General features: G+C 64.6%; 52 protein-coding genes. 28 read left to right on the top strand and 24 right to left on the bottom strand.

Annotated elements, in window-relative coordinates:
* Nucleotides 1-75 precede the first annotated feature (75 nt).
* The 10 genes from bcsD to NCR38_RS15930 all read left to right on the top strand — a co-directional run bounded on the left by bcsD (nt 76) and on the right by NCR38_RS15930 (nt 17,114).
* Nucleotides 76-531, top strand: a complete 456-nt coding sequence (gene bcsD, locus NCR38_RS15975; RefSeq protein ID WP_061115991.1) for a cellulose biosynthesis protein BcsD — start codon at nt 76-78, stop codon at nt 529-531.
* 121 nt (nt 532-652) lie between these two features.
* Complete coding sequence (gene bcsP / locus NCR38_RS15970) at nt 653-1,423, top strand: cellulose biosynthesis protein BcsP (RefSeq protein WP_061115992.1); 771 nt, start codon at nt 653-655, stop codon at nt 1,421-1,423.
* Entirely contained in the window at nt 1,420-2,208 is a 789-nt protein-coding gene (bcsQ, locus tag NCR38_RS15965; protein ID WP_061115993.1) for a cellulose biosynthesis protein BcsQ, read from the top strand. The genes bcsP and bcsQ overlap by 4 nt, the downstream gene beginning before the upstream one ends.
* The gene (gene bcsA, locus NCR38_RS15960; protein ID WP_061115994.1) at nt 2,205-4,421 is read left to right on the top strand and encodes a UDP-forming cellulose synthase catalytic subunit; all 2,217 of its coding nucleotides are present in this window, start codon (nt 2,205-2,207) and stop codon (nt 4,419-4,421) included. The genes bcsQ and bcsA overlap by 4 nt, the downstream gene beginning before the upstream one ends.
* Entirely contained in the window at nt 4,421-6,916 is a 2,496-nt protein-coding gene (gene bcsB, locus NCR38_RS15955) for a cellulose biosynthesis cyclic di-GMP-binding regulatory protein BcsB (protein WP_096031941.1), read from the top strand. The genes bcsA and bcsB overlap by 1 nt, the downstream gene beginning before the upstream one ends.
* Nucleotide 6,917: 1 nt before the next feature.
* Nucleotides 6,918-8,060 carry a cellulose synthase complex periplasmic endoglucanase BcsZ gene (bcsZ, locus tag NCR38_RS15950; protein ID WP_061115995.1) on the top strand — a complete coding sequence of 381 codons (1,143 nt, stop codon included), beginning with the start codon at nt 6,918-6,920 and terminating at the stop codon, nt 8,058-8,060.
* Nucleotides 8,054-12,625 (top strand): cellulose biosynthesis protein BcsC, encoded by a 4,572-nt coding sequence (locus NCR38_RS15945; RefSeq protein ID WP_061115996.1) that lies wholly within the window; start codon nt 8,054-8,056, stop codon nt 12,623-12,625. Before bcsZ ends, NCR38_RS15945 begins: the two co-directional genes overlap by 7 nt.
* Nucleotides 12,626-12,702: 77 nt before the next feature.
* Complete coding sequence (locus tag NCR38_RS15940; protein ID WP_250477344.1) at nt 12,703-13,689, top strand: LysR family transcriptional regulator; 987 nt, start codon at nt 12,703-12,705, stop codon at nt 13,687-13,689.
* Nucleotides 13,690-14,130: 441 nt separating this feature from the next.
* The gene (locus NCR38_RS15935) at nt 14,131-16,377 is read left to right on the top strand and encodes a TonB-dependent siderophore receptor (protein WP_061116120.1); all 2,247 of its coding nucleotides are present in this window, start codon (nt 14,131-14,133) and stop codon (nt 16,375-16,377) included.
* A 53-nt stretch (nt 16,378-16,430) separates the two neighbouring features.
* A complete protein-coding gene (locus tag NCR38_RS15930) occupies nt 16,431-17,114 on the top strand; it encodes a Fe2+-dependent dioxygenase (protein WP_061115997.1) in 684 nt (227 codons plus the stop codon).
* Between the two features lies 1 nt (nt 17,115).
* Here the strand turns inward: NCR38_RS15930 and NCR38_RS15925 are convergent, their stop codons facing one another.
* Complete coding sequence (locus NCR38_RS15925; protein WP_061115998.1) at nt 17,116-18,075, bottom strand: LysR family transcriptional regulator; 960 nt, start codon at nt 18,073-18,075, stop codon at nt 17,116-17,118.
* 133 nt (nt 18,076-18,208) lie between these two features.
* On the opposite strand from NCR38_RS15925, the gene NCR38_RS15920 reads away from it, so the two are divergent.
* The 3 genes from NCR38_RS15920 to NCR38_RS15910 all read left to right on the top strand — a co-directional run bounded on the left by NCR38_RS15920 (nt 18,209) and on the right by NCR38_RS15910 (nt 22,547).
* Nucleotides 18,209-20,350, top strand: a complete 2,142-nt coding sequence (locus tag NCR38_RS15920) for an FUSC family protein (protein ID WP_250477343.1) — start codon at nt 18,209-18,211, stop codon at nt 20,348-20,350.
* A gap of 220 nt (nt 20,351-20,570) precedes the next feature.
* Complete coding sequence (locus NCR38_RS15915; RefSeq protein ID WP_061116000.1) at nt 20,571-22,067, top strand: acetyl-CoA hydrolase/transferase family protein; 1,497 nt, start codon at nt 20,571-20,573, stop codon at nt 22,065-22,067.
* A 123-nt stretch (nt 22,068-22,190) separates the two neighbouring features.
* Nucleotides 22,191-22,547: a host attachment protein gene (locus NCR38_RS15910; protein ID WP_061116001.1), complete on the top strand. Its 357-nt coding sequence runs from the start codon at nt 22,191-22,193 to the stop codon at nt 22,545-22,547.
* A gap of 49 nt (nt 22,548-22,596) precedes the next feature.
* Here the strand turns inward: NCR38_RS15910 and NCR38_RS15905 are convergent, their stop codons facing one another.
* The 5 genes from NCR38_RS15905 to NCR38_RS15885 form a co-directional block, all read right to left on the bottom strand.
* A complete protein-coding gene (locus NCR38_RS15905) occupies nt 22,597-23,985 on the bottom strand; it encodes an FAD-binding oxidoreductase (protein WP_061116002.1) in 1,389 nt (462 codons plus the stop codon).
* Nucleotides 23,986-24,387: 402 nt separating this feature from the next.
* The gene (locus NCR38_RS15900) at nt 24,388-25,062 is read right to left on the bottom strand and encodes a DUF799 domain-containing protein (protein ID WP_061116003.1); all 675 of its coding nucleotides are present in this window, start codon (nt 25,060-25,062) and stop codon (nt 24,388-24,390) included.
* Nucleotides 25,063-25,071: 9 nt separating this feature from the next.
* Nucleotides 25,072-25,434, bottom strand: a complete 363-nt coding sequence (locus NCR38_RS15895) for a DUF4810 domain-containing protein (protein ID WP_061116004.1) — start codon at nt 25,432-25,434, stop codon at nt 25,072-25,074.
* Nucleotides 25,435-25,458: 24 nt separating this feature from the next.
* The gene (locus tag NCR38_RS15890) at nt 25,459-26,136 is read right to left on the bottom strand and encodes a CsgG/HfaB family protein (RefSeq protein ID WP_061116005.1); all 678 of its coding nucleotides are present in this window, start codon (nt 26,134-26,136) and stop codon (nt 25,459-25,461) included.
* 176 nt (nt 26,137-26,312) lie between these two features.
* Nucleotides 26,313-31,178, bottom strand: coding sequence for an NAD-glutamate dehydrogenase (locus tag NCR38_RS15885; protein ID WP_061116006.1), 4,866 nt, complete (start codon nt 31,176-31,178; stop codon nt 26,313-26,315).
* A 224-nt stretch (nt 31,179-31,402) separates the two neighbouring features.
* Here NCR38_RS15885 and NCR38_RS15880 point away from each other — a divergent pair, with 224 nt between their 5' ends.
* A complete protein-coding gene (locus tag NCR38_RS15880) occupies nt 31,403-31,828 on the top strand; it encodes a cupin domain-containing protein (protein WP_061116007.1) in 426 nt (141 codons plus the stop codon).
* Here the strand turns inward: NCR38_RS15880 and NCR38_RS15875 are convergent.
* Nucleotides 31,825-32,319 (bottom strand): LEA type 2 family protein, encoded by a 495-nt coding sequence (locus NCR38_RS15875; RefSeq protein ID WP_061116008.1) that lies wholly within the window; start codon nt 32,317-32,319, stop codon nt 31,825-31,827. The two genes, NCR38_RS15880 and NCR38_RS15875, sit on opposite strands and share 4 nt — an antisense overlap.
* A gap of 27 nt (nt 32,320-32,346) precedes the next feature.
* Nucleotides 32,347-32,886, bottom strand: coding sequence for a metal-dependent hydrolase (locus NCR38_RS15870; protein ID WP_061116009.1), 540 nt, complete (start codon nt 32,884-32,886; stop codon nt 32,347-32,349).
* Nucleotides 32,887-33,146: 260 nt separating this feature from the next.
* Here NCR38_RS15870 and NCR38_RS15865 point away from each other — a divergent pair, with 260 nt between their 5' ends.
* Nucleotides 33,147-33,653 (top strand): M48 family metallopeptidase, encoded by a 507-nt coding sequence (locus NCR38_RS15865; protein ID WP_061116010.1) that lies wholly within the window; start codon nt 33,147-33,149, stop codon nt 33,651-33,653.
* Between the two features lie 16 nt (nt 33,654-33,669).
* Here NCR38_RS15865 and NCR38_RS15860 read toward each other — a convergent pair whose 3' ends face one another.
* The 5 genes from NCR38_RS15860 to nthA are packed head-to-tail and all read right to left on the bottom strand — an operon-like array spanning nt 33,670 to nt 36,895.
* Nucleotides 33,670-34,371, bottom strand: a complete 702-nt coding sequence (locus NCR38_RS15860; protein WP_061116011.1) for a 4'-phosphopantetheinyl transferase superfamily protein — start codon at nt 34,369-34,371, stop codon at nt 33,670-33,672.
* Nucleotides 34,368-34,754 (bottom strand): tautomerase family protein, encoded by a 387-nt coding sequence (locus NCR38_RS15855; RefSeq protein WP_061116012.1) that lies wholly within the window; start codon nt 34,752-34,754, stop codon nt 34,368-34,370. The genes NCR38_RS15860 and NCR38_RS15855 overlap by 4 nt, the downstream gene beginning before the upstream one ends.
* A 23-nt stretch (nt 34,755-34,777) precedes the next feature.
* The gene (locus tag NCR38_RS15850) at nt 34,778-35,575 is read right to left on the bottom strand and encodes a nitrile hydratase accessory protein (RefSeq protein ID WP_061116121.1); all 798 of its coding nucleotides are present in this window, start codon (nt 35,573-35,575) and stop codon (nt 34,778-34,780) included.
* Between the two features lies 1 nt (nt 35,576).
* Entirely contained in the window at nt 35,577-36,251 is a 675-nt protein-coding gene (gene nthB / locus NCR38_RS15845; RefSeq protein ID WP_061116013.1) for a nitrile hydratase subunit beta, read from the bottom strand.
* The gene (gene nthA, locus NCR38_RS15840; protein WP_061116014.1) at nt 36,248-36,895 is read right to left on the bottom strand and encodes a nitrile hydratase subunit alpha; all 648 of its coding nucleotides are present in this window, start codon (nt 36,893-36,895) and stop codon (nt 36,248-36,250) included. The genes nthB and nthA overlap by 4 nt, the downstream gene beginning before the upstream one ends.
* Nucleotides 36,896-37,006: 111 nt before the next feature.
* Here nthA and NCR38_RS15835 point away from each other — a divergent pair, with 111 nt between their 5' ends.
* Nucleotides 37,007-37,201, top strand: a complete 195-nt coding sequence (locus NCR38_RS15835) for a DUF1059 domain-containing protein (protein ID WP_061116015.1) — start codon at nt 37,007-37,009, stop codon at nt 37,199-37,201.
* Between the two features lie 17 nt (nt 37,202-37,218).
* Here the strand turns inward: NCR38_RS15835 and NCR38_RS15830 are convergent, their stop codons facing one another.
* From NCR38_RS15830 to NCR38_RS15810, 5 genes are all read right to left on the bottom strand, one after another.
* Complete coding sequence (locus tag NCR38_RS15830) at nt 37,219-38,049, bottom strand: GNAT family N-acetyltransferase (protein ID WP_250477342.1); 831 nt, start codon at nt 38,047-38,049, stop codon at nt 37,219-37,221.
* A 201-nt stretch (nt 38,050-38,250) separates the two neighbouring features.
* On the bottom strand, nt 38,251-38,490 hold the full coding sequence (locus NCR38_RS15825; RefSeq protein WP_061116016.1) for a hypothetical protein: 240 nt from the start codon (nt 38,488-38,490) through the stop codon (nt 38,251-38,253).
* Nucleotides 38,491-38,770: 280 nt separating this feature from the next.
* A complete protein-coding gene (locus tag NCR38_RS15820) occupies nt 38,771-39,277 on the bottom strand; it encodes a cupin domain-containing protein (RefSeq protein ID WP_061116123.1) in 507 nt (168 codons plus the stop codon).
* 19 nt (nt 39,278-39,296) lie between these two features.
* Nucleotides 39,297-40,091 carry an alpha/beta fold hydrolase gene (locus NCR38_RS15815; RefSeq protein ID WP_061116124.1) on the bottom strand — a complete coding sequence of 265 codons (795 nt, stop codon included), beginning with the start codon at nt 40,089-40,091 and terminating at the stop codon, nt 39,297-39,299.
* Nucleotides 40,088-41,125 carry a M14 family zinc carboxypeptidase gene (locus NCR38_RS15810; RefSeq protein ID WP_061116017.1) on the bottom strand — a complete coding sequence of 346 codons (1,038 nt, stop codon included), beginning with the start codon at nt 41,123-41,125 and terminating at the stop codon, nt 40,088-40,090. The genes NCR38_RS15815 and NCR38_RS15810 overlap by 4 nt, the downstream gene beginning before the upstream one ends.
* 237 nt (nt 41,126-41,362) lie before the next feature.
* Between NCR38_RS15810 and NCR38_RS15805 the strand changes: the two genes are divergently transcribed.
* Nucleotides 41,363-41,614, top strand: a complete 252-nt coding sequence (locus NCR38_RS15805; protein ID WP_061116018.1) for a DUF4148 domain-containing protein — start codon at nt 41,363-41,365, stop codon at nt 41,612-41,614.
* 10 nt (nt 41,615-41,624) lie between these two features.
* Here the strand turns inward: NCR38_RS15805 and NCR38_RS15800 are convergent, their stop codons facing one another.
* Nucleotides 41,625-42,806: an acyl-CoA dehydrogenase family protein gene (locus NCR38_RS15800; protein WP_061116019.1), complete on the bottom strand. Its 1,182-nt coding sequence runs from the start codon at nt 42,804-42,806 to the stop codon at nt 41,625-41,627.
* 82 nt (nt 42,807-42,888) lie between these two features.
* Entirely contained in the window at nt 42,889-43,269 is a 381-nt protein-coding gene (locus tag NCR38_RS15795) for a nucleotide pyrophosphohydrolase (protein WP_061116020.1), read from the bottom strand.
* A gap of 290 nt (nt 43,270-43,559) precedes the next feature.
* Here NCR38_RS15795 and NCR38_RS15790 point away from each other — a divergent pair, with 290 nt between their 5' ends.
* A complete protein-coding gene (locus NCR38_RS15790; RefSeq protein ID WP_061116021.1) occupies nt 43,560-44,765 on the top strand; it encodes an NAD(P)/FAD-dependent oxidoreductase in 1,206 nt (401 codons plus the stop codon).
* A 4-nt stretch (nt 44,766-44,769) separates the two neighbouring features.
* On the opposite strand, the gene NCR38_RS15785 is transcribed toward NCR38_RS15790, so the two are convergent.
* Nucleotides 44,770-45,753 (bottom strand): 2-dehydropantoate 2-reductase, encoded by a 984-nt coding sequence (locus NCR38_RS15785; RefSeq protein WP_250477341.1) that lies wholly within the window; start codon nt 45,751-45,753, stop codon nt 44,770-44,772.
* Between the two features lie 71 nt (nt 45,754-45,824).
* Nucleotides 45,825-46,013, bottom strand: coding sequence for a DUF2970 domain-containing protein (locus NCR38_RS15780; protein ID WP_061116125.1), 189 nt, complete (start codon nt 46,011-46,013; stop codon nt 45,825-45,827).
* Between the two features lie 212 nt (nt 46,014-46,225).
* Here NCR38_RS15780 and NCR38_RS15775 point away from each other — a divergent pair, with 212 nt between their 5' ends.
* From NCR38_RS15775 to NCR38_RS15740, 8 genes are all read left to right on the top strand, one after another.
* On the top strand, nt 46,226-47,983 hold the full coding sequence (locus tag NCR38_RS15775; RefSeq protein ID WP_061116023.1) for a nitrite/sulfite reductase: 1,758 nt from the start codon (nt 46,226-46,228) through the stop codon (nt 47,981-47,983).
* Nucleotides 47,980-48,357, top strand: coding sequence for a DUF934 domain-containing protein (locus NCR38_RS15770; protein ID WP_061116024.1), 378 nt, complete (start codon nt 47,980-47,982; stop codon nt 48,355-48,357). Before NCR38_RS15775 ends, NCR38_RS15770 begins: the two co-directional genes overlap by 4 nt.
* A gap of 202 nt (nt 48,358-48,559) precedes the next feature.
* On the top strand, nt 48,560-48,994 hold the full coding sequence (locus NCR38_RS15765) for an Hsp20/alpha crystallin family protein (protein WP_061116025.1): 435 nt from the start codon (nt 48,560-48,562) through the stop codon (nt 48,992-48,994).
* 13 nt (nt 48,995-49,007) lie between these two features.
* The gene (locus NCR38_RS15760; RefSeq protein ID WP_250477340.1) at nt 49,008-49,412 is read left to right on the top strand and encodes an Hsp20/alpha crystallin family protein; all 405 of its coding nucleotides are present in this window, start codon (nt 49,008-49,010) and stop codon (nt 49,410-49,412) included.
* A gap of 151 nt (nt 49,413-49,563) precedes the next feature.
* Nucleotides 49,564-50,343, top strand: a complete 780-nt coding sequence (locus NCR38_RS15755) for an ABC transporter substrate-binding protein (protein ID WP_061116027.1) — start codon at nt 49,564-49,566, stop codon at nt 50,341-50,343.
* A 15-nt stretch (nt 50,344-50,358) separates the two neighbouring features.
* Complete coding sequence (locus NCR38_RS15750) at nt 50,359-51,147, top strand: class I SAM-dependent methyltransferase (RefSeq protein ID WP_061116028.1); 789 nt, start codon at nt 50,359-50,361, stop codon at nt 51,145-51,147.
* Nucleotides 51,148-51,319: 172 nt separating this feature from the next.
* Complete coding sequence (gene hpnR, locus NCR38_RS15745; protein WP_061116029.1) at nt 51,320-52,858, top strand: hopanoid C-3 methylase HpnR; 1,539 nt, start codon at nt 51,320-51,322, stop codon at nt 52,856-52,858.
* A 42-nt stretch (nt 52,859-52,900) separates the two neighbouring features.
* Nucleotides 52,901-53,533: an H-NS histone family protein gene (locus NCR38_RS15740; RefSeq protein WP_061116030.1), complete on the top strand. Its 633-nt coding sequence runs from the start codon at nt 52,901-52,903 to the stop codon at nt 53,531-53,533.
* A 7-nt stretch (nt 53,534-53,540) separates the two neighbouring features.
* On the opposite strand, the gene NCR38_RS15735 is transcribed toward NCR38_RS15740, so the two are convergent.
* A complete protein-coding gene (locus tag NCR38_RS15735; RefSeq protein ID WP_250477339.1) occupies nt 53,541-53,876 on the bottom strand; it encodes a hypothetical protein in 336 nt (111 codons plus the stop codon).
* A gap of 235 nt (nt 53,877-54,111) precedes the next feature.
* Between NCR38_RS15735 and NCR38_RS15730 the strand changes: the two genes are divergently transcribed.
* Nucleotides 54,112-54,372, top strand: a complete 261-nt coding sequence (locus NCR38_RS15730; RefSeq protein WP_061116032.1) for a hypothetical protein — start codon at nt 54,112-54,114, stop codon at nt 54,370-54,372.
* A gap of 44 nt (nt 54,373-54,416) precedes the next feature.
* Here the strand turns inward: NCR38_RS15730 and NCR38_RS15725 are convergent, their stop codons facing one another.
* Nucleotides 54,417-55,832, bottom strand: a complete 1,416-nt coding sequence (locus NCR38_RS15725; protein ID WP_061116126.1) for a PLP-dependent aminotransferase family protein — start codon at nt 55,830-55,832, stop codon at nt 54,417-54,419.
* 155 nt (nt 55,833-55,987) lie between these two features.
* Between NCR38_RS15725 and NCR38_RS15720 the strand changes: the two genes are divergently transcribed.
* Nucleotides 55,988-57,205, top strand: a 1,218-nt coding sequence (locus NCR38_RS15720) for an aspartate aminotransferase family protein (RefSeq protein WP_250477338.1), incomplete at its 3' end; no start/stop codon positions are given.

Genomic DNA, 57,205 nt, shown 5'->3' with positions numbered 1-57,205 from the left:
AATGGGATAGCTTGCGAGGGTGTAAACAAGACTGATCAATCACGCGCTGTGGCTCGCGCCCTGCCGAACCAGAACATGGCCGCTATTTTCGATTACCTGTTGGACAGTCAGATTTCCCGGCAATGGCGAGGCCTGCTGGCCGCCCTTGCAGACGAATTCGAAGCGCAGATCGGGCGCAATGAATTGCGTCAGTTGATGCATCGCGTGGGCAGCCGGTTCGCCGAGGCGCGGCCGCTGCCGCCCTGCGATTCGACAGCGGCGCTCGCCGACACGCTCAACGCCCTGTGGCACGACACCGACTGGGGCTTCGTCGAACTGTCCGATGAACGCGACTATCTGAGCATCGTCCATTACTGCGCGCCGCTGCCTGCCTTCGGCGAAAGCGCGCTCGCGTGGACGCCCGCGTTTCTCGAAGGAGCGTATCAACAGTGGCTCGCCGCGCTCGGCGCGCAGGGACTCGCGATCCGGCAGGCAAGCGAGTTCGGCGACGACGCGGCCATCGAATTCAGGCTCGCGCGCGTCGCGGCCTGAAACGTCTTCAGCGCAATCCGACCGCCGCCTCGATGCGGCGGCACCAAGCGGCCCAACGGGCGGCTCCAGACAAGCAGCATCGGCCAGGCATCAAGAATTGGCACGACGAGGAAGCGGCATCATGAATACTTCGCGCGACATCGAGAAGCTGTTCGATCATTTCGGCGGCAATGCAGGCGACTACCAGGAAATCGGACGAGAGAACGAGGCCAGGACGGCTCGCACCCGCTGGCCGCTGCTCGCCACGCTCGACTTCGCGCAACCGGCGATCCCCGAGATCGCGCCGCGCCGCGACGCGCAACCGAACATTGCGCGGCCGCGTGCGACTGAACCGTCCGTCGAGCCGGCCGAAAAGCCGACGCCGATTCATCGGGGCAGGCAATCGCTCTTCACGCGGCCCCTTCGCCGCACGATTCCGCCCGTCAATCCGCCCGCCGCCGAGTCGCTGAGCGCGTTGCGTTTTTCGGTGCCCGGCGAATCGGCGTCGAACGAAACCGGAACGATTGCGGATTCGGCGGACGCACCCGCAGCGAGCGTGCCGCCCGTACAGACTTTCGCCGCGCCTGTCGAATCGAAGGCCGTGGCGGATGACGCCGGCACGGTCGTGACGGAACGCCCGGGCGCGTCCGCCACGCTCGGCTCGAACTTTCTCGCGCGCCGCACGCCCTCTCCGCGGACAGTGCCCGCCCCCGAACCCACGCCCGCCGCGCCGCATTCGATCCTCGGCAAGCTCTTCGGGCAACCGACGCAGCACGTCCCGAGCGCGCCCGCGGGCTCGCTCGACGCCGTGTTCGAGCGTCTGCGCCGCGCCCGTCCCCAGGGCGAAGAATCCTCGAACACGCGCGCAGGCACCGGCCACGCCGCTCAGGCACGCCGCCACTCACGCTCATGAAAGTCATCACGGTAGTTTCCGCGAAGGGCGGCGTCGGCAAAACGACGCTCGCCGCGAATCTCGCTTCGGTGCTCGCCGCGCGCAACCGCCGCGTGATCGTGCTCGATCTCGATCCGCAAAACGCGCTGCGCCTGCATTTCGGCATTCCGCTCGACAGCATCGACGGCATTTCGCGCGCGACGCTCGCCGGCGATCCGTGGCAAACGGTGATGTTCGACGGCGTCGACGGCGTGACCGTGCTGCCCTACGGCGCCGTGATCGAGGACGACCGCCGCCGCTTCGAGGCGCTCGTCGACAGTGATCCCGCGTGGCTCGCCCACTCGCTGCAGTCGCTCGCGCTCGACGCCAGCGACATCGTGATCGTCGACACGCCGCCGGGCTCGTCGGTCTATACGCGCACCGCGCTGACAGCGGCGAACTTCGCGCTGAACGTCGTGCTCGCGGATGCCGCGTCCTATGCCGCGATTCCCGGCATGGAGCGCATGGTCGATGCCTACGCCGCACCGCGCCCGGATTTCGCCGGCCAGGGCTATGTCGTGAATCAGGTCGATCAGTCGCGCCAGTTGAGCAAGGACGTGCTGAAGGTGCTGCGCAACATGCTCGGCACGAAGATGTTCCCAGGCGTGATCCATCAGGACGAAGGCGTCTCGGAATCGCTCGCGTGCGACACGACGCTCATCCATTACGATCCGCTTTCGCAGGCCGCCGCCGATCTGCGCGCGTGCGGCGACTGGCTTCTCTCCGCCATCGATGCGATGGCCGCCTCGTCGAGGAAGCTCGCATGAGTTCCGCCAAGATCCCCTCGCCCGAAACCGAGGTCAGCGTCGCGACCTCGCGCCTCGAACGTTTCGTCGATGCGGGCATCTGGGGCAGCCGCATCGTCGTGACTCTCCTCACGGTCTTCGCGGCGTTCGCGCTGTATTTCGTCGTCACGGTGCCGCTCGCGTTCGGCCAGCAGCTTGCGTTCGCCACGATCTGCTTCCTTTGCGCGCTCGGTTTTCGCCGCCTGCAAGGCCAGTACGCGACGCTCGTGATGATCATGCTGTCGATCGTCGCGTCGGGCCGCTACATGTTCTGGCGTCTCACCGAAACGACCTACTGGGAACGCCCGCTCGACGCCGCGTGGGGCCTCTTGCTCGTCGCGGCCGAAGTCTACGCGACGCTCGTGCTGCTGCTCGGCTACTTCCAGACCGCGTGGCCGCTGAAGAGAAAGCCGCTGCCGCTGCCCGCGGACCGCAGCCAGTGGCCGACCGTCGATGTCTTCATCCCGACCTACAACGAGCCGCTCTCGGTCGTGAAGCCGACGATCTACGCGGCGCTCGCGCTCGACTATCCGTCGGACAAGCTCGCGATCCACGTGCTCGACGACGGCCGCCGTCCCGAGTTCAAGACGTTCTGCGAGGAAGTCGGCGTCAACTGGACAATCCGCACGCACAATCGTCATGCGAAGGCCGGCAACATCAACGAGGCGCTGAAGATCACGAAGGGCGAATTCCTCGCGATCTTCGACTGCGACCACATTCCGACGCGCTCCTTCCTGCAGATCTGCCTCGGCTGGTTTCTGCGCGACAAGCTGCTGTCGATGCTGCAGACGCCGCACCACTTCTTCTCGCCCGATCCGTTCGAGCGCAATCTCGGCACGTTCCGCAAGGTGCCGAACGAAGGCGAGCTGTTCTACGGCCTCGTTCAGGACGGCAACGATCTCTGGAACGCGACCTTCTTCTGCGGCTCGTGCGCCGTGCTGCGCCGCTCGATGGTGGAAGAGATCGGCGGTATTGCGGTCGAGACCGTAACGGAGGACGCGCATACCGCGCTCAAGCTGCATCGGCTCGGCTATACGACCGCTTATCTCGCGATTCCCCAGGCCGCGGGGCTCGCGACCGAAAGCCTCTCGGGACATATCGGCCAGCGCATCCGCTGGGCGCGCGGCATGACGCAGATCTTCCGTATCGACAATCCGCTCACCGGCAAGGGCCTGAAGATCGGCCAGCGGCTCTGTTATCTGAACGGGATGCTGCACTTCTTCTACGGCGTGCCGCGTCTCGTGTTCCTCACCGCGCCCTTGTCGTATCTGTTCTTCGGCGCGCACGTGATCGAAGCGGCGGCGAGCACCATTGCGATCTTCGCGCTGCCGCACATGATGCACGCGAGCATCACCAATTCGCGCATGCAGCGCAGCTTCCGCCACTCGTTCTGGGCCGAAGTGTATGAGTCGGTGCTTGCGTCGTACATCACCGCGCCCACGCTCCTCGCGGTCATCAACCCGAAGCTCGGCAAGTTCAACGTGACGGCCAAGGGCGGCCAGATCGCGAAGGACTACTTCGACTGGTACATCTCGCGGCCGTACCTGTTTCTGCTGCTGCTGAACCTGCTCGGCTTCATCGCGGGCGTCGTGCATATCGTCATGTACTGGCACATCCGCAGCGAAGTGAACACGACCATCCTCAACCTCTGCTGGACGGTCTACAACATGCTGATTCTCGGCGCGTCGGTGGCGGCGGCGAGCGAGCGCAAGCAGGTGCGCGCGACACATCGCGTGACGATGAAGATGCCCGTGATGCTCAAGTTCTCGACCGGCCGCACGCTCGCGTGCGAGACGATCGACTATTCGGAAGGCGGCGTGGGCGTCGCGCTGCCGAGCAAGCTCGAAGTGCCGATGCACGAGCGCGTGACCGTCTCGCTCTTTCGCGGCGACGAGGAGTACGCGTTTCCGGCGACGGTCGGCTATACGGAGCCGGGCCGCGTCGGCCTGCGATTCTCGCAACTCACGCGCGAGCAGGAATACGACTTCGTGAAGACGACTTTCGCGCGCGCGGACGCCTGGACCGGCTGGTCCGAGGGACGCCGCCCGGATACGCCGCTGCGCGGCCTGTCGCATGTGCTGCTGGTGGGCACGCGCGGCATCGCGGGATTGTTCGAGCATTTGTACAGCGACCTTCGTACCTGGATGAACAAGCGCCCGGTCGATGTGAAGAAGCTGAAAACCAAAGACCAATAATGGGCACGGGCATGTCGAAGTTGCGCGTTGAAAACGAAACGGGCGAGCGCGCGCCGCGTTTTTGCGAAAAACCGCTGGGCCGCGCACTGGCCGTTTTGATGGCCTTGCAGACGGCATTCGCGGCCCCGGTCGCGTCGGCTGCGGTCGCGCCGAACGCGGCTTCCGGGAGCGTCCCGCCGGCCACGCAGCAGGCGACCGGCGTCGGCGCCGTGCCCGCGCCGAGTCCGGCGGTGGTGTACAACCCCGCCGCGATCCAGCAGCCGGCGCTCGCGATGCCCGTTCCCGCGTTCTCCGGCAAGCCCGACAAGCCGCTCACCTCGCGCATCCCGACGACCGCCGACCCCGGCACGCTCGTGCCCGGCGGACGCCGCCAGACGCTCACCTTCGCTGATTACGGCGCGCTCGATCCGTTGCAGCTGCGCGGCACCGACGGCCAGAACGGCATCGCGTTCTCGGTGCGTGGCGACGAAGTCGTGACCGGCGCGATCCTGCATCTGATCTACAGCTATTCGCCGTCGCTCTTGCCCTCGACCTCCCAACTGAAGGTGCTCATCAACGGCGAAGTGGCGGCGACGCTGCCGGTGCCGCGCGATCAGGCCGGCATGCTGGTCGCGCGCGACGTGGCGATCGATCCGCGCTTCATCACGGAGTTCAATCACCTCAACGTGCAGTTGATCGGGCACTACACGCAGCAGTGCGAGGACCCGTCGAGCTCGACGCTCTGGGCGACGGTGAGCAACGCGAGCTCGCTCGATCTCACGTATGCGTCGATCGCCAACAAACCCGATCTCGCCGCGCTGCCGCAACCGTTCTTCGACCGCCGCGACGTGCGCCGCCTCGAACTGCCCTTCGTTTTCGCGGGCAAGCCGAGTCTGGCCGCGCTGGAATCGGCCGGCATGGTCGCCTCATACTTCGGCTCGCTCGCGGGCTATCGCGGCGCGATCTTTCCGGCGCAGACCGACAACGTGCCGCTGTCGGGCAATGCCGTTGTCTTCGCCGTCGGCGATGCGAAAGTCGCGGGCGTCGATATTCCGCCGGTCTCCGGTCCGACCATCGCGCTCGTCGAGCGCGACGCGAACGCGCGTGGCCGCCTCCTGCTCGTGCTCGGGCGCGACGACAACGAACTGAAGACGGCCGCCAAGGCGCTCGGCGTCGGCCAGAACACGCTGTCAGGCACCAGCGCGACGATCACGCAGTTCAACGACCTGCAACCGCGCCGCCCGTACGACGCGCCGAACTGGCTGCCGTCCGATCGTCCGGTGCGCTTCGGCGAGCTCGCGGAAGCGCGCGACCTGACCGCCCACGGCTACGACGCGGACGCGGTGCGCATCAACCTGCGCGTGCCGCCCGATCTCTTCATGTGGCAGACGAAGGGCGTGCCGGTGGAGCTCGGCTATCGCTACACGGTGCGTCCGGCGCCGGACCGCTCGTCGCTCAATATCAGCGTGAACGATGGCTTCGTGCAGTCGCTGCGCATTCCGGCGGTGTCGACATCGACGTTCGATCTCGGCCAGTATTTCAGCCGCGTGCTGCCCGACAAGACCGTCGCCGCGCGCCGCGACATCTATCTGCCGCCGCTGCTCATCACGCCGCGTGCGCAACTGCGCCTGCACTTCTACTACGACATCCCGAAGACCGGCGAATGCCAGGGGCGCGTGCTGGATAACGTCGTCGGCGCGGTGGATCCGAATTCGACCATCGATCTGTCCGGCTTCCCGCACTACATGGCGCTGCCCGATCTCGCCGCGTTCGCGAACGGCGGCTTTCCGTTCACGCGCCTCGCCGATCTCTCGCAGACGGCGGTCGTGCTGCCGAACGAGCCGAACTCGGCCGATTACAGCCTGTATCTGCTGGAGATGGGCCGCATGGGCGCATCGACGGGCTATCCGGTGACGGGCGTCACCGTGACGAGCGCGAACGACGTCGACCGTTTCGCCGACAAGGATCTGCTGATCCTCGGCTCGCCGGGACGCCAGCCGCTCCTGCAGCGCTGGGCCAGGCAGATGCCGTTTTCCGGTGACGGCGACGCGCGCACCTTCCAGCTTTCCGATGTCGCGTTCAAGCTCGTCGACTGGTGGCATGGCGAGCAAGGCCCGGAACGCTCGCCCGCGCGCGCGGATCTCTCGCTCGTGAGTTCCAACGGCGACGCGCTCCTGACCGGCTTCGAATCGCCCCTGAAAAGCGGGCGCAGCGCGGTGGCGCTCATCAGCGCGGCCGGCCAGTCCGATGCCGATCTATCCGCGGCCCTGCTCGACAACGACCTGCTGCCTTCGATTCAGGGCGCGATGGCCGTGATCCACGGCCGCACGGTGACGGTCACGTCGAACGGCGAGGCGTACTACATCGGTCATCTCTCGCCGATGCACTACATGCGCTGGGCGTTGTCGTCGCATCCGCTTTTGCTGGTGCTCGGCGGGCTGTTGGCCGCGCTCATCATCGCCGCCCTGTTCTACCGTGCGTTGCGCTCGATCGCCGCACGGCGCCTGAGGGATTGATATGCGGGTATCCACCGCCAGGTTCTTCGCTGGTGCAGTCATCGCCGCGTCCGCGGCAAGCACGCAGGCGGCGCAGCAATGCGGCTGGCCCGCGTATCGCCTCTTCGTCGAGCGTGTCGTGCAGGCCGATGGCCGCGTGATCGACCGCTCGACCGGTGCGCTGCAAACCACGTCCGAAGGCCAGTCGTATGCGATGTTCTTCGCGCTCGTCGCGAACGACCGCGCGACCTTCGACCGTCTGCTCGGCTGGACGCGCACGAATCTGTCGGCCAATCAGTTCGATTCCAACAGCCTGCGCCTGCCCGCCTGGCAATGGGGCAAGAAACAGGACGGCTCGTTCGGCGTGATGGATCCGAACCCGGCCTCCGACTCGGATCTGTGGATCGCCTACGACCTCTTCCAGGCCGGCCGGCTGTGGAAGGAGCCGATGTACACGAAGCTCGCCTATGCGCTCGCGACGCAGATCGTGAAGCAGGAGATCGTCGATCTGCCCGGCCTCGGCCCGATGCTCCTGCCGGGGCCGCAAGGCTTTCGCACCGGCGATGTCACGCGCCTGAATCCGAGCTATCTGCCGCTGCCGCTCTTGCGCGGCCTCGCGCATGAAATGCCCGACGGCCCGTGGACGAAGCTCGCGCAAAACGCCGCGAAGATGATCAGGGTCACGTCGCCGCGGGGCTACGCGCCGGACTGGGCGGCTTACCAGAACGGCCAGTTCGTCGTCGATCCGAAGAACGGCGATGTCGGCAGCTACGACGCGATCCGCGTCTATCTGTGGGCCGGCATGGCGTCGGCGAGCGATCCGCTTGCGCGCCCATGGCTCGATGCGCTTGGCGGCATGCGCCAGAGCGTCGCGCAGACGGGTTTCCCGCCGGAGAAAGTATCGACCATCAGCGGCGCGGCGAGCGACGAAGGTCCGCTGTCGTACTGGGGCGCGCTCGCGCCTTACTTCAAGGCATTGAACGACGAGCGCGGTCTGGGCCTCGCGCGCACTCATCTCGACGCGCTGGTCGCGCCGCCGGGTGCGGGACGCGAACCGGTCTATTACGACCGCGTGCTCGGTCTGTTCGGCGGCGGGTTCATCGACGGGCGCTACCGCTTCGATGAAAACGGCCGTCTCTTGCCGAACTGGAGAAGCGCATGCTGATCCGGGCTCGAAAACGCGTCATCGCGGCGCTGCTTTGCGCCGCGCCGTCGATGGCCTTCGCGCAGGCCGCCGCGACCGATCCGCTCACGGTGCTCATCGATCAGGGCAAATACTGGCAGGCGCACCGGCGCGGCGACCTCGCGGAGCAGGCGTGGCAGAAGGTGCTGCGCATCAATCCCAAACAGCCCGACGCGCTCTTCGGCATGGGCATGGTGCTCGCCGACCGCAAGGACGGCAGCGGCGCGCAACAGTATCTCGCGCAGTTGCGCCAGGTCGCGCCGAACTATCCGAACATCGACGAGCTCGGCCGACGTCTGGGCGAAACCAGCTCGCGCGATCAGACCGTCAACGACGCGCGGCGTCTCGCGCAGAGCGGACAGAGCGCATCGGCCGTGCAGGAATACAAGCGCGCGATCGAAGGCAAGCCCGCGACGCCCGAGCTTCAGCTCGAGTACTACCAGGCGCTCGCCGCCACGCCGCAAGGCTGGGACGAAGCGCGCCGCGGCCTCGAACAACTGGCGCGCCAGAATCCCGACGATCCGCGCTATCAGCTCGCGTATGCGCAGCATCTGACTTATCGCGATTCGACGCGGCGCGACGGCATCGCACGGCTCGCGAAGCTGTCGGGCGATAGCGCCGTCGGCGCGGAGGCGAAAAAGAGCTGGCGGCAGGCGCTCCTGTGGCTCGGCGCGCGCGCATCGGATGCACCGCTTTATCAGGCTTATCTGCAAGTCTCGCCGGACGACGCCGCCGTGAAAGCGCGCTTCGATTCGATGGTTCAGCAGGACAAGTCCGCCCGCGAGCGCGCGCAGGCGGGCGCCGCGGTCGATGCGCGCGGGCGCACCGTCGCGGAGGGCTTTACCGCGCTCGATCGCGGCGATCTCGTGACGGCGCGCGCACGCTTTTCGTCGGTGCTCGCGAGCGACCCGAACGATGCCGACGCGCTAGGCGGCATGGGCGTCGCGGCCCTGAAGCAGGAACGTTTCGCGCAAGCGCGCACGTATCTCGAACGTGCGTCGCGGGCCGGCAATCCGGCGCGCTGGAAGGACGCGCTCACGAGCGCGACCTACTGGACCTATACGAGCGATGCGATCGGCGCGCGCAGCAACGGCCAGATCGCGCAGGCGAAGGCGCTCTTCGAGCGCGCGATCGCGGCCGATCCATCCGATGTCACCGCACAGGTGCTGCTCGGCGAAATGCTGCTCGCAAACGGCGATCCGCGTGGCGCGGAACAGGCGTATCGCATGGCGCTGCGCCGTCAGGCCGACAATCCCGATGCGATCCGCGGGCTCGTCGGCGCACTGGCCGCGCAAGGTCGAGGCGATGAGGCGCTCGAATTCGCCAATCGCCTGAACGCGGAGCAGCAGGCCAAGGCCGGCGGCATCAACAAGCTGCGCGGTGAAGCGCAGGCCGCGCAGGCGCGCGCCGCCGAAGCGCGTGGCGATCTCGGGGCGGCGCGCAGCCTCTTCGAAGACGCACTGCTCAACAATCCCGACGATCCTTGGCTGCGGCTCGACCTCGCGCGCATCTATGTGCGTCAGGGCGCGCTCGGCAATGCGCGCAGCATGATGGACGGCCTGCTCGCCACGCATCCCGACATGACCGACGCGCTCTACGCGAGCGCGTTGCTCTCCGCCGAAACGCAGGACTGGTCGGCCGGGCTCGCTCAACTCGACCGCATTCCCGTCGCGCAGCGCACGCCCGCGATGACCGCGTTGCAGCATCGCCTGTGGGTGCAACAGCAAGCCGAACTCGCGACGCGCACCGCCGCCGCGGGCCAGCGCCAGCAGGCCTTCGCGATCCTGCGCCATGCCGAGCCGGTCGCGGCGGGCAACGCCGAACTGATGGGCGCGGTGGCATCGGCGTATGTCAAGACGGGCGATCCGGGGCGGGCGCTTTCGCTCGTGCGCGGGGCAATGGCCAGTGCGCCGAACGACACCGGCCTGTTGCTGCAATACGCGGGGATCCTGTCGGCGACGCAGCAGCAAGCCGAACTCGGCTCCGTGATGCGCCGGCTTCAGTCGATGCCGCTCACCACGCAGCAGCGCGCGGACTTCAACAATCTGAACGTGGGGATCGTCGTGGCGCAAGCGGATGCCGTGCGCAGGCAAGGCGATCTCGCCGCCGCCTACGACGTGATCGCGCCGTGGCTCGCCGCGATGCCCGACAACGCCGATCTGCAAGCGGCGCTCGGACGCATGTACACGTCGGCGGGCGATGACCGCAACGCGCTCTCCTGTTATCAGAATGCGCTGTCGCGCCGTCCCGAGGATATCGGCCTGCAGACGGCCGCGATGTCCGCCGCGAGCGGCGTGCGCGATTTCAAGCTGGCCGAGACCTACGCGAACCAGGCGTATCAGGCCGCGCCGAACGATCCGGGCGTGCTCGCCGCGATCGGCCGGATGTATCGCGCGCAAGGCAAGCTCGATCTCGCCGCGCAGTTCCTGCAGCGTTCGCTCATCGCCGCCAATACGCCGGCGCCGGTCGCGTCCGCTCAGGGTCGCGGCAATGTTCCGCCCGGCTGGGAAACCGCGATGAGCCGCATCGGCTCGAATCCGCTGCCCGGCACCAACCCGTTCGAAGGCAAGACGGCCGTCGATACGGCGTCGAATCCGGCGCTCGCATCGGGCGCGTCTTATCGTCAGGCCCTTCCTCAGAGTTATTCGCAGCCCGTGCCGACCTATCTGCCGCCTCCTCAGCCCGCGCCTTATACGACACCTTATATGGCACCTTCCTCCGCTCCGGCGACGATGCCCAATGCCGTGCCGCGTTCGGCGCCGAGCGGCGGATACGGCCCGGACATGTACGGCTCGGGGCAATCGGGCGCGCCGTTGCAGCCTTATCCGGGACAGGATGCGGGGACGCCCGGTGCGTATCCGGCGCAGGGGTATCAGGAGCGGCCTGCGTATCAGCCGTATCCGCAGCAGCCGTATCAACAGCCGGGGTATTCGCAGCAGCAGCCTTATCCGCAGCAGGCGCCCTACGCCGCCCAGGACCCGTACACGGCGCCCTGGCCGATGTCGCCCGGCGCGCGCGAGGCGCAGTCGAACGCCTACGCGCCGCCGGCCGCAGCCGGCACGACGAAGAAGAAGCAGACGTCATCGCGCAAGACGACGCCCGCGCGTCCCGCCGATCCCTACGCATACGGCGCGCCGCCGCAGCCGCAACAGTACGCGCAGGCGCCATATGGCCAGCAGCCCTATTACGCGCCGCCGCCGCAACAGTACGCGCAGCAGCCGTATATCCCGCAGCCGCCGGCAGGCTACGCGCAGCCGTATTACCCGTCGCAGGCGCAGCCCGCACAGCGCGCCGCCGCCGCCGCGACGATGAGCGCGGGCGGCGTTCCCGTGCCGCTCGCGAATTCGCAGACGGCGGGCGTCGCCGAAGAACTCGCGCAGATCAACCGCGAGCAGGCGAGCACGGTCTCGGGCGGTCTCATCTTCCGCAGCCGCGACGGCGAGGACGGCCTCTCCAATCTGACCGATATCGAAGCGCCCATCGAAGGCCGCATCAAGGCGGGCAACGGACACGTGATCGTGCGCGCAACGCCCGTCACGCTGGATGCCGGCACCGCGAGCAGCCAGCCGAACACCCTCGCGCGCTTCGGATCGGGTCTGGGCGCGACAGCCAATCCGCCGACGAACAACTACGGATCGCAGACGGCGACGGGCGTCGGCCTCTCGCTCGGCTATGAGAATCGCAACTTCAAGGGCGATGTGGGCACGACGCCGCTCGGCTTTCGCGAGACCAATGTCGTCGGCGGACTGCAGTATCAGAACGCGATTAGCGACAAGGTGTCGTACTCGCTCGCCGTCGCCCGCCGCGCCGTGACCGACAGCCTGCTCTCCTACGCGGGCGCGCGCGATCAGGGCGCCGGCCTCGAATGGGGCGGCGTGACATCGACGGGCGCACGCGCCGACCTCGGCTGGGACGACGGCACGAGCGGCGTCTATCTGAACGCGGCGTATCAGTTTCTCGACGGCAACCAGGTCGCGACCAACAACGCGGTGAAAGGCGGCGGCGGCATCTATACGCGCCTTTTGAAGGACGCGGACCAGACGCTGACCGTCGGCGCGAACACGACGCTCATGCATTACGACAAGAACCTGTCGTACTTCACGTATGGGCAAGGCGGCTACTTCAGCCCGCAGCAGTACGTGATCCTGAACTTCCCGGTCGAATACGCGGGGCGTACGGGGCTCTTCACCTACGATCTGAAGGGCTCGATCGGCGTGCAGCATTATCGTCAGGACGAGTCGAACTATTTTCCGACGAACGCGACGTATCAGGCGCGCGCCGCAAGCTCGGGCGCCACGCCGGACGCGCTCGCGGTCTATCCCGGCCAGAGCAAGACGGGCGTGTCGTACTCGCTCAGTGCGACGGGCGAATACCAGCTTGCGCCGCAACTCGCTTTCGGGGCGACGGCATCGTTCGGCAACGCCTATCAGTATCGCGAGTGGCTCGCCGCGGTGTATGTGCGCTACAGCTTCACGCGTCAGAGCGTCGCGCAGCCGGCGTTCCCGCCGCAGGCGTTCAGCTCGCCGTATCTGTCGCTGTCGAACTGATGTTCTTGCGCGCGCTGCGCTTGCGTCCAGGCGTGAACCTGCTGCCGCAAGCGCAGCGCGCCAGCGGAATCAGCCGAATGAAAACACAAAGCGCCCTCATCGCGAACAACGACCAGTTTCTGCGCGACCTGCAGTTGTTCTGCATCGTCGCGCGCCGCTCGAGTTTCATCGCCGCGGCCACCGAGACCGGCATCTCGCCCGCGCACGTCAGCAAGCGCATCGCGATGCTGGAGACGAGCCTCGGCGTCAGGCTCCTCACGCGCACGACGCGCCGCGTCTCGATCACGAGCGACGGCGAAGCGGCCTTTCAATGGGCGCAAAAGATCATCGACGACATGCAAGGCATGGCCGATGCCTTCGCCGGATTCGACGATCCGCGCGGCCTGCTGCGCATCGGCACGAGTCTGCGGCTCGGACGCGAGCACGTATCGCCTGCGCTTACGTTGCTCAGGCAGCGTCATCCGGGGCTGGAGATCTGGCTGGAACTGCTCGACCGGCGCGTCGATCTCATCGGCGAGAGCTTCGATATCGACATTCGCGTCGGCGAGGTCGTGGAGCCGCATCTCATCGCGCACAAGATCGTCGACAGCTTTCGCGTGCTCGCCGCCGCGCCCGCGTACCTCGAACGGCGCGGCGCGCCGAAGACGCTCGCCGAGCTCGCGCAGCACGACTGCCTGCTGTTTCGCGGACGCGATCAGCGCTTCGGCGTCTGGCGTCTTTCCGGACCCAATGGCGAAGAAAGCGTGAAGGTGACCGGGCCGATCGCCTCGAACCACAGCGACATCGTGCGGCAATGGGCCAAGGACGGCTTCGGCATCGTGATGGGTTCGATCTGGGACGTCGCCGCCAGCCTGCAGGACGGCAGGCTCGTGCCCGTCCTGCCGGCTTACCGGCAGCGCGCGGATGTGTGGGCGGTGACGTCGGCGCGCTCGTCGCATTCCGCGAAGATCCGCGTGTGCATCGACTTCCTGAAGCAGCAATTGACGCATGGTCCTTACGCGCTCGTCACATCCGCCGTCGCCGGGGTTCTGACGCTTACGCGAATCGCCTTGTCGATGCATTAAGCGTCGCGGCACGGTAAAAAAGCCACCGCCACTTTTACCCGCAACCGGGTTGGGTCGAATCCGGCGCCATGCGCGCCCGCTTCTCTACTCGAAACCCTTATCCACCGGCGTTCGCAGGCTTATCACTCAACGCGAAAACCGGCATCTTCCACACATTTTTTCGTTGTCGGAACGTCACGGACGCCGGCAAAAAAGCCTGTTGTCTATAAGTGTTTCTTTCCAAATGTTTCTAAGACGTGTAATGATACTGATTCGCATTTAACCGAATCGCGATGTCCGGCACATTCAATGACGCCCGTCGCGACAGCGTTCACAGGGCGCGCCGGTCCTTGCCCGCCGGCCTCGCCGCTGCGCTTCGATCTCGGTTCGATCGAACATCGGCACGCGAAAACCCGCTTCGCTGCCGATTCGGATATCACTAACAAGCATCGGGGAAACGACATGTTGAGAAAGACGCCGCTTGCCGCGGCATTGGTAACTATTGTCGCGGCGCCCATGGCCGCGCCGCTGTACGCCCAAACCGCACCGCAAGCCGCACCGCAGAACGCTCCGTCGTCGCAAGTCGCGCAAGCGGCACCGCCCCAAGACGCTTCGGCCGTCACCGCCCCTGAAACCGCTGCCCTGCCGGCCGTCAAAGTAACGGGCCAGGCCGACACGCCGGATTTTCAGCCGGAAATGTCGAGCGTCGGCGCCAAGGTGCCGACTGCGCTGCGCGACATTCCGCAGGACGTCGTCGTGGTGCCGAAGGCGGTGCTGAACTCGCAGGCGGTCAGCTCGTTCTCCGATGCGCTGCGCAACGTGCCGGGCGTCACGCTCGGCGCGGCCGAAGGCGGTCAGATCGGCAACAACATCAATCTGCGCGGGTTCTCGGCGCGCACGGACATTTATCTCGACGGTTTCCGCGATCGCGGCCAGTACTATCGCGACACCTTCAACCTCGAATCGATCGACGTGCTGTACGGCCCGTCGTCGCTGTACTTCGGGCGCGGCTCGACGGGCGGCGTGATCAATCAGGTCAGCAAGCAGCCGAACCTGAAACCGCGCGCCGATGTCTCGCTGCAAGCGGGCACGCATGATCGCTATCGCACGACGGTCGACATCAACCAGCCGATGACGGACACTTCCGCGTTCCGCGTCAACGCGTTCGGCCAGTCGCTCGGCTCGACGCGCGACGAGATGATCAACAAGGACTTCGGCATCGCGCCCGAGGTGAAGTTCGGTATCGGCACGCCGACGCAAGTGACGCTCTCCGCGCTGATCCAGCACAACCGCGATCAGCCCGACTACGGCATTCCGCCGTTGAACGGCCACCCGGCGCCCGTCGACACGAAGACGTTCTACGGCTTCACCGACGACCGCACCATCCAGGACGTGCAGACGGTGAACGCGCGCGTGGAGCATCGCTTCGACAACATGTTCACGCTGCGCAACCAGACACAGTTCAGCCACTACAGCACCGAGGCGCGCGCGACCAATCCCGCGGCCGTGCTGACGGGGCCGCTTGGCACATCGCCCGCGCTCTCGAACGGCAACTACACGACGCTGCCGCTGTCGTCGCTCTTCGTGCGATTGCAGGGCAAGGACCGCAACATCAACGATCACTCGGTCTACAACACGACCGACATCCAGGGCAAGTTCGCGACGGGCTTTCTCAAGCACGACATGCTCGCGGGCGTCGATCTCAGCCACGAAACGTACAGCAACCAGAGCTTCACGGCGACCACGCCGGGCCTGCCGTCGAACACGCTCGCGATCGTGCCGCTCGTCGATCCCGCCTACGTGCCGCGTCCGTCGAACTATCGCGAGGTGGCGACCAATCTCGCGGAGTCGAGCGCGAACGGCATCGGCGTCTATTTGAACGACACGATCTCGATCGGCGAGCACTGGAAGTGGATCGGCGGCGTGCGCTGGGACCGCTACGAAGCAGCCATCAACAACTCGATCAACGCGCCGGGCTATGCGACCCAGACGAACTACTTCACGAGCGTGCGCACCGGCGTCGTGTGGCAGCCGACGGACTGGCAGTCGTACTACGTGTCGTACGGCACGTCGTTCAATCCGTCGCTGGAGGCGCTCACGCTCACCAACGGCCAGCAGAACACGCCGCCGGAACACAACCGCTCGTATGAAATCGGTTCGAAGTGGGATCTGTTGAACGGCGGACTGTCGATCACGCAATCGCTCTTCAACATCGACAAGACCAACGCGCGCACGCTGACATCGACCGGCGAATACACGCTCGACGGCGACGTGCGCGTGCGGGGTTATCAACTGGGCGTTGCGGGCCACATCACGCGTCAATGGCAGATGTTCGGCGGCTACACGTACATGGACGGCACGGTGCAGAAGGCCTTCGACGGCACCACGGGCAACCAGCTCGCCAACACGCCGCATCACATGCTCACGCTGTGGACCACGTATGATTTCACGCCCGCATGGCAGGTGGGCGGCGGGCCGTCGTATGTGTCGTCGCGCTATGCGGCAAACAACAATCTGGTCCAGGTGGGCGGCTACGTGCGCTGGGACGTGATGGCCGCGTATCATCAGAAGCGCTACGATATCCAGTTCAACGTGCAGAACATGTTCGACAAGAAGTACTACGACGCCCTGATTCCGTCCGACGGCGGACGCGCGGTGCCGGGTCTTGGCCGCACGTTCATCGCGACGTTGAATTACCGCTTCCGTTGATGTGAATGCGAGCGCGCCGTGATACGCGGCGCGCGTTCGCGAAGGCAATAACAATGATCCTCTCGATACCGAACGTGCTGAGCCCTGAAGACGCGGCCACGATGCGCGCGCGCCTCGAAGTCAGCGACGCATGGGTCGATGGCCGCGCGACCGCGGGCTATCAGGGCGCGCCGGTCAAGCGCAACATGCAGATTGCGGAAGGCTCGCCGATCGCACTCGAAATGGGCGATGCGATCGTCGGCGCGCTCGAACGCCATCCGCTTTTCATCAGCGCGGTGCTGCCCAATCGCGTTTATCCGCCGCTCTTCAATCGCTATGAAGGCGGCATGCATTTCGGCAGTCATGTCGATGGCGCGATCCGCATCGTGCCCGGCCATGGCGCGCGCGTGCGCACCGATGTGTCCGTCACGCTGTTTCTCACGCCGCCCGACGAGTATGACGGCGGCGAGCTCATCATCGAAGATACCTATGGCGTTCAGGAAGTGAAGCTGCCCGCGGGCCATGCGATCGTCTATCCCGCGACGAGTCTTCATCAGGTGCGGCCCGTCACGCGGGGCGCGCGGGTATCGAGCTTCTTCTGGGCGCAAAGCCTCGTGCGCGACGACGCTCAACGCGCGCTGCTCTTCGATCTCGACAATTCCATTCAACGCCTGAACGCGACCAACGGCGACGAAGCCGCCAAGCGCTCGCTCGTCGGCTGCTATCACAACCTGCTGCGCATGTGGAGCGATACGTGAATCACGCCACGCGCAGCACGTTCGAAGACGTCCGCCCGACCTCCGCGAGCAAGGCTTCGTCGCGCGCGATCACGTCCGGCAGATGCGCGCGCAGAAACTCGACCCACGTGCGCGTCTTCGCATCGACGAACTTGCGCGACGCATAGAGCGCATAGAGATTCGTGCGCTGCAACGTGTGATGCGGCAACACGCGCACGAGCGAGCCATCGCGCAGGCCCTCGATCGCCGCATAGAGCGGCAACATGCCGATGCCCATGCCTTCGCGGATCGCGACCACGAGCGATTCCGCGATGTTCACCTGCACCGTGCCGCTGATCTGCAACGTCTCGCGGCCCTCGGGCCCTTCGAGCGTCCATTCGCGCGCGGGAAACGCGGGCGTCTGCAAGGTGAGGCAATCGTGCTGCGCGAGATCGGCCGATACCTGCGGCGCGCCACGCGAGGCGATATAGCCGGGCGACGCGCACAGAATGCTGAAGGTCGCGCCCAGCTTGTGCGAGATGACTTCCGAGTCCGACAACGCACCCGCCGACACGACGGCCACGTCGCTGCTGCCTTCGAAGAGATCAGGCATGCGCTGCGACAGCGTGAGCTCGACTTTCACATCGGGATACAGCGCGCGATATCGGGCGATGGCAGGCAGGATGTAATGCTGTCCGACGCTCGCGAAGCTGAACATGCGCAGCGTGCCCGACGGATGTTCATGCGCGCAGCTCGCTTCTTCTTCGGCGCCGTCGATGTCCGCGAGAATCTGCCGCACGCGCTTCAGATAGCGCTCGCCCGCCGACGTGAGCGCGAGACGCCGCGTCGAGCGGTTCATGAGGCGCGTGCGCAAATGGTCTTCGAGTTCGGAGACGGCGCGTGACATTGCGCCCGTTGTCGAGTTCATCGACTGTGCGGCAGCCGTAAAGCTGCCGGCTTCGATCACGCGGGTGAAGACCCGCATGTTCTGTAGGGTATCCATCAAACCGTAACAATGACATCGAAGGCGCTATTGTCCGCCTTCGCGCGCGAACGATTGTTGTCGAATCAGGAAAGAATGTTCCCTGATTCCCACATTAATCCGGCAAGGCACCTTGCCTACAATCGGCGCCTTCATGAGCAGGGGCATATCGGCGGACCGCATGTCGTTTCTGGAAGCACGCTTGTCGACGCGCGACTGGTTCGCTACGGATGGACATGTCTGGCTGCATCTCGCGAAGACGCTGCTTGCCGCGTTCATTGCGATGGGCATCGCAATGCGTCTGGAATTGGCGCAGCCGCGCGTCGCGATGACGACTACCTTCGTGTTGATGCAGCCCTTCTCCGGCATGGTGCTCGCAAAGAGCGTCTATCGTTTCGCGGGCACGATGCTCGGCATGCTCGCCGCACTCGTTCTGGGCGCGGTGTTCGTGCAACAGGCGGAACTCTATGCGCTCGCGCTGACGATATGGGCCGCGTCCTGCACCGCGCTCGCGGTGCGCTACCGCCAGTTCCGCTGGTACGGCTTCGTGCTCGCGGGCTATACCGCCGCGCTGATCGGCGTTCCCGCCGTCACCGATCCGAACGGCCTGCTGATCGCGACGCTCACGCGCGGCGCGGAAGTCATGCTCGGCATCGTGTGTTCGAGCGTGGTGAGCGCGCTCGTCTTTCCGCGCCATGCCAGCGCAACGCTCATGCGCTCGCTCGATGCGCGTCACGCGCAGTTCGCTCGATTCGCGGCCGACGTACTGTGCGGCCGTCTCTCGCGCCGCGCGCGAGATCGCCGTTTCGCGGATTTCGTCGATGAGATCGTAGGCTTCGAAGCGACGCGCGGCTTCGCTGCATACGAGTCGCCTACGATGCGCCAGCACAACGGCAAGCTCGCGCGACTGAACAGCGCCTTCATGGATGCGTGCGCGCGCCTGCATGCACTCGATCAGTCGATCAGGCGCCTGCACGCCAACGACGATACGCGATGCGCACACGACGCACTCATGCCCTTCCTCGAAGAACTCGCGCGCCTCTTCGAACGCGCATCGCCGGACGTGCATCTGCAACGCTACAAGACGACGCTGCCGACGCGCCTGCGCGATGCGCAGCGCCGCCTTGCACACACCGACGATGCGACACAACTCGACTTCACGACGTCGGCGGAGCTTTTGTACCGCTTCATCGCCGATACGATCCGTTATGTATCGATCGCAAACGGCGAGCGCCTGAAAGATCGCTCCGCCTCGCGATATGAAGCAAAAACCAACGGCTTCGTACTTGCCGCGACGTTCATGCGCACCGGCATCGTGATCGCCGCGACCGCGTGGTTCTGGATCGTCACGGCGTGGCCGAGCGGCGGCTATGCCGTGATCGGTGCGACGCTGGCCTGCGCATTGTCGTCGGCATCGGCGCGGCCGTCGAAGTTCATCGCGCAGATGGCCGCTGGCGTGGCGCTCGCGATGGTCACGGGCTACGTGTATCTATGTCACGTGTACCCCGCCATCGATGGCTTCCCGCTTCTGTGCGCGATGCTTGCGGCGCCGCTCGCGGCAGGCGCATTTCTCGCGATGCGCGCCGCCACCGCCGGATACGGCATCGGCTTTTGCGTGTTCTTCTGCCTGCTCGCCGCGCCCGACAACCGCATCGTCTACGATCCGGCACTACTGCTCAACAACGGCCTCGCGGTGCTCGTCGCGATGCTCGCGGCGGCCATCGCATGCGCGATCATCGTGCCGCCGCGCACGCCGTGGCTCGTCGGCAAGACGCTCGCGGAGCTGCGTGCGCAGGCCGCGCTCGCGTGCGAAGGCAAGCTCGCGGGGCTCGCCGAGCGCTTTCACTCGGGCACGCACGATCTGATGTCGCAGTTGCGCGGCGTGCTCACGCGGCGCTCGCGCGAGCATCGACATGCGCTCTCATGGATGCTCGTCACGCTCGAAGTCGGGCAAGCGACGATCGACTTGCGGCACGAAGCGCGTGCGCTGCATGCACAGCGTTTTCCCGATGCACTGCGCATCGCGTGGATCACCTCGCTCGCGCGCGTGTTGCGCGATATCGCCGTGCTGTTTCGCACGCCCGACAGCGCGACGCTGCGTCGCGCGATCGGTTCGGTCGCAGCGTCGATCCTGATCGCGCAGAGCATGCTCGAATTCGCGCGCGCCGACCGCGATGCGCGCAACGGCATGCAGCGCGTGCTCGCGTGCCTGCACTTCATCCGCACCGCGCTTGTCGATTCCGATGCGCCTTTCGTTCCATCGCATGAAAAGGTGCCTTCCTGGCGAAGCGATTAATTCACGGCATCGCGCGCCCTATAGTGGAGTCGGTTCAACGTCGGCGCGCTGATTTGCCGCACCGCTACGGCGGGTTGAAACGCTCGTACGTGCATCCGACTAGACCAAGCGCAAAGTGACACGGCATTGGAACAATGTCTTTCAACGTTGCGATTTCAACAGTAAAGCGCGCTACCTATAATCGCCTTCGGTTAAACGAAGCTCTGGAAGATAGACGTCGATGTACGAAGACCGTATTCGCTGTGCCGCATTGCGCGGGAAGATCACCTCGGCCGCCGAAGCGGCCCGACTCGTGCGCGACGGCATGATCGTCGGCGCAAGCGGCTTCACGCGCGCAGGCGACGCGAAGGCCGTGCCGCTCGAAATCGCGCGGCGCGCGCGCGAGGACAATGAACCGTTGCGCATCACGCTCATGACGGGCGCGTCGCTCGGACATGACACCGATCGCATCCTCACCGAAGCCGGCGTGCTCGCGCGCCGCCTGCCGTTTCAGGTCGATACCACGTTGCGCCGCGCGATCAACCGCGGCGAGGTGATGTTCGTCGACCAGCACCTGTCCGAAACGGTCGAGCTGCTGCGCGCGAATCGCCTCGGCAAGCTCGATCTCGCGATCATCGAAGCCGCCGCGATCACGGAGACGGGCGGCATCGTGCCGACGACTTCCGTCGGCAATTCCGCGAGCTTCGCAATTCTTGCCGAACGCGTGATCGTCGAGATCAATCTGGCGCAGCCGGCCGCGCTCGAAGGCCTGCACGACATCTGGATTCCCGAGCGCCGGCCGCAGCGCGAGCCGCTTCCGATCGTAAGCCCGCAGGACAGAATCGGCGCCGCGGCCATCGAGATTCCACTCGACAAGATCGCCGCCATCGTCATCACCGACACGCCCGACAGCGCGTCCACCGTATTGCCCGCCGACGAAGACACCGCTTTGATCGCCGGGCATCTGATCGAGTTCGTCCAGCATGAAGTCTCGCGCGGGCGCTTGCCGAAACAATTGCCGCCATTGCAGGCGGGCATCGGCACGATCGCGAATGCGGTGCTGTCGGGATTCGCGGCGTCGCCGTTCGAAGCATTGACGATCTATTCCGAAGTGCTGCAGGACTCGACCTTCGATCTGCTCGATTCCGGCAAGGCCGCGTTTGCATCGGGCGCGTCGGTCACGCTGTCCGCAGAGCGGCAGAAAAAGGTGTTCGGCGATATCGAACGCTATCGCGAACGGCTCGTGTTGCGGCCGCAGGAAGTGAGCAATCATCCTGAAGTCATCCGGCGTCTCGGTCTCATCGCGATCAACACGGCGCTCGAAGCCGACATCTACGGCAACGTGAATTCGACGCACGTCGGCGGCACGCACATGATGAACGGCATCGGCGGCTCGGGCGATTTCGCGCGCAATGCGGCCTACGCCGTGTTCGCAACGAAATCCGTCGCGAAGGACGGACGCATTTCGAGCATCGTGCCGATGGTGCCCCATTGCGATCACAACGAGCACGATGTCGATATCGTCGTGACCGAGCGCGGGCTTGCCAATCTCACCGGCCTCGCGCCACGCGAACGCGCCATGAGCGTGATCCAGAACTGCGCGCACCCGCTTTATCGCGAGCTGTTGCGCGACTATTACCGCGATGCAGCAGCGCTCGGTGGGCACACGCCGCATCGTCTCGACCAGGCATTTTCGTTTCACTCGCGCTTTGCGGCGAGCGGTTCGATGCTGCGCTGAAGCGTAGTCGCGCACGTTATGCTGCGCCGCGAAAGCGAATGCGGCGCGAGAACGAAGCCGTTACACGGCGTTTAGGCGCACAATGGCGGGAGCCTGCTTGGGCTGGCGAACAGGAGGAGCATCATGACCGCCATCACCTGGGTTCTTGCCGCCGATGGCAGCCGGGCCCGGATCTTCGAGACGCAAGGATTGAAGCTGGACCTGCGGCAAGTCGAGGACCTCCGGAATACGGCTGCGCGCGTGGCGGAAACGGCAGAAAGCGACCGGGAAAAATTCGCGAGGACCGTCGCAGAGTATCTCGAACGAAGCCGCCTGCATCAACGATTCGATCGCCTGCGCCTCGCGGTCGAGCCGAGGTTTCTCGGCTTGTTGCGAAACCATCTGAGCGGCGAAACGCTCAAGCTCGTCTACGAGGAAGTCAATAGCGACGTGTCGGGCACGGACACGCGCGGTATCGGCCGTCATCTGGACCGGCCCTGAACATTGCTCGTGGCACGCCGTTTCCCGCAAAGAAACGGCGCGCCGCGCGTCACGCCGCGGGCATGATGTTCTGATTGCTGCGGAACACGTTGTCCGGATCGTAACGGCGCTTCACTTCAGCAAGCCGCTCGTAGTTCGGGCCATACGCCGCCTTTACACGATCGCCTTCTTCGCCCGTCATGAAATTCACGTAGACGCTGCCGAGTGCGTGCGGCGTCATCGCCGCGAACATGTCGCGCGCCCATTTCGTGCACTTCTCGTCGTCGGCGGCATCGCTCCAGCGCCCGTGAATGTTGATGGTATAGATCGAATCGCGATTCGCGTACGCCGTTGCATCGACGGGAACGCGGTTCGTCTGTCCGCCCATCGCACCGATGAAAACCTCGCATTGCCCCGACGGAAGCGATTTCACCGCATTCGTCAGGATGTCGAACGTTTCATCGTTCAGGCTCGCGAAGTTGTGTGACTTCCAGTAGTTGCGCTCGCCGGGCGTCAGCAGCGGATCGAAGGCCTTCTGCCATGCGGCGAACGGCATGACCCCGAGATGCTCGCCGTAGGGCGTGCCGAAGCTGCGCACGGGCGCGAGCGCCCTTTCACCGTTTTCGACCGGCCCGACATAGCAACTCGCCAGCACGACGACCGGTTTGCCATGCGCGTCTTCGGGCAGGAACGGCAACGGCGGCGCGAGACGCAGCACGGCCCACACGGTCAGGTCGTCGGGGCTCTGCGCCACGAACTCGCGATACTTCGGCAGCACTTGATCCGCCTGTTCGAGCGGATACACGACGAGGCCGCCGTAAATCTGCGGACCGACTTCGTGCAACTGATATTCGAACAGCGTCACGACGCCGAAGTTGCCGCCGCCGCCGCGCAATGCCCAGAAGAGATCGGGATCGCTGTCCGCGCTCACGCGCCGCCATGTGCCGTCCGCCGTGACGATCTCCGCCGCGACGAGATTGTCGACCGTCACGCCGAACTTGCGGCTGATCCAGCCGAAGCCGCCACCGAGCGTGAGACCCGCGACGCCCGTCGTCGAGTTGATGCCGAGCGGCGTCGCGAGACCGAATGCCTGTGCTTCGTGATCGAAGTCGGAGAGCAGCGCGCCCGGCTCGACATACGCGCGTTTCGCTTGCGGATCGATACGCACGGATTTCAGCGCGGAGAGATCGATCATCAAGGCGTCGTCGCTGACTGCGCTGCCCGCGATGTTGTGCGATCCGCCGCGAATCGAGACCAGCAGGCCGTTGTCGCGCGCGAACGAGAGTGCGGCGATCACGTCGGCCGTGCCCGCGCAACGCATGATGAGCGCGGGACGCCTGTCGATCGTTGCATTCCAGACCTTGCGTGCTTCGTCGTAGTCGGCTTCGGCCGGTGAGATGATCCTGCCTCTCACCGACGCCTTCAAGGTATCGATCGCTTCGCCTGAGATGTTGACCATTGTGAGACCTCGCTGCTGAGTAAAGCGCTGCGACGTTTCCGACCCTGCCAGTTGGTACGCGAAAGCGCAAGAAACCCGCCATCGGATCGCGCGTGGCGTGTCGATCGGTTGCACACCGGTGACCACGAGAACGGGAATGGATCGCGGCAAGCGCACGCTTCGACCGCTCGTTGATTTAATGCCTCGGGTTACGCAATGTAAAGTGCCCGACCAGTGAATTCATGCATGCGATCTAGCATGTATCGGACAAAGTTGCCGATCAGATCGAAGAGCGAATGCAGCGCTTCATTCGTTTTATGTGTATTCCTTATTTAAGGATATTTTTAAGGAAGCCACGGTTTAACAGCCCAAAAAAAACGCGCCGACGAATCGGCGCGTTTTCGCTCATCCATTACGTGTCGATCAGTTCGAATCGTACTTCGGCGAGCGCGGGCCATACAGCATGCCGTTCGTTCCGCCCGTTGCCAGCAGGCGCTGGCTGGTCAGTCCCGCGACGCTCCATGCCTTGTCGGTGGTGACATTGACGACGTGCTTGACGGCGTTCTGCACGAGCGCGCCGACGAGGCCCGAGCCTACGCTGAAGTCGCCGCCGACCTCGCTGCCGTTCGCCGTCGCCGAGCCGCTCCAGAGCAGGTCGCCCGAGCGCAGATCGACCAGTTTGGCTTGCGCCGCGACCACGGTCCTGTTCGCGATGACCCGATAGGACGAGCCGTAATCGGTGATCTTCGTGTACAACGCCGCGTCCGCGCCGAAGATACTGCGCAACTTCTCGGGCGCGACATTCTGAATGTCGTTGGCAGTCGTCAGGCCGTTGCGCCTGAAGGTTTCCTCCATTTCGGCGACCGGCACCACGTAGTAACCGCCTTCGGCGAGCGGCATCGTCATCTGGGACAACATGCCGTATGTCGCGTTGACGTCGTTCGTATCGTTGAGCGGCGGCAGAACGAGAACCGAGCGCGGCTTGTTGCTGCGAAATGCCGCGTGGTCGGTCTGGCTCGGAGAATGTGAAGCGCACGCGGACAGCATCAGCAATACCGATACGACCGCGACGAGTTTGCGGGAAATAAGGAAGGTCATAGTGGGCGCTTACTGAAGTTTGCTCAACAGGAAATCCATGTACGCGGAGGATTCGGGGAAGCGTTCCTTTTCTTCCGTCAATTGCTGGCGAGCCTCGGCGCCTTTGCCGACGCTCGCGTACAGCATGCCCAGGTGGGCGCGAAAGCCGGGCGGCAACGCTTTGTTCTGCGCCAGGGTTTTCTCGCGCGAAGCCTCGAGCGCCGCGATCTGTTCGGCCGCGCCCTTTTGCCCCTTGAAGTATTCGTAGACTTGAGGCTGATAGCCGTCCCATTGATAGAGCGGCGCGGTCTGCGTTGCGCACCCCGTCAGCAGCGCGCACGCCGCCGCGACCGGCAGCGCGAGCGCGGTCAGTTTGTTGTTCTTCGAGATCATGTTCTTCGGATATGAGTGAGGAGATTACTTCGCGGTTTGCAGCGCGCCCGCATCGACTTGCTCGGCCAGACGATTGACCGCCTCGCCGATGGCGAGATCGAGCACCTTGCCGCTCAGCGTGGAGTCGTAACTCGAGGTTCCGCCGAAGCCGATCACTTCACGGGTCGACAGGCTGTACTCGCCCGCGCCCTGGCTCGACGTCACCACCTCGGAGGTGGCCGTATCGACGATATTCAGACTGACCTTCGCATAGGCCACCTGCGTTTTTCCTTGTCCGAGAAGACCGAACAACTCGCGATCGCCGACTTCCTTGCGGCCGAACTCCGTCACGTTGCCGGTGATGACATAGTTCGCGCCCCGGATCGACTGGGCCTTGTTTGCGAAGCCGGCTTCCAGTTTCGTTTCGGCGAGATTGTCGCGATCCAGCACGGCAAAGCGGCGGCTGCGCTGCAAGGAAGTGACGAGAATGGTCTTCGCCTGACCCCCGAGGCGATCGACGCCGTCCGAGAACACGCCGCGCATGTAGCTCGATTGATTGTCGAACTTGCCGATGGACACCGGAACGGCTTTGCCTGCGAAAGGCTTCTGGGCGCTCGCCAGTTCGGGTACCGCCAGCGTGCGCGACGCTTCGTTCGCGCATCCGCCCAATATCGCCGCAACGGACGCGATGACGATCGTCAATTGTCCTTTTGTGAAATTCATTAATTGCCTTTTCAACGTCGGAAATCGAAATCGCCTGTCTTTGATCAGGCGATTTCAAAAACCGGTGATTATTTGGCAATTCCGGACATTCGAAAAGAAAGAGAATTCCTAAAACTGAGCGGCGATGGCGGCGATGGCGGCGATTGCGCCGCCATCGCCGTCGTGCCTGCCATGGGTCAGGCCCGCTCCAGCACCGCCATCTCCCGCACCACCACCAGCAACATCGAAAGACTCGCCCCGCCGCTCGCGCGCAGTTCCGCCAGCAGCCGCGTATAGCGATCCAGCGCGTCCTGCCGCTTCGCACGCCAGCTCTCGACGATCACATCGGGCGCATCGATGCCGCGCGATTGTTCGAGCGCGCTCACGGTCAGCGCGCGCTTCAGGCGCGCGAGCTCTTCCAGCGCCGCCGCGCGCGCGAGCAGGTCCCAGTGCGTCGCGATCGGCAACGCCATCGCCCGTTCGGCGATGCCGCGATAGTCGAGCAGCGTGCCGATGCCGAAGTACACGCTCGCGACGAGTTCGAGACTGCGCTCCGAGCACGCCGCCACTTCGGCGCTGTCGAGCACCGCCGTCGCGATCTCGCCGCTCGCCACGCGCGCCGCGAGGCTGCTCTCGACGCCCGCATCTTCCAGTTCGCGCCGGCGCGCATACCACGCGTCGAGCTGCGGCGCGGGCAGGAGCGCGGGCAGTTGCGGCGCGAGCCGCTGCGCCGCCTCCCGGCAGCGCGCGAGCAGGCCTCGCGCTTCGTGGGCGCCCGACCCGTTGTGCTTCAGATGCCGCAGGAACCAGAGCGACGTATCGTCGAGCAGACGCACGACATCCACGAACATGCGTGCCTGCACTTCGTCCGCGACGATATTGTCGAGCCCGTCGATGCTGCGCCACAGATCGTCGAGATCGAATACGTCACGCACCATCAATGCCGCGCGCACGATATCGCTCGGGCACGCATCGGTCTCCTCCATCAGCCGATGCACGAACGTGCAGCCCACGCGATTGACGAGCGCATTGGTCAGATGCGTCGCGAGGATTTCGCGCTTCAACGGATGGCGCTGCATCGTCTCGCTATAGCGCTGCTGCAGGGGCTTCGGGAAATAATCGGGCAGCATGTCCGCGACGAGCGCGTCTTCCGGCACGCTCGATTCGAGCAGTTCGTCGTAGAGCCACATCTTTCCGTATGCGAGCAGCACCGCGCGCTCGGGCGATGTCAGTCCCGACTTCGCCGCAGCGCGCTCGGCGATTTCGTCATCCGAAGGCAGGAACTCGATCCTGCGCTTCAGGCGGCCCGCGCGTTCGAGGAAGCGCATCATGCGCGCCTCGGCATCGAGCGTCTCGGCTTCGTGACGCTTCGCGATCGAGAGCGCCTGCGTCTGCGCGTAGTTGTCCTTCAGCACGAGCAGGCCGACTTCATCGGTCATCTCGGCGAGCAGCGCGTTGCGTTGCTTCTCGGTCATCTCGCCATCCGCGACGACGAGGCCGAGCAGGATCTTGATGTTGACCTCGTGATCCGAGCAATCGACGCCGGCGGAATTGTCGATCGCATCCGTGTTGATGCGCCCGCCGCGCTGCGCGAATTCGATGCGCCCCAGTTGCGTGAGTCCGAGATTGCCGCCTTCCGCGACGACCTTCACGCGCAGCTCCGCGCCGTTCACGCGCACGGCGTCATTGGTGCGGTCGCCGACTTGCTGATGCGTCTCCGCGCTCGATTTCACATACGTGCCCACGCCGCCGTTGTAGAGCAGATCCGCTTCGGCAAGCAGGATCGCGCGGATGAGTTCGTTCGGCGCGAGCACCGATGCGCTGATGCCGAGCGCCGCCTGCACTTGCGGCGAGATCGGAATCGACTTCGCCGTGCGCGGATAGACGCCGCCGCCCGTCGAGATCAGCGCGGCATCGTAATCGGCCCAACTGGAACGCGGCAGCGCGAAAAGACGCGCGCGCTCCTCGAAGCTCGTCGCCGCATCGGGCGTCGGATCGAGAAACACATGCCGATGATCGAACGCCGCGATCAATCTGATATGACGCGACAGCAGCATGCCGTTGCCGAACACGTCGCCGGACATGTCGCCGACGCCGACCACGGTGAAATCCGTCGACTGGGTATCGAAGTTCATCTCGCGGAAATGGCGCTTCACCGATTCCCACGCGCCGCGCGCGGTGATGCCCATTTTCTTGTGGTCGTAACCGACCGAGCCGCCGGACGCGAACGCGTCGTCGAGCCAGAAGCCGTATTCTCGCGCGATCGCGTTCGCGTAGTCCGAGAACGTCGCCGTGCCCTTGTCCGCGGCGACGACGAGATACGGATCGTCGGGATCGTGGCGCACGACGTCCGGCGGCGGCACGACGCCATCGGGCGTGCGGTTGTCGGTCACATCGAGCAGGCCGCGCAGGAACATCTGATAGCACGCGACGCCCTCGTTCAGAAACGCTTCGCGGTCCGTCGCGGGCGGCGGATTCTTCACGACGAAGCCGCCTTTCGATCCGACCGGCACGATCACCGTGTTCTTCACCATCTGCGCTTTCATGAGGCCCAGCACTTCTGTGCGGAAGTCCTCACGCCTGTCCGACCAGCGCAGCCCGCCACGCGCGACGCGTCCGCCGCGCAGATGCACGCCCTCGACGCGCGGCGCATAGACCCAGATCTCGAACATCGGCTTGGGCTCGGGCAGGCCCGGCACCTTCGACGGATCGAGCTTGAACGACACATACGGACGCGGCTGGCCGTTCGAATCGCGATGGAAGTGGTTCGTGCGCACCGTCGCCGTGATGACGCCGAGGAACTGACGCAGGATGCGGTCTTCATCGAGGTTCGGCACCTGGTCGAGCGCCGCCTCGATATCGGCGAGCACGCGTTGCGCGGCCTTGTCGCGATCCTCGGCCGACCCGCCGCGCGCAGGATCGAAACGCACCATGAAAAGTTGCAGCAGCTTCTTCGCGATCAACGGATTGCCGATCAGCGCGCGCTCGATATACGCATCGCTGAAAGTCGAGCCGACTTGCCGCAGATACTTCGCATACGCCCGCATGATGGTCACGTCGCGCGCGCCGAACTGCGCGCGCAGCACGAGACGGTTGTAGTCGTCGTTCTCGATCTCGCCCGACCACACACTCGCGAACGCGTTTTCGAAGAGCGGCTTCACACGGTCGATATCGAACTCGACGTCGTCCTGCAATTCGAGCCCGAAATCGTGGACCCATGCGTGGGGCGCACCGGTCGGCTCGATCAGATACGGACGCTCTTCATCGACACGCACGCCGAGATGTTCGAGCATCGGCAGGCTGTGCGACAGCGCGATCGGGTCGCCTACGCGATAGACCTTGAAACGGAATGCGCGGCGCCCGGCTTCGATCGGCCGGTACAGACTCATCGACAAGCCGCCGGGCCGCGTGTGCGTCGCCTCGATCAGTTCGATGTCGCGCACCGCCGTGCGCGCCGGATAGTCCTCGCGATAACCGGCGGGAAACGAATCGGCATAGCGCTGCAACAGACGATTGCCCGCCTCCTCGCCGTGACTGTCGATGAGCGCATCGGCGAGATCGTCCTGCCAGCGGCGCGCGACCTGCACGATGCGTGCTTCGAGTTCGCGCGTATCGACTTCCGGCATCGCGCCCCGGTCGGCGCGCACGACGATATGAATCCGCGCGAGCGGCGATTCGGACAGAAGCGGCGTGAACTCGATGCTCTTGCCATTGAACGCCTCCAGCAGCACTTTGCTGATGCGGCGGCGCAAGTCGGTGTTGAACTTGTCGCGCGGCACGAAGACGAGGCACGACACGAAACGGTCGAAGCGGTCGCGCCGCACGAATAGGCGCGTGCGCTGATGTTCCTGCAAACGCAGCACGCCGATCGCGATATCGAAGAGCACGTCTTCATCGGCCTGGAAAAGCTCGTCGCGCGGATACTGCTCCAGCACGGAAATGAGCGACTTCGCCAGATGACCTTTCTCGAGGAAGCCCGCGCGCCGCACGATGTTCGCGCATTTGCGGCGCACGATCGGGATTTCGGACGTCGGCACGAGATACGCGGTCGACGTATACAAACCGAGAAACCGCCGCTCGCCGGTCACCTTGCCATCGGGCGACGTGCGCTTCACGCCGACATAGTCGAGATAGCCCGGGCGATGCACCGTCGCGCGCGAATTGGCCTTTGTCAGAAAGATCGGCGCCGCGCCTTCGATGATCGCGGCCGCGCCCGGCGGCAGCGGCGTCACGTCGCCCGCCGAAGGCTCGCGCAAGGTCTCGCGCAGTATGCCCAGGCCGGAGCCCGCCACGCCGCGCAACGCGGGACCGCCTTCGTGCTCGACAAGCTCGTAATCGCGGCAGCCGAGGAAGGTGAAATGATCCGCGACCATCCATTCGAGGAATGCGCGGGACTCGATGCCGTCCGGCGTCGTGTCGCGCATCTTCAGATCGCCGATCGCGACGCGCGCCGCATCGACCACCTTCGGCCAGTCCTCGACCGCCGCGCGCACATCGCCCAGCACGCGCGCGATGTTGTCGCGCACTTCCTCGAGACGCTCGCCGTCGCCGCAGCGGTCCACTTCGAAATGGATGAACGATTCGAGCTCGGAATTGCCATCGCCCGCTTCGGCGTGGCCCTGGCCGATGCGCTCGATATCGCCCGCATGCGCGCCCTTGCCGGAGCGCCAGACGCGAAACACCGGATGAATCGCCGAATGCAGCGCGAGACCGAGGCGGTTGAGCTCCATCGTCACCGAGTCGACGAGAAACGGCATGTCGTCGTTGACGATCTCGACGACCGTGTGGTCCGAGTGCCAGCCGTGCTGTTCCAGATTCGGGTTGTAGACGCGCAGCACCTCGCGCCCGGGCACGAACTTCTGCGCCGTCTGCCAGTGCGCCATCGCCGCGCCGTAGAGATCGGCGACGTCGCGGCTCGCGATATCCTCGACATCGACCTGCTCGTAGTAATAGCGAAGCAGCGGCTCGATGACCTTGAAGGACGACTCCGGCAATCGTCCTCGCGCGAAGTCCAGAAGATCGTTGATGAGCTGTTCGACCCGCGCTTCGTTCTTGACCAGCATGGTGTCCTCCCGAGGCTTTCGGTTGCGATGCGGTTGCGGCACGCTCTTCGAATCAATCAAGGAGATTATGCGCCGCCCGGCGCCTTTGGCCCCGGGTCGGGCATGTGCGGTTGCACAAAGACGGTGCGCGCATGGCCGTACCTTAGCCGCGCCGCATGATCTTTGCGCGACAGCGGCTTTCGGCTATCGTCGATAGCGGCGCATCAGCCGACGGAGGAATCGCCATGCAGGTCACGAGGCAAGAGACAGCACAGCAAACGGTCGTCACGGTGCGGCCGCAGGAAAAGCTCGCGACGGTTCAGCATCTGCCTTATTTCATCGGATTGTCGGCGGCGACGGCCGGCACGCGCGGCCTCGCGATGCATCTCGTCGTCGTACCGCCGGGCGGCCGTGGCGAGCCGCATGTCCACGTGGGCTACGAGACGGGCATCTACATACTGGAAGGACGCATCGAGACGCGCTATGGGCCGGGACTGGCGGAATCGGTCATCAACGAGCCGGGCGACTTCGTGTTCATTCCGCCGGGCGTGCCGCATCAGCCGGTCAATCTGAGTGCGACCGAGCCTGCTCGCGCCGTGATCGCCCGCAACGATGCCAGCGAGGCGGATCGCGTCGTGCCCTACGATCCGCGGGAAGCGCAGGCGTCCTAGTAGCCGGACGCGCCCAGTCCCGGAAGATCGACGTAGCCGCTGTCGGCGAAGCGCGCGCCGCCGAACGCGCCGCCCGCGAGCTTGCCGCGCACCGCATACGAAACCTTGCTGACCGTGTCGCCGTTCGCGAAGCCGAACGCCTGGCGCGCGACCGAAAACGCCGAAACGGTCACCGGCACAGACACGATCGTCTCGCCGAAACGCGGCACCGTTCCGCGCTGATCGCTCACGCCGCTCGCGAACGCGCGGCCGTTGAGGTCGAGATCGAGCGCGACGCCGTCGAAGTCGATCGGCGCATCGTTCGGGTTCTGCACGCGCAGCTTCACGGCGAAGCGCATTTCGAGTCCCTGGCCTTCGAGCGGCTCGATGCCCGCGACGGAGACGCGCATCGCGTCGCGGTTGAAAAAGCCCGCGCAGCCGTCGAGCGCGAGCATCGCGATCAACGCAACGAAGAAGAGAAAGAAGCGATTGCGCGTGTATTTCGATTGCATGGGAATGTGACTCCTCGCGATGTCGTGTCAGGTATGCAGCGCATTCAGCAGCATGCGGCCATAGTCCAACAGCATGCGCCCATAGACATGATCAAACCAGACATCGTCGACGACAAAAAGCGCCGCAGCCCACGCACCCGCCACGATGATCAGATCGCAATGCCCGCTCGTCCACAGATTGAGCGAATGGCGCGCGACGATCCACGGCACGCCGAGTGGATTCGGCCAGTCCGCGAAGAGGTGCATGAGGCCGCCGCACGCGAAGCCGAACGCGATGGGCGCGGCCGGATGCCGCCCGAGAAAGTGATAGGACAGCACGAGAAGCGCGGCCCAGCCGACGCCCCAGTGCGTGAGCGTGCGATGCGTGATCCAGAGTTTGCGCGCGCGCGTCCACCATGCGACTTCGAGCCAGTCGGGCGCAGTGGCGCCGACGACACCGGCCAGCAGCGCAAGCACGCCCGACACCATATGCGCGCCCGCTGCCGCTCTTGCCGGATGCAGCACGACCGCCGCCGCGATGATGCCCGCCGCCCATCCGGTCGCGTGATGCGCCTTGCTCGATGCCATGAAAAAAGCCTGCCTTTGTCGCCCGTACCGAAAGAGCGCGCATGTTCGCACGGCGGGCGCATCCGGAGCCGGGCTGAAACATAAACTTACGGAATTGCGCGCGTCGAAACACGGTTGTGATCACATCGGCGGCGAGGCGGCGCCGGGTTGACTAAAATGATTGCTAGATTGCTGCGCAATCACGCTGCGGACGGTGCCCCAGGCGTCCCACGCCCGCCTGCGCATCAGGCATTGAACGTATCTATTCCAATCCGGCCGTCATGCAACACCTGAAATACCTGAGCGCCTACCCGAACACGCTACAGGACAAGGTGCGCCGACTGATCGCCCAGCAACAACTGGGCGCTTATCTCGATGCGCGCTATCCGAACAAGCACGCGGTGCAGTCCGATCGCGCGCTGTATGAGTATTGCTCGGGCCTGAAGCAGGAATTTCTGCGCGTCGCGCCCGCGATCGACAAGGTCTTCTACGACAGCAAGCTCGACGTGCTCCGTCACGCGCTCGGCCTGCACACCGCGATCTCGCGTGTGCAGGGCACGAAGCTCAAGGCGAAAAAGGAAATCCGCATCGCATCGCTCTTCAGGGACACCGCGCCCGAGTTTCTTCGGATGATCGTCGTGCATGAACTCGCGCATCTGAAGGAAAGCGATCACAACAAGGCCTTCTACCGGCTGTGCGAGCTGATGCAGCCGGGCTACCATCAGATTGAATTCGACTTGCGGCTCTATCTCACCCATCGCGACCTCGCGCGCGCCAGAGTGGCGTGAGCATCGCTGCATCGCATCAATATGACCAGGCGAGCGCGGCGGCGTACCCGGCAGGCGCATGCAGCGCAACCGCTTCGAACACGCCCGCATCGCGCGTGAGCGCATAGCGAACGCCATCGCGCGGCAGCACCGGGAAACGGTCCATCGCGATCGCCCCGCCGCCGATGCCGTCGCCGTGCGCCTTCAGCACCGCCTCCTTGGCCGTCCAGCAGTCGAAGAAGGCAGCGCTTCGGGCGGACTCGTCGGGCAGTGCGTCGATTTCGCGGCGATCCGAATCCGCCAGCACGGCGGGCGCCAGCTCGCGCCATTGAAACGTCGCGCGGGCTTCTTCGATGTCGGTGCCCACCCGCCTTGCCCGCGATACCGCGATCAGGCCATACGCGCCCGAGTGCGACACGTTGAAATCCGGTGCGTCCGGTTGCGCGAGAAACGGGCGGCCCCGGTCGTCGGCGTCGAACACGAGGCCTGCGGCATCCCCGCCCGTTGCGGCGGCGAGTACATGCCGCAACGCGCAGCGCACCGCGCCGAAACGCGCGGCATCCGCATGACGCAAAAAGCGCGCGGCGCGAGCGCGCTCGCTCGCGTTCATCACGGCGTAGGGCGCGCCGTCGATCGGCACCGAGAAGTCGATCTGAACCCGCCACACGTGCACGTCCGCGGGCGTGTCGGCGGGAAGCGGCACCGGCGCAATGCCGAAGGGAATCGTCGCTTCGGTCATTTCGGTGCGTACTGCGCCTCGCCGTTGCCGAAGGACCAGTTCTCCTTCTTCACCTCGACGAGACTGATGAATACGTCCTCGCGCCGAAGTTTCAGGCGTTCGTGCAGGCCATCGGCGACGGCCTTGTAAAACGCGCTTTTCTTCACGACATCGCGCCCTTCGTTGAGCGTGACCTGAATCACGACGCAATCATCGGTGCGGCTGATGCCGAGATACGTGCGATCGACGATGAAATCCCCCGCACCATGCTCGGCGACGATCTGAAAGCGATCGTTCTCGGGCACGTCGAGCGTCGTGCGCATCGCGTCGTACACCACGTCGCCGATGGCGGTGCGATACGCGCTGTCCTTGCCTTTTTGCAGATCGATGCGAACGAGCGGCATGAGTTTCTCCTCGTGGATGGGTTTCAGCGAAAGTACGGATGCAGCAGCAATTGCGGCAGGCCCGCGCGATCGACGTACACGACGGCGTTTTGCGCGAACTCGGTCATCAGCGCATCGGCGGTCTCGTGCGTCGCGCCGAGCACGAAGAGGCTCGATTCGGCCACCCACTCGTTCGTCGGATCGATGCCTTCGCCCGGCAGCGCGCGCAACCTCGACTGCCCGACGCGCTCGATCAGCCTGCGCTGGCGCGCCGCGTTTTCTTCGGGCGCGAGCACCTGGCCGAACGGATTGGACGCCGTGACGAACACCGCGCTCGCGACATCATGTTTCGCCAGCAACGACGCCGCCCCTGCATTCGCGACACCGACTTTCATGTCGATGCCCGGCTGCACTGCGATGCGATAGATCGCCGCGCGATACGCGTCGAGCGTCGCGGGCGGCAGTCCCTGCGTGCGCTTCAGAACGATCGGCTGGCCGTGCGGCGTCGCGCGCGCGGCCTCGTCCCATTCGACACGCCGGCGTGCGAGCGTCTCCTCGCTCACGCAGCCCTTCTCGGCCGTGAGGCGTTCGAGCGCGCTCAGCCAGTGCGTGTAGTAGGTATCGCCGTGGTCGGGATCGCCCGCCGCCTGCGCGTCCCTGATCGCGACACTCAACGCGTGCGCCCACTCCTTCCACGTGAACACGCCGCGCTCGTACAGCGCGAGCGTCATCGCGAAGGCCTGCGCTTCCCACGGTGCGCGAAACACCGGGCCGTTGTCATCGAAAGGCAATTCGGGCAAAACGGCGCGCAACGCCTGCAGCTTGGGTTCGTTCGAGGTCATGTCACGCGCGCGCGGCATCGAGATAAGGTTCCCAGCAATCGACACACACCGAGGACGCAGTCGTGTCCGGTCCCCACAATGCTTTCGCATCGAAACGCACGGTATAGAGCCACTGCGGATGCTCGCCGTGGCCGAGCGCGTTTTCATCGGGAAAGACGTGCGTGCCGCGCACCGCGACGATGCGCCCGGGCTTGCCCCGGCAATAGCGCGGCAGACGCGTGTGCGTCGGCGGATTCATCAGCTTCGTGCGAACTTCATCGCCGACGGCAAAGCGCGCGGGCGATGTCGCCGGCCGCTCGACCGGCGCGCCGCGCAACAGCGCCGCGCTCACGTCCGCGGCCTTCAGCACGCGCACGTTCGGCTTCGCGGCACAGTGCGAACGGCCGCTCGCGATTTCGTCCGCGCTCGCGAGTCCTTTTGCCATCAGCAGCTTCTTCAAGCCCTCGAACCAGATTTCGTAATAGCTGCTGCCGAGATATTGCGCGGGCGGAAGGCTTTCGCGCGCGGCCCGCGACGTGTCGATGTTCCATTGGCCCGTTGCGCCCATCGCGAGCGTGACGGCCAGAACCCGCCGCTCCCACTCCGCATGAAAAGGCGATGCGCCCGGCGCGTCGCAGGCATCGATTTCAACAGGACCGAACGCCTGCATGCCGCCCATATCGTGCGCCGCGTTCATGCCGATGCTCCCGTTGCCCGCGATGGCGCAAGCGCGAGGCCCGTGCCGATCATCGAATCGCGCGTGACGAGATCGGCGAGCGCGTCTTCGTCGAGATCATCCGTGCCGGCGGGTTGCATCGGCACGACGAGATAGCGCACTTCGGCGGTCGAATCCCACACGCGCAACTCGACATGTTCAGGCAATTCGACGCCGAAATCCTTCAGCACGCCGCGCGGATCGATCACCGCGCGCGAGCGATATGGCGCCGACTTGTACCAGACAGGCGGCAGCCCGAGCACGGACCACGGATAGCACGAGCACAGCGTGCAAACCACCATGTTATGTACGTTCTCCGTGTTCTCGAGCGCGACCATGTGCTCGCCTTGCCGCCCGGTGTAGCCAAGCGACGCGATGGCGGCGGTGGCGTCGTCGAGCAGCCACGTGCGAAACGCCGGATCGCGCCACGCCTTCGCAACGACGCGCGCGCCGTTGCGCGGGCCGACCTTGTGCTCGTAAGTCTCGACGAAGACGTCGAGCGCCTGCGGATCGACATAGCCCTTCTCGACCAGCAGCGATTCGAGCGCGCGCACGCGCAAGTCCATCTCCGGCAACGCGCTGCCGTGGGGTTCGTGTTCGTGATGATGAGGATGATCGTGGCTCATGCGCGGTCTCGCGAGTGGCACAGACGTCACACGTTACCGGAGTGCGCGCGCGCGTGCAAACGCCGGCACGCCGCCTATACTTTGATCAGCGTCTCATGCGAGGAGGATGCCATGACACGCAAGTACATCGATTGCCGCGAATGCCCGAGCGATGTGAAGTGCAGCATCGCTCTTTCCGCCGACTCCGAGGAGGAACTGATGGAAGCGGCCGTGCAGCACGCGGTCGCCGTGCATCAGCACACCGACTCGCCCGAGCTGCGTTCGCAGTTGAAGACCTTCTTCCACGAGGGCACGCCGCCTGCCTGATCGCGGTCGTCGGGTTTTCAGCCGAGTTCGAAAGTCGTCACGCCGAAAACATTCGCAAGCGGCACGCTCGGGGCCGCGCGCGTGTACATGCGCGCCGTTTCGAAGACGCTCTTCATGTCGTGCTCGACGGCGAGCGCAACCGCCGCAGGATTGCTCTCGGGCACGTCGAGAAACACGGTTTCGCCCGGCAGCGCGGACACGAGTGCGCGATAGAGCGCGCGCGCAGTCGTGAGATCGTCGGCGAAGAGCGGACCGATCTTGTGCCCCGCGCCGCAACGCCGTATCACGGCGAGCCCGCATATCGCGTCGCCATCGAGCGCGACGAGAGCGCGTGCGTCTTTTTTCGGCTGGGACAGCCACGCGCGCAGGAACGCCGCACGCTCGCACGCAAACATGCGCGTGTCGTAGTCGAGCAGGCTATCGAAAGGCACGGCGGGCGCGTCGACGATCGTCACGCCATCGACCGGCTCTTCATGCGCCGGCGCGACGCCCTCGTAGCGCACGTTGCGATACGCGAGCACGAAGCCTGATTTGCGATAGTTCGGCTGCTGCGCGAGCACGCCATCGAGCCCGATGTTGCGCGCGCCGAGATAGCGCATGCCTTCGTTCCACAAGCGCATGCCGAAGCCCTTGCCGCGCCATTGCGGACACACGATATACAGGCCGATGAAACCGAAGGCATCGCCGTATGCGACCGCGGAGATGCAGCCGACCGGCACGCCGTCCCATGTGCCCACGAAGAAGCCCTGCGGGTCAGCGGCGAAGAAAGCGCGGGCGTCGTCGAGGCCCGGATTCCATCCTTCGGTCGCGGCCCAGTCGAGTGCGATGGCGGCATGGCGCGCTGTCATGCGGCGTATGGCGAAGCGAGGATCGTCAGGCGTGGCGTGAGACGGACAGGGAACGGACGACATATGGCACGTCTTCTCGAAATGCAGGTGCATTCAGTGTCGCGCGTTTCTGATGCAGGGGAAAGATGCAGCGAGGGATGGATACAACGTGGGATGGACAGAACGGCGGGGGAACATCGAGGCGAACGTGTTTCGCCCCGATCAGGTACACCCTTGACGCCGTTCGCTACGGCTGAAACTCTGGCGCGAACGCCAGTCTTCCGAGCGCAAGACGTGCTCGCCGTCCTCGCGCGCTGCTTCCTCGGAATCGAAGCCTTCGTCGCTATACGCAACGACCTTCATTCCGCCTCCCGCCGCCCGTTCGACGGTGATGCCCCAATGCCACCCGCCTTCCTGTTGGAAGATATGCAGAGTCGGTTTCGACGATGTGGTCAGTTCCATATGTGCGGCTCCTTCAGGCGGAGATCCGTAATGCTTACCGGTCCTGCCCGATGAACGCTCTGTGTTTTCCGGCGTTTGATTGTTCGTGTCGATGTCTCGATGAAAGCGGAGACTCATGCCCCCGCCAGGAACAGCATACGCAATGCGATGCTGCGTTGCAACACGAGCTTTCCCTAAGCGTGGCCGGAATCGCACATGCTTTAGAGGCAGTAACGGGATTTAGCGCGGAAGTGCCGATCGTTGCGTGCAGTACTCATCGAGGAGGCGGCGTATGCGGCATTCACTCGCCGTCCCAGTAACCGAGCGAATCGCTGGCGCGAAAAACCGCGCGCAGGCCTTTCACGCCGGGTTCATCCGCGACCAGCACGGCCTGGCGGCCCGTGTCCGGATATTCGACCACTTCGGGCGATTGCATCGTGCTGATCGCAAGGTAGCGCAACGCCTGCGCGCCCGTGTTGACGATCTGATGCGCCGTTTCGGAATCGCCCGGCGGACAGGCGATGACATCGCCCGCGCGAATCGCATGCGTCTCTTGGCCGACACGCACTTCGCCCTCGCCTTCGATGACGAAAAACATCTCCTCGTTCACGCGATGATGATGCAACGGAAACGCACGCTTGCCCGGTTCGAGCACGATGAGGCTATAGCCGAGCTTCCTCGCGCCGAGCATGCCGCCGATACGCGCGATGCGCGGCGCATAGCGTTCGGCGGCGGCGCCGGTCGGCGCGAACTCGGGCGGCAGCGGTTGAGGATCGAGCGTATCGAGATTGACGATGGGCGGTTTCATGGGGTCTTGATTGTCGAAATCATGCGCTTGCCGCGCGAATGTCACGCGTGCGTTCATGCTCGCCGAGCCATACGGCGATCGCGTTGCACGTCCAGTCGGCATCGTCGTGCGGCAGGTCGTGGCCGGCCCACGGATGCACCCGGTGCGGCGCGCGCCATTGTTTCGCGATGCGCGCAGAGCATACCGGATCGACGAGCCGGTCAGCCGCCGACGACAGCAGCAGCACCGGACATCGCGGCCGTTCGTCACCCGCGCGAAATCGCGCAGCCGCCGCAAGTTGACGCAGCGCGCCGGCCGCGCTCGCGCCATGCGTGCGCCGCAGCCATGCCCAGCGCGCGATATCCGCGTCGCGCATGTCGTTGCGATTGCATGTGAGCACGAGAATCATCGCCTCGCATCGTTCGGGCTGCGTCCATGTGATCGCGATGCGGGCGAGCATCGGCCATGCGGCGGGACGCAGGCGTTCGGGCAGGCGCGCGAACGGGCGCATGCTGGTGTTGATGAGCACGAGCCGCTCGATCTCGTCCGCATGTCGTTCGGCCCACGCGGTCGCGACCATCCCGCCGAGCGACATCGCGAGCACGCGGCACGGCAGGCGCACCTTCAGCGCCACGGCGCGCTCGCGCACGAAGTCCATCATCGCGACGACGGAAACCGGCGCCGTATGTGCATGTTCGGCGCCATTGCCCGGCAAATCGACACACACGACACGCTCGCCCGCGCCGACGACCCCATGTGCGACGAGCGCTTCATCGAACGCGCCCCAGTGACGCGCTTCGCGCGTGAGACCGCGCAGGAGCACCCAATCGCTCATGATGCGCCCGTGCGCTGCCAGTGCTCGCGCGCGCGCCGCAGCACGTCCTCGCGGCATTCGCCGCTCGGCAGCCACCGCCGCGACGAGAACGCGGCGCGCGTGAGGAAATCGAAGAAGTTCGGATGGCGCCGCAGCACGCGCCGCGTGCGATGCGCCTTGATCGGATTGAAGATGCCGAGGCGCGAGAACAGCTGCATCGGATTCTTGCGAATCCAGCGCCACGAGCCGAGTTCGAGCGTCATCGGCAGAAAAATGCTGGGCGCGCGGGAGCGGTCATACGCGAAATCCCACAGGTCGCCGTGCAACAGGTATTGATGGCTCTGCGGCTCGAATGCGTAGCCGTGATGCGGATACGACGCCTCGAACATCGTCTTCAGCAGGAACATTTCCGGCAGATGCGCCATCTGGCGCTCGGTGCGCGCGTAGGGAAACCAGATGCTGTCGTCCCAGCCGAAACCCGAATGACAATCGAGCGCGAAACTGAGCGGCCGCGACATCAGTTGCTCCTCGACGACGGAAAGCAGCGCCGCGCTCTCCACTTCCATGCGACCGTCGAGAGGCCCGCGATACCACGGCAGCCACGGCCCGATGCGCTGGCCGCCCGCGAGAAACGGCACGCGTCCCTCGGCGCTTTGCGGCGCGTTGCGCATCAGGTCGACGCCGTTCGGATTCGCGCGCGTGCGCGCGAACATGCCGCCGGGATTGACGATCGGCATGAAGACGAGACGGATCGCGCGCAACTGATGATGCAGCGTCTCATCCCATTCGAGGCGGCGCAAAAGCGCACGCATGTATTCGAGGACGAGCTGCGTGCCGATGCATTCCAGCCCGTGCACGCCGCCGAAAAAGCCGATCGCGGGCGCTTGCGGATCGTCCGAGCCGATCGACGCGGTCAAAATTGGAAACGATTGACGGCGCGCCTGCACTTCGCCGATCGTGCGCCACGCGAAGCGCGCGCCGCCCGCGATGCGAATCGCCTTCAGTTCATCCATCTCCGGAAAACTGCTGGTCACGGCGACGCTCGAAGTGCTCATGACTGCGGCCTTGTCGTCTTGTATTAATCGGCTCGGGCGGCGGCTCGGTTTTTGCGCCGGGAAGTCCGTGCCCGGAAAGATCGAGTATAGGGCGCATCGTCAATACACGACATATCGGATATCACGCAGCCGTACGCGAACCGTCATGTATGGGGCGTCACCAGAACGGTGCCCTGCACGTTAGCGTCGTGTCACCTAGAATGAAATCGCCGTGTCATGCGGTGTGAGGGTTCTGTCATGTCATCCATCCCCCGTTTCATCGTCGGCGCGCTAGCGTTGTGCTGCGCGGCCTCCGCGCTCGCGCAACCGCAGGCGCAAACCAGTGATCCGAACGCGCCGAAAACCCGCGCGCAGGTCCAGCAGGATTTCCTGCTCTGGCGCTCGGCCGGCTACGATCCGAATGACTGGCTGAATTATCCCGACAATGCGTTGCGCGCGAGCCGCATCATCGCGCAGCGCCAGGCTCGCGGCGAAAACACGGTGCAGTGAGCCGCATTCGTCAGGCGGATTCGGGGCGCGGCTTTTGCCCGCGCAGAATGCGCCGCGCGATGCTCCAGCGATGCACTTCCGACGGACCGTCGTAGATCCGGAACGCGCGCATGTCCGCGAAAATCCGCGCGACGACGGTTTCATGCGTGACGCCCTGACCGCCGAGCACCTGCACCGAGCGGTCGACGACGCGCCACAGCGCCTCCGATGACACCACCTTCGCGATGCTCGACTCGTGCTTGCCGAGCACGCCCTGATCGAGCACCCATGCGCAGTGCCAGATGGCGAGGCGCGTCACGTGCAGATCCATTTCGTTGTCCGCGAGCATGAAGCCGACGCCTTCGTGCTCGCCCAACACACGGCCGAACGCCTGACGCTGCCGCGCATACGCCGTCGCGACATCGTGCGCGCGCCGCGCGGCGCCGAGCCAGCGCATGCAGTGCGTGAGACGCGCGGGCGAGAGCCGCACTTGCGCATAACGAAACCCTTCACCCGGCTCGCCCAGTACGTTCGCTTTCGGCACGCGCAAGCCCTCGAAGCGCACGACGCCGTGGCCACCGGGAAAGCACGTGTCGAGCGAATCCATCGCACGTTCGATGACGATGCCCGGGCTCGACATATCGGCGAGGAACATCGTCGCTGGGCCGTCGGCGAATTTCGCCATGATGATCGCGACCGCCGCGCCTTCTGCGCCCGTGATGAACCACTTTCGTCCATCGATCACGTATTCGTCGCCGTCCTGCGCCGCCGTGGTCTGCAGCATCGCGGGATCGGCGCCCGCGCCCGGCGGCGGTTCGGTCATGCAGAAACACGAGCGGATCTCGCCCGCAGCCAGCGGACGCAGCCAGCGTTCCTTCTGCTGCGGCGTGGCGATAGCCTCGAGCAGATGCATGTTCCCTTCGTCGGGCGCAGCAATGTTCAGTGCGACAGGGCCGAGCGGCGAATAACCCGCTTCTTCGAACAGAATGGCCTTGGCGACGTGATTCAGGCCGAGGCCGCCGAATTCAGGCGAAACGTGACTCGACAACAGCCCCGCCTTGCGCCCTTTCGCGACCAGCTCGGCGCGCAGCGCCTCGTTCGGGCCATGCGGCGTGCAACGCGGATCGCGCTCGAAGGGCATGATTTCTTCCGCGATGAAAGCGCGCACGCGCGCCTGCAGATCGATGAGTTCGGGCGAGAGCGAAAAGTCCATCAACAATCCTCCAGGGGAACGGGGCGAACCCAAGCTTAACCGCCCGGGCGCGTTGCGCGCCAGAAGCTTTCGCGAAGGCCGCTCACTCGTCGTACTCGGTGTATTTGCGCGCGTCGCCCTTTACTTTGTGTACCGGATACTTCGACCGGTTCAGCGCCATTTTCTCGATCAGCGCCCGATGCAAATCGACATCGAGCGAGTCCGCGAGCATCACGAGATAAGCGAGCACGTCCGCCATTTCGTGACGGATCGCTCGTAGCTTCGCTTCGTCGAGCTCGGCCTTGTCGCCGCTGGCGAGCCACGTGAACGGCTCAAGCAATTCGCTCGCCTCGACGGACAACGCCGCCGCGAGGTTTTTCGGCGAGTGAAAGCGGCTCCAGTCCCGCTCGCTGACGAACTCGCGCAGCATGTCGCGCATCCGGACGAGTTCGCTTGTGCCTTCTTGCTGGTCGTGCTGATCCATGACCTTCCTCTGACGTTTCGTTGCGTGCCTTTAGCTTAGCGCGACGGCGGACTCCTTCGGCTTTCGCGGCTTTTCCGCTTTCCAACTGCGCCTTGCCTTGTCCCAGATCAACGTTCTGATGTCTGGAACTCGCTTACCTCGAATTCCGATCCTCTAACCTGAGACATTTTGACACGCGCCGGAAAATTTTCTTGCCTCGATTAACTACGACTCATAAAATCGCAGTTAATCGATGACGACGATAACCGTCCGTCGAACGACCCCAATATCGAAATCCACGGAGCATCGAAATGTCCAAGCGCATTCTGGTAGTCGGAGCCGGCTTCGCCGGCATGTGGAGCGCCCTGTCCGCCGCGCGCCTTATCGATCAGCACGGCCGCACAGATATCGAAGTCGTGCTGGTCGCGCCGGAGCCGCATCTGCACGTGCGTCCGCGTCTGTATGAAGAAAATGCAGCGGGCATGAAGGCGCCGCTTCTGGACATTTTCGCGTCCACGGGCGTGAGATTCATTCAGGGTACGGTGGAGCGCATTCACGTCGAGCGCTCCGAAGTCGACGTGCTCGGCGCGCACGGCACGCCGTCGTCGATAAACTACGACCGACTCGTTCTGGCGACGGGCAGCCGCCTGTTCCGCCCGCAGATTCCGGGGCTTGCAAAGCACGCGTTCAGCGTCGATCAGGTCGATGAAGCCGCCGCGCTCGAAGCGCATATCAAGGCCCTCGCGACGCAGCCCGACACGCTCGCGCGCAACACGGTGGTCGTCGCCGGCGGCGGCTTCACGGGCATCGAAACGGCGGCGGAAATGCCCGCGCGCCTGCGCGCGGCGCTCGGCGAGAACGCGAAGGTGCGGGTCATCATTGTCGAGCGCGACAAGGAAATCGGTCCGGACCTGGGCGCGGGTCCGCGTCCGGTCATCGTCGAGGCGCTCGAGGCGCTCGGCGTGCAGTGGCGGCTCGGCGCGGCGGTGACATCGGTCGATGCGGACGGCCTCATCACGTCCGAAGGCGAGCGCATCGAAGCGAGCACGGTGATCTGGACCGCCGGCGTGCGCGCGAGCGCGCTGACCGCGCACATTCCCGCCGAGCGCGACGCGCTGGGGCGTCTGCATGTGGATCGCAATCTGCGCGTGCTGGGTGTCGACACGGTCTATGCCACGGGCGACGTCGCCTACGCCGCCACCGACGACGACGGCAATCACGCGATGATGTCCTGTCAGCACGCGATGAACCTCGGCCGATCGGCGGGCCACAATGTTGCAGCGGACCTGCTGGGCGAAGCGCCGATCCCCTACAGCCAGCCGAAATACGTGACGTGTCTCGATCTGGGACCGTGGGGCGCGGTCTATACGGAAGGCTGGGAGCGTGAAGTGAAGATGTCTGGCGCGCAGGCAAAGGAACTGAAGACGCGCATCAACACCGAGTGGATTTATCCGCCGAGCGCGGAGCGGGCCGAAGCGTTCGCGGCCGCGGACCCGCTGCGTATCGTCGTGGCGTAAAGGCTCACGCCGCCGGATAGAGGCCCAGCGTGCGCGCGTGCAGGCGCGCGAGGCCCAGCAGGGCATCGGTGAACGGCGTCTGCACGCCGGTTATCGCGCCCAGCTCGCGCACCGAGGCGACAAACGCATCGAGCTCGACCGCCTTGCCTGCCTCGACGTCCTGCAACATCGACGTTTTCATCGCGCCGAGCTTGAGCGTGACGGCGTGACGATCTTCCGGATCCTGGTCGATGGGAATGCCGAAGCGCGCGCCGATCTCCTTCGCTTCGAGCATGACGTTCGTCACGAAGCCGCGCACGAGATCGTCGCTCAGGATGCGGTCGGTGGTCGCGCCGGTGATCGCGCTGATGGGGTTCATCGTCATGTTGCCCCACAGCTTGAACCAGACGTCGCGTTGAATCTGCGTGGAGAGCGTGGCGTCGAAGCCGGCCTTCGAGAAGAGCGACACGAGCGATTCGGTGCGTGCGGTGGGCGCGCCCGTCGCTTCGCCGAGAATCAGGCCTCTGCCCTGACGATGCCGGATGACGCCCGGCGCTTCGACGAAGCAGCTAGCATGCACGACGCAGCCGACCGTCTGCGCGCCTGGAATCGCCGCGGCGATCGTGCCGTGCGGATCGACCGACGAGAGGCGCTTGCCCGCGAAAGGCTCGCCGAGACCGTCGCAGAACCACCAGGGCACGCCGTTCATCGCGGTCAGCACGGTCGTGTCGCTTGAAAGCAGCGGCGCGATATGCATGGCGACGGATTCCATCGCGGGCGCCTTCACCGCCACGATGACGAGATCCTGCGCGCCGAGATCCGTGGGTTCGGCGCTTGCCGCGACCTTCACCGTATGCGTCGCATCGGTCTCGACGAGCCGCAGCCCTTCTTTCTTCAACGCGTCGAGCGTCGCGCCGCGTGCGACCACGCCGACATCGCAGCCCGCCTGCGCGAGCTTCACGCCGATCCATCCACCGATGGCGCCCGCGCCATATACGCATACTTTCATGGTCCCGATCCTCGCTCATGGCAATCATCCGATCGCCATTGTAAGAGCGGGACGCGCTGCGCGCCGCGCAATCAGTGCGCGATGCCCGTGGCGAGCTTCGCGACCGTCAGCAGCGTCAAACCGAACGCGCCCGCGAGCATCACGGCGATGACCGGCAAGAGCGGCAGCTTCACATGCGCGAAATCGGCGTTGTGCGACGCGCGCTTGCGCACGCCGAAAAAGCTCCAAAACACGATGCGCATCATCTTCAAGAGTTCCATGAGCGGCTCCTTCACGTGGGTCCGAATCGATCTTTCATGCATCGATGTTGCGCGCCGCGTCATGTGAAAAACAGCAGCAGATGCGGTGTATTCGGCGGTAGCAGAACGGCGCGTGGCATTGACTGCTACCGTCGAATTCATCGCAACTGCTGCTTTCGGAATGCGGCGACGCCCTCTATCGTTGGCCTTCTTTCCGCCATGCCGCTGCTTCCATGTACCAATACACCGAGTTCGACAAATCCTTCGTGAGGAGCCGCGCCTCGCAGTTCCGCGATCAGCTCGAGCGCTGGCAGGACGGCCGTCTGAGCGAAGATGCGTTCCGTCCGCTGCGCCTGCAAAACGGATGGTACGTGCAGCGCCATGCGCCGATGCTGCGCGTGGCCGTGCCCTACGGCGAGCTGTCGAGCGCGCAATTGCGGATGCTCGCGCGCATCGCCCGCGAATACGACAATCCCGATCCCGAAGTCTATCGCGCCGCCAGCGAGGCTCAGCGCAAGCTCGGGACCGAACGCCTGCCGACGCATTGCGCGCACTTCACGACGCGCACCAACGTGCAATTCAACTGGATCCCGCTCGACAAATCCGCCGACGTGATGGACCTGCTCGCCACCGTCGACATGCACGGTATTCAGACGAGCGGTAATTGCATTCGCAACATTTCCTGCGATGAACGCGCGGGCGTCGCGCCCGACGAAGTGGCCGATCCGCGTCCGTTCGCCGAGATCATGCGGCAATGGACGACGCTGCATCCCGAATTCGCCTTTCTGCCGCGCAAGTTCAAGATTGCGATCACGGGTGCGAGCGAGGATCGTGCGGCGACCGCGTGGCACGACGTCGGCCTGCAACTCGTGCGCAACGATAGCGGCGAGCTCGGCTTTCGCGTGAGCGCGGGCGGCGGCATGGGGCGCACGCCGGTCATCGCCACGTTGATGCGGGAGTTTCTGCCGTGGCGGCACATCATGAACTACATCGAGGCGATCGTGCGCGTGTATAACCGCTACGGACGCCGCGATAACAAGTACAAGGCGCGGATCAAGATTCTGATGAAAGCCGAGGGCCAGCGCTATATCGACGATGTCGACGAAGAGTTCCGGCAGATCGTCGAGCACGACGGCGCGCCGCATCTCATCTCGCAGACGGAACTCGACCGCGTGAGTGCGTCGTTCGTGCCGCCCGCGTTGAATGCGCCGCTTACAACGTTCGATGACATCGACCCGGACGCCCATCCGCTCTTCGCGCGCTGGCTGCAACGCAACGTGGCGCGGCATAAGGACCCCGCGCTGCGCATCGTGACGCTGTCGTTCAAGCGGCTGTTGCAAGCACCGGGCGATGCGAGCGCGGACCAGCTCGACATCGTCGCGAATCTCGCCGATCGCTTCTCGGCAGGCGAAGCGCGCGTCACGCACACGCAGAATGTCGTGCTGCCTTGGGTGCGTGCAAACGAGCTATTCGCGCTATGGCAAGCCGCGCGCGAAGCGGGCTTGGCGAGCGCGAACGTGCAGCTTCTCACCGACATGATCGCGTGTCCCGGCGGCGACTTCTGCGCGCTCGCGAATGCTCGTTCACTGCCGATCGCGCAGGCGATTACCGAGCGCTATGAAGATCTCGACGAGCTCGACGATATCGGCGAAATCGATCTGCATATCAGCGGCTGCATCAACTCGTGCGGGCATCATCACAGCGGGCATATCGGCGTGCTCGGCGTCGACAAGGACGGACGCGAGTGGTATCAGCTCACCCTCGGCGGATCGGACGGCAGCGCGGCGAGCGGCACGGCGCAGCCCGGCAAGGTGATCGGCCCGTCGTTCAGCGCAGCCGAAGTGCCGGATGTGATCGAGGCGATTCTCACGACTTATCGCGACACGCGCGAGCGCCATGAGCGCTTCATCGACACCGTGCGCCGAGTAGGCCTCGAACCCTTCAAGGCCGCAGCCCATGCAGCCCGAACGAACGACGAGGAGACGGCATGAACGACATTCGACGCATGCGCATTCTCGCGCATCAGGATCGCGACGCGGATACGAACGAACGTGTCGCGATCCTCGCAAACGACGACGATCCCCGATCGCTGAAAGATCGTTTCGCGGAGATAGATCGCATCGAACTGCACTTTCCGCACTTCACCGACGGGCGCGCTTATAGCCAGGCTTATCTGCTGCGTCGGCGTCTGGGTTTCGAAGGGGACTTGCGCGCAACCGGCGACGTGTTGATCGATCAACTCGTGCAAATGGAGCGGACGGGGTTTTCGAGCGCGGTGCTCAAGGAAGGGGTGGATATCACTGATGCCGAACGACAGTTCGCACGTTTCGCCGGCTACTACCAGGGCGATCTGGCGTCAAACTGAAGCGCGCATTCGGATCGAAATAAGAACACTTCGACGCCTTTCAAGAGCCGCCACGCGAAAAAAAATTGCACTGGAAACATAGCGCTCCGGTATTGAAACGATAGCCTTCGCTCCTACTTTGAATGCACAGGCAGCGATAACCGCGCTGTCGTTTCAACTTCCTGCTGCCGGCCACGTTGGGCCGCATATCGGAGACTGGACCATGAGTGACTTTTATTTTGGCGGCGACGTTTTTTCGGAGCTGGATCGCATGCAACGGCAGGTGTCCTCGCTCTTCGGCAATCTTCCTTCCAGCATTCGTTCGAGCCGTGCGGATGCTTTCCCTCGTCTGAACATCGGCAGCACGGATGATGCGATTCACATCGTCGCGTTTGCGCCGGGCGTCGAGCCCGCTTCGCTCGATGTGACCGTCGACAAAGGCACGCTCACCATCAGTGGCGAGCGCAAGGCGCAAGCAACAGTGGAAGGCGCCCGCACTTATGCAAAAGAACGCTTCAACGGCAGTTTCCGCCGCGTGATCGAGTTGCCGCAAAATGCGGACGCCGACAAGGTCGAAGCGCGCTATGAGAACGGCACGCTGTCCATCACCATCGGCAAGCGCGAAGCGTCGAAGCCGCGCGCGATCACCATTCAGTAAGAGGGAAAACATCATGACCGATAATACGCAAGTCGCCCCGCAAGGCACGAACGAAGTGGCGCGCAAGAACGAAGACGCGGTGCGCCGCGCAACGGTGACGCCGGCGGTCGATATCGTCGAGGATAGCCACGGCATCACGCTCTGGGCCGATCTTCCCGGCGTGTCGCGCGAGAAGCTCGACGTCAAGGTGCACGATGCCCGCCTCACCATCGAAGCCGAAGCGGAGCTGCCCGTGCAAGGCGCGGTGCGTGTGCATCATGCTGAATTGCGCGCACCGCGTTTCGCACGCGCCTTCACGGTGAGCGACGACTTCGACACGACGAAGATCGACGCGAATCTCACCAACGGCGTCCTCAGGCTGACGATTCCGCGTCGCGAGGAAGCCCGTCCGCGCCGCGTCGAAGTGCGTGCAGGATAAGCGCTGACAACAACGCTATAACTTTCGCTTCGAACGGCCGCGACCTCTTCGCGGCCGTTTTTCTTTTTTGCGCTGCACGCACGCCTCTATAATCGTCAGCGGCGGCTTAAAGCCGCCTCCGCTCAAATACTCATGGAAAGAAGGGACTATCGTGAAGAGGCTGTTGACGGTGTTGTTGGGTTCGATGCTGGCCGTGTCGATCGGAGTGCATGCAAAAGAATGGTCGACTATCCGCTTCGGTGTCGATGCAAGTTATCCGCCTTTCGAATCGAAAGCACCAGACGGCACGCTGGTCGGCTTCGACATCGATGTCGGCAATGAACTCTGCCGGCGTCTCAACGCGAAATGCGTGTGGGTCGAAAATGCATTCGACGGCATGATTCCCGGCCTCAAATCGCGCAAGTTCGACGGCGTGCTCTCCACGATGTCGATGACACCCGCGCGCGTCAAGCAGATCGCGTTCTCCAGCAAGCTCTTTCATGTGCCCACGCGCCTCGTCGCCAGACGCGATTCGAACATCCAGCCGACGGCGGATTCGCTTGCGGGCAAGACGGTCGGCGTCGAGCAAGGCTCGATGCAGGAAACGTACGCGAAGGCGCATTGGGGCGCGAAGGGCGTGAAGGTCGTGTCCTATGCGGATCAGGATCAGGTCTATCAGGATCTGCTCGCCGGCCGCCTCGACGCGTCGCTGCAAAATGCCGTACAGGCCGAACGCGGCTTTCTCGAGACGCCGCGCGGCAAGCCCTACGGCTTCGCGGGCGGCGCACTGGAAGACAGCGCGATCTTCGGGCCCGGCACGGCCATCGGCTTGCGCAAGGAAGACACCGACCTGAAGGAAAAGCTCGACGGCGCCATCGCCGCGATGATCAAGGACGGCACCTACAAGCGCATCGAGCGGAAGTACTTCGACTTCGATATCTACGGCGAATAACGTGAGTTAACGACGATGACGCAGCCCGCGAACGATCGATCGACTGTGCATCGCGCAGCCGTGCAAGGCTATACGGCCAACGCGGATAGCTACGTGCTCGGGCGGCCCGACTATCCGCCGGCACTCGCGGGCTGGCTCACCGATACGCTCGGGCTGAAACCCGGCGCGAGCGTCGTCGATCTCGGCGCGGGCACCGGAAAGTTCACGCCGCGTCTCCTGCAGACGGGCGCGCGCGTGATCGCGGTCGAACCGGTCGATTCGATGCGCGTCAGGCTCGCGGCCGCGCTGCCCGATGTCGAGGCGCTTGCCGGCACCGCGCAATCGATGCCGCTCGGGAACGCATCGGTCGATGCGGTCGTGTGTGCGCAGTCGTTTCACTGGTTTGCAAGCCGCGCCGCGCTCGACGAAATTCATCGCGTGCTGAAGCCGGGCGGCCGCCTCGGCCTCGTGTGGAATCTGCGCGATGCGCGCGTGCCGTGGGTCGCGAAGCTCGATGCCATCGTCAACCGATACGAAGGCGACGCCCCGCGCTATTACACGGGCGCATGGCGCAACGCATTTCCGCATGAAGGCTTCGGTCCGCTCGTCGATACGCATTTCTCGCTCGGCCATACGGGTTCGCCCGAAGATGTGATCGTGCATCGCGTCCGCTCGACGAGCTTCATTGCGTCACTGCCTGAAGCAGCGCGCGCCGAAATCGATGCAGCGGTGCGCAAGCTGATCGAATCTCAACCCGAGCTCAGCGGCAAGCATGAAGTCACCGTGCCTTACGAGACCGCCGCGTTCGTTGCGATCAAGTTATGAGCATCGGCACGCAAGCGAGCACTGCGCACGAGCCGACAGTAGAATGAATACCGCCTTCGCATTCCTTTTCCGAAGGCTGAGAATGGAACAACGGCCCCAACACCGACAACGAGGCCGCGCCCGAATGGAGATGTGATCCGCACGATGTGATTCGTTCCCGCGAGGAGAGTCCATGAAAGTGCTCGCCGTTCATCCCAGCGGCCTGATGTACACCCGCGTGTTCCTCCGACTCGAGCCGCTCGGACTCGAAACCGTGGCGGCGGCCGTGCGTCAGGCAGGACACGATGTGCGCCTGATCGATCTGCAAGTCGAAACGCACCGCGACTTCGACCGCCTCGTGCGCGCATGGCGCCCCGACGCGCTCTGCTTCTCCGGCAACTATCTCGCCAACATCCCCGAAATCATCGATCTCGCCAGGACGGTGAAGACGCTGCTGCCCGATTGTTTCGTGTTCGTCGGGGGACATAGCGCATCGTTCACCGCAAGCGACATCCTGCGTCATGCCGAAGGCGCGATCGATTGCGTGCTCAAGGGCGAAGGCGAGGCATCGGTGAATGCTCTGCTTCAGGCGGCCGCGACGAAGAGCGACCTGCTCGCGGTTCCCGGCGCGGTCACGACCGACGGCTCGGGGCCGCCGCCGCGCTTCGTCGAAAGCCTCGACGACGTGCTGCCCGCGCGCGATCTGCTGCGGCATCGGCGCAAATATTTCATCGGCACGCTGGACCCGTGCGCATCGATTGAATTCGCACGCGGCTGTCCGTGGGACTGCACCTTCTGCAGCGCGTGGACTTTCTATGGCCGAAGTTATCGTTCGCGCAGTCCCGAGATCATTGCAAAGGAACTTGCGTCGATACGCGAGCCGGGCGTGTTCATCGTCGACGATGTCGCGTTCGTGCACGCGGAGCACGGCATGGAGATCGGCCGTGCAATCGAGCGGCACGGCATCCGCAAGAAGTACTACCTCGAAACGCGCGGCGACGTGCTCCTGCGCAACAAGGACGTCTTCCGTTTCTGGCGCACGCTCGGTTTGCAGTACATGTTTATCGGCATGGAAGCGATCGACGCCGAAGGACTGAAAGCGTTTCGCAAGCGCATCACGCTCGACAAGAATTTCGAAGCGCTCGAATTCGCGCGCTCGCTGGGCATTACCGTCGCGCTCAATCTCATCGCCGATCCCGAATGGGACCGTGAACGCTTCGAAACCGTGCGGCAATGGTGCCTCGATATTCCTGAGATCGTGAACATCAGCGTCAACACGCCCTACCCCGGCACGGAGATCTGGCTGCGCGAACAGCGGCGTCTCACCAGCCTCGATTACCGGCTCTACGACATTCAGCATTCGGTCTTGCCGACGCGCCTGCCATTGCCCGAGTTCTATGCGGAGCTCGTGCGCACGCAGCAAGTACTCAATCGCAAGCACATGGGCTGGGCCGCATTGCGCGGCGCGGCGGGTCAGGCCATGCACTTGCTGATGCATGGACAGACGAATTTCGTGCGCATGCTGTGGCGCTTCAACTCGGTATTCGATCCGCGCCTGCAACTGGCCGATCATGCGCGCGAGGCTCGCTACCTGATGACGCCGCCGCCCGCGCCGGACGCATCCGCGAACGTCAAGGCCGTTTATGTTCACGGTCCTGCGGGACGCAGGTCGCGCCGCATCGACGATGCAACCGAGAAGTTCGTCGACGAAACGAGAATGGGCGCCGATTAGCGCCTCCCCAACAACCCACAAGCAACGAAAGAGGAGACAGCGATGGCGACACTCAAGCAGATGCAGGCGAAACTGAAGAAGCTGCAGGCGCAGGCCGAGCAATTGATCGCGAAGCGCGCGCAAGCCGTGCTCGACGATATTCGCGCGATGATGGACAGGCACGGCCTCACGACCGCGGATATCGACCGGCACGGCAGGAAGGTCAAACGCGCCGCGAAGCCGCACGTGGCCTTACCCGCGCCGGCGGGTCGCCACGAAGCGATGACGAAGCTCGCAAAGAAAGGCAAGCTGCCCGCGAAGTACCGCAATCCGAAGACGGGCGAAACATGGAGCGGCTGGGCGCGCCCGCCTGCGTGGATAGCCGGCGTGAAGGATCGCAGCAAGTTTCTGATCGACGCGGAAGGCGCGGAGAAGCCGGTCAAACCCGAGGCGGCCAGCAAGAAAGCGGCGGTTAAAAAGCCTGCGAAGAAAGCCACGACAGCGCAAACGAGCACGCCGGCGGCGAAGAAAAAAACTGCGGCGCCTGCTGCGAAAAAAGCGTCTGCGGCCAACGCGGACGCGAAGCGCAGCGCGCCGCGCAAACGCGCTGCGAAAGCGGCACCGAGTGCCGCGACCGTGCCTGAGCAGGACAATGCGGACGCGGCGCCGGCGTCGGGCGTCTCGTCATCGGTTTGAGCTTTATTCAGGAACGAGCGGAAGAATCGAAGGATGCGCGGCAAGCGCCGCGCGCCCATAAAGTTTCTGGCGTCGGCATGGTGCTTGCGTCTATCCAGATACACACGCCGACAATGCCGAGGACGCCATGCATCAGTCGATCGAATCGCACGAACTGACGAAGATCGATATAGCGCGCTTTCAGGTCGTGCAAGTCTCGGATGGCACTTTCACGGTCGTACTGTGGGAAGCCCCCGACACCGACGCGGATGATCCGCCCGCGCTGCGTCCGCAGGCGTCGACACTCACCATTCGACTGTGCGATCCGCTCAATGCAGTGCGCCGAAAAGATGTCTGCGAACATTTGCGGGCGCAGCTTGCGGCGTCGCGGGCCAGGCAAATGCATAGCTTGGCCGCCGCGTAATCCCATTGTTTGAGATCGGCGAAAACTCAATTGGCTTTTCGTGCGATTAAAAAACAGCTCAGTCCTTCTACACTCCGTTCGCATGTCGGGAGCGTTTTGTAGCGAACAACGCGCCTCTCCGATTGCAGTTGTTACTGTCAGACAACTGCATCCTTATTTTCGACGGAGCAATCTCGTGAACAAGCGACTCGTAGTGGGCTTTGCTATTGCATTGAGTTCTCTTTTCGCCGGTTCGGCATTCGCAAGCGGCTATGGCCCGGCGCCGCATTATCGTCCCGATACCGGCGCGCCTGCTTCACAGCGTGGCGTCAGCGCGCAAACGTTCGCGGCGGAAGAAGCCGCGCAAGGTCGCAGTGATTTCGGCAATACGGAACGCACCGCACAGATTCAACGGGGACAGGTTTCCGCATCGGCTTCTTCTCAAGCCGCGCAATAAGATCAATCGGGCGGACATGATGATTCGATTCGCCGTGTCCGCTTCTAAAAACCCTTAATCGCTTTATCCAGAAAAGTCCAAAGCGCATCATCCAGAGAATACGGGACGTTGAAACGAAAGCACGCGCTTTCTGCATCATCGGGACGGAAATAAGAACCGGGCGCGAGCCATATGCCGTGCTGCAACGCGCGCGTTGCGACTGCGCTTCCGTCTGCGGGATCGATCGGCAACGCACCCCACACGAAAAGTCCCGCACGCGGACGCCGGAACAGCTCGACGCCCAATGCGTCCATGCGCTCCTCCACGAGCGCATGCGCGTCTTTCAGCTTTTCCACGACGAATTCCACATGCCGCGCATAGCGCCCTTCCGTCAGCACTTTCTCGACGATGCGCTCCGTCGCCTCCGATGACGTCAGGCCCACGGCCATCTTCGTGCGCGCCAGTTCGCGCAACACATCGCGTTCAGCGACGACATAGCCGCAGCGCAGCGCGGGCGTGATCGTTTTCGCGAAACCGCCGACGTACAGCACGCGGCTCAGCCCTTCCATCGCCGCGAGCAAGGGCGCGCCGGGCGGCGCGAGCTCGCGGTTCACATCGTCCTCGACGACCCACAGGCCGTGGCGTTCCGCGATCTGCATCAGACGAAACGCCGACGCCATGCCGAACGTCGCGCCCGTCGGATTCTGCAAGGTCGTGTTGAGGAACACCGCTTTCGGCCGATGCTCGACGACGATGCGCTCGAACACGTCTGTATCGATGCCCGCGGCCGTGCGCGGCACGCCATGCACCTTAAGACCGGCGAGCCGCAGAATCTGCAGCAGATTGCAGTAGCCCGGATCTTCGACGACGACCGCATCGCCCGGACGCAATAACGTGCGCACGATGAGATCGAGCGCCTGCGTCGCGCCCGCCGTCAACAGCACGTTCGTCGCGGCATCGACCGGCAGGCCGTGACGGTCCATCTGCTCCGCGATCCGCTCGCGCAGCGGTGCGAAGCCATACGGATGCCCGTAATCCGCGATGCGCGCCGCCGGCACGCGACTCACCGCGCGCAGCGCATGTTGCAGGCCGCTCTCGTTGACCCATTCGTTAGGCAGCCAGCCGCAGCCTGATTTGATCGGCACCGAATGATCGGCGAATACGTCCGAGAGAAGCCACGTCGCGGTGAGGCTCGGCGGCTGCCAGGCGACCGCCTGCACGCGTTCGCTGCGCCCGCGCGCGGCCACGCGATAGCCCGAGCCGCGCCGCGCGGTGACGAGGCCCATCGATACGAGCCTGCCGTACGCCTCCGTCACCGTGAACGTGCTGAGGCTTTCAGCCTCGGCGAGACGCCGCACCGACGGCAGGAGCGCGCCCGCGCGCAGCGTCTGCTCTTCGATCGCCGTGGAAAACGCGTGCACAAGTTGTTCGACGAGCGTCGGCGCCTGCCGCGTGCCGCGCTCCAGCTTGAGTTCGATCATGGATTCGAGAATAGCGCGGCCGACGCGCGCCAACCAATACAGTCCGCAGCATTTTGCCAGCACAGTTGGCAGCGCAGTGATTCAACTGTCTATGCCGTGCAATTTTGCCGAGGAATACAGTGCAGTGACCGTTCTTTCCGAGGAGGAGACCCGCCATGAATGCTCGCCCCGTCATCGATGACCTTTCGTCGTTCTGGATGCCGTTCACCGCCAATCGCCAGTTCAAGGCCGCGCCGCGCCTGCTCGAAAGTGCGAAGGGCATGTATTACCGCTCGACCGACGGCCGCGAAGTGCTCGACGGCACGGCGGGCCTCTGGTGCGTGAACGCAGGCCATTGCCGGGACGAGATCGTCGATGCGGTGCATAAGGCGCTTTCGACGCTCGACTTCGCGCCGACCTTCCAGATGGGTCACCCGCTCGCATTCGAAGCCGCGACCAGGGTTGCCGATCTGATGCCCGAAGGACTCGACCGCATCTTCTTCACCAACTCGGGCTCGGAGTCGGTCGATACGGCGCTCAAGATCGCGCTCGCCTATCATCGCGCGCGCGGCGAAGGCCAGCGCACGCGACTCATCGGCCGGGAACGCGGCTATCACGGCGTCGGCTTCGGGGGGATTTCGGTCGGCGGCATCGCGCCGAATCGCAAGACGTTCTCGGGCGCGCTGTTGCCGTCGGTCGATCATCTGCCGCATACACACGATCTCGCGCACAACGCGTTCACGAAAGGGCAGCCCACATGGGGCGAGCATCTTGCCGAGGATCTGGAACGCATCGTCGCGCTGCACGATCCGTCGACGATCGCGGCCGTGATCGTCGAGCCGCTCGCCGGTTCCACGGGCGTGCTCGTGCCGCCGCAGGGCTACTTGCAGAAGCTGCGCGAGATCTGCACGAAATACGGCATTCTTCTGATTTTCGATGAGGTCATCACCGGCTTCGGGCGTCTGGGCAAGGCGACGGCGAGCGAGTACTTCGGCGTGACGCCCGATCTCATCACGATGGCCAAGGCGATCAACAACGCGACCATTCCGATGGGCGCTGTGGCCGCGCATCGCAACGTGCACGACACGGTCGTCAACGCGGGCGCCGCTAACGCCATCGAACTGTTCCACGGCTATACGTATTCAGCGCACCCGGTTGCGACTGCCGCGGCCATCGCGACGCTCGATCTGTATCGGCGCGACAAGCTGTTCGAGCGCGCGGCGTCGAAGGCCGAAAAGTTCGAAAGCGCCGCGCACGCGTTGCGCGATGCGCCCTTCGTGAAGGACATCCGCAATCTCGGGCTCGGGGGGGGGGGGGGGGGGGGGGGGGGGGGGGGGGGGGCGGGGGGGGGGGGGGGGCGTGGGGGGGGGGGGGGGGGGGCGGGGGGGGGGGGG

It is taken from the genome of Caballeronia sp. INML1 (assembly GCF_023631085.1).
GTDB lineage: Bacteria > Pseudomonadota > Gammaproteobacteria > Burkholderiales > Burkholderiaceae > Caballeronia > Caballeronia turbans.
This window is presented reverse-complemented; position numbering and strand designations above follow the sequence as displayed.

Bases quoted from the DNA above. Each gene is read 5' to 3' on its own strand.
- bcsD (WP_061115991.1), top strand. From the start codon at position 76: ATGGCCGCTATTTTCGATTACCTGTTGGACAGTCAGATTTCCCGGCAA.
- bcsP (WP_061115992.1), top strand. From the start codon at position 653: ATGAATACTTCGCGCGACATCGAGAAGCTGTTCGATCATTTCGGCGGC.
- bcsQ (WP_061115993.1), top strand. From the start codon at position 1,420: ATGAAAGTCATCACGGTAGTTTCCGCGAAGGGCGGCGTCGGCAAAACG.
- bcsA (WP_061115994.1), top strand. From the start codon at position 2,205: ATGAGTTCCGCCAAGATCCCCTCGCCCGAAACCGAGGTCAGCGTCGCG.
- bcsB (WP_096031941.1), top strand. From the start codon at position 4,421: ATGGGCACGGGCATGTCGAAGTTGCGCGTTGAAAACGAAACGGGCGAG.
- bcsZ (WP_061115995.1), top strand. From the start codon at position 6,918: ATGCGGGTATCCACCGCCAGGTTCTTCGCTGGTGCAGTCATCGCCGCG.
- NCR38_RS15945 (WP_061115996.1), top strand. From the start codon at position 8,054: ATGCTGATCCGGGCTCGAAAACGCGTCATCGCGGCGCTGCTTTGCGCC.
- NCR38_RS15940 (WP_250477344.1), top strand. From the start codon at position 12,703: ATGAAAACACAAAGCGCCCTCATCGCGAACAACGACCAGTTTCTGCGC.
- NCR38_RS15935 (WP_061116120.1), top strand. From the start codon at position 14,131: ATGTTGAGAAAGACGCCGCTTGCCGCGGCATTGGTAACTATTGTCGCG.
- NCR38_RS15930 (WP_061115997.1), top strand. From the start codon at position 16,431: ATGATCCTCTCGATACCGAACGTGCTGAGCCCTGAAGACGCGGCCACG.
- NCR38_RS15925 (WP_061115998.1), bottom strand. From the start codon at position 18,075: ATGGATACCCTACAGAACATGCGGGTCTTCACCCGCGTGATCGAAGCC.
- NCR38_RS15920 (WP_250477343.1), top strand. From the start codon at position 18,209: ATGAGCAGGGGCATATCGGCGGACCGCATGTCGTTTCTGGAAGCACGC.
- NCR38_RS15915 (WP_061116000.1), top strand. From the start codon at position 20,571: ATGTACGAAGACCGTATTCGCTGTGCCGCATTGCGCGGGAAGATCACC.
- NCR38_RS15910 (WP_061116001.1), top strand. From the start codon at position 22,191: ATGACCGCCATCACCTGGGTTCTTGCCGCCGATGGCAGCCGGGCCCGG.
- NCR38_RS15905 (WP_061116002.1), bottom strand. From the start codon at position 23,985: ATGGTCAACATCTCAGGCGAAGCGATCGATACCTTGAAGGCGTCGGTG.
- NCR38_RS15900 (WP_061116003.1), bottom strand. From the start codon at position 25,062: ATGACCTTCCTTATTTCCCGCAAACTCGTCGCGGTCGTATCGGTATTG.
- NCR38_RS15895 (WP_061116004.1), bottom strand. From the start codon at position 25,434: ATGATCTCGAAGAACAACAAACTGACCGCGCTCGCGCTGCCGGTCGCG.
- NCR38_RS15890 (WP_061116005.1), bottom strand. From the start codon at position 26,136: ATGAATTTCACAAAAGGACAATTGACGATCGTCATCGCGTCCGTTGCG.
- NCR38_RS15885 (WP_061116006.1), bottom strand. From the start codon at position 31,178: ATGCTGGTCAAGAACGAAGCGCGGGTCGAACAGCTCATCAACGATCTT.
- NCR38_RS15880 (WP_061116007.1), top strand. From the start codon at position 31,403: ATGCAGGTCACGAGGCAAGAGACAGCACAGCAAACGGTCGTCACGGTG.
- NCR38_RS15875 (WP_061116008.1), bottom strand. From the start codon at position 32,319: ATGCAATCGAAATACACGCGCAATCGCTTCTTTCTCTTCTTCGTTGCG.
- NCR38_RS15870 (WP_061116009.1), bottom strand. From the start codon at position 32,886: ATGGCATCGAGCAAGGCGCATCACGCGACCGGATGGGCGGCGGGCATC.
- NCR38_RS15865 (WP_061116010.1), top strand. From the start codon at position 33,147: ATGCAACACCTGAAATACCTGAGCGCCTACCCGAACACGCTACAGGAC.
- NCR38_RS15860 (WP_061116011.1), bottom strand. From the start codon at position 34,371: ATGACCGAAGCGACGATTCCCTTCGGCATTGCGCCGGTGCCGCTTCCC.
- NCR38_RS15855 (WP_061116012.1), bottom strand. From the start codon at position 34,754: ATGCCGCTCGTTCGCATCGATCTGCAAAAAGGCAAGGACAGCGCGTAT.
- NCR38_RS15850 (WP_061116121.1), bottom strand. From the start codon at position 35,575: ATGACCTCGAACGAACCCAAGCTGCAGGCGTTGCGCGCCGTTTTGCCC.
- nthB (WP_061116013.1), bottom strand. From the start codon at position 36,251: ATGAACGCGGCGCACGATATGGGCGGCATGCAGGCGTTCGGTCCTGTT.
- nthA (WP_061116014.1), bottom strand. From the start codon at position 36,895: ATGAGCCACGATCATCCTCATCATCACGAACACGAACCCCACGGCAGC.
- NCR38_RS15835 (WP_061116015.1), top strand. From the start codon at position 37,007: ATGACACGCAAGTACATCGATTGCCGCGAATGCCCGAGCGATGTGAAG.
- NCR38_RS15830 (WP_250477342.1), bottom strand. From the start codon at position 38,049: ATGACAGCGCGCCATGCCGCCATCGCACTCGACTGGGCCGCGACCGAA.
- NCR38_RS15825 (WP_061116016.1), bottom strand. From the start codon at position 38,490: ATGGAACTGACCACATCGTCGAAACCGACTCTGCATATCTTCCAACAG.
- NCR38_RS15820 (WP_061116123.1), bottom strand. From the start codon at position 39,277: ATGAAACCGCCCATCGTCAATCTCGATACGCTCGATCCTCAACCGCTG.
- NCR38_RS15815 (WP_061116124.1), bottom strand. From the start codon at position 40,091: ATGAGCGATTGGGTGCTCCTGCGCGGTCTCACGCGCGAAGCGCGTCAC.
- NCR38_RS15810 (WP_061116017.1), bottom strand. From the start codon at position 41,125: ATGAGCACTTCGAGCGTCGCCGTGACCAGCAGTTTTCCGGAGATGGAT.
- NCR38_RS15805 (WP_061116018.1), top strand. From the start codon at position 41,363: ATGTCATCCATCCCCCGTTTCATCGTCGGCGCGCTAGCGTTGTGCTGC.
- NCR38_RS15800 (WP_061116019.1), bottom strand. From the start codon at position 42,806: ATGGACTTTTCGCTCTCGCCCGAACTCATCGATCTGCAGGCGCGCGTG.
- NCR38_RS15795 (WP_061116020.1), bottom strand. From the start codon at position 43,269: ATGGATCAGCACGACCAGCAAGAAGGCACAAGCGAACTCGTCCGGATG.
- NCR38_RS15790 (WP_061116021.1), top strand. From the start codon at position 43,560: ATGTCCAAGCGCATTCTGGTAGTCGGAGCCGGCTTCGCCGGCATGTGG.
- NCR38_RS15785 (WP_250477341.1), bottom strand. From the start codon at position 45,753: ATGAAAGTATGCGTATATGGCGCGGGCGCCATCGGTGGATGGATCGGC.
- NCR38_RS15780 (WP_061116125.1), bottom strand. From the start codon at position 46,013: ATGGAACTCTTGAAGATGATGCGCATCGTGTTTTGGAGCTTTTTCGGC.
- NCR38_RS15775 (WP_061116023.1), top strand. From the start codon at position 46,226: ATGTACCAATACACCGAGTTCGACAAATCCTTCGTGAGGAGCCGCGCC.
- NCR38_RS15770 (WP_061116024.1), top strand. From the start codon at position 47,980: ATGAACGACATTCGACGCATGCGCATTCTCGCGCATCAGGATCGCGAC.
- NCR38_RS15765 (WP_061116025.1), top strand. From the start codon at position 48,560: ATGAGTGACTTTTATTTTGGCGGCGACGTTTTTTCGGAGCTGGATCGC.
- NCR38_RS15760 (WP_250477340.1), top strand. From the start codon at position 49,008: ATGACCGATAATACGCAAGTCGCCCCGCAAGGCACGAACGAAGTGGCG.
- NCR38_RS15750 (WP_061116028.1), top strand. From the start codon at position 50,359: ATGACGCAGCCCGCGAACGATCGATCGACTGTGCATCGCGCAGCCGTG.
- hpnR (WP_061116029.1), top strand. From the start codon at position 51,320: ATGAAAGTGCTCGCCGTTCATCCCAGCGGCCTGATGTACACCCGCGTG.
- NCR38_RS15740 (WP_061116030.1), top strand. From the start codon at position 52,901: ATGGCGACACTCAAGCAGATGCAGGCGAAACTGAAGAAGCTGCAGGCG.
- NCR38_RS15735 (WP_250477339.1), bottom strand. From the start codon at position 53,876: ATGTTCGCAGACATCTTTTCGGCGCACTGCATTGAGCGGATCGCACAG.
- NCR38_RS15725 (WP_061116126.1), bottom strand. From the start codon at position 55,832: ATGATCGAACTCAAGCTGGAGCGCGGCACGCGGCAGGCGCCGACGCTC.